Annotated in this window: 38 protein-coding genes, 1 tRNA gene and 1 pseudogene (1 of these 40 only partly in view); 14 read left to right on the forward strand and 26 right to left on the reverse strand. The window is 71.5% G+C overall.

Going from position 1 to position 44752, the window contains the following annotated elements; translation table 11 throughout:
• Positions 1-244, reverse strand: the 5' end (the start) of a protein-coding gene (leuA, locus tag ABD481_RS17230) for a 2-isopropylmalate synthase (RefSeq protein ID WP_344666679.1). It extends 1490 nt beyond the left edge of the window; the window shows 244 of its 1734 coding nt (coding positions 1-244); the start codon lies at positions 242-244; its stop codon lies off the left edge, out of view.
• A 339-nt stretch (positions 245-583) separates the two neighbouring features.
• Between leuA and ABD481_RS17235 the strand changes: the two genes are divergently transcribed.
• The 3 genes from ABD481_RS17235 to ABD481_RS17245 all read left to right on the forward strand — a co-directional run bounded on the left by ABD481_RS17235 (position 584) and on the right by ABD481_RS17245 (position 3789).
• Positions 584-1675 (forward strand): M4 family metallopeptidase, encoded by a 1092-nt coding sequence (locus tag ABD481_RS17235; protein WP_344666680.1) that lies wholly within the window; start codon positions 584-586, stop codon positions 1673-1675.
• Between the two features lie 137 nt (positions 1676-1812).
• On the forward strand, positions 1813-2793 hold the full coding sequence (locus ABD481_RS17240; protein ID WP_344666681.1) for a GNAT family N-acetyltransferase: 981 nt from the start codon (positions 1813-1815) through the stop codon (positions 2791-2793).
• A gap of 12 nt (positions 2794-2805) precedes the next feature.
• Positions 2806-3789, forward strand: coding sequence for a hypothetical protein (locus ABD481_RS17245; protein ID WP_344666682.1), 984 nt, complete (start codon positions 2806-2808; stop codon positions 3787-3789).
• A 100-nt stretch (positions 3790-3889) separates the two neighbouring features.
• Here ABD481_RS17245 and era read toward each other — a convergent pair whose 3' ends face one another.
• The 6 genes from era to ABD481_RS17275 all read right to left on the reverse strand — a co-directional run bounded on the left by era (position 3890) and on the right by ABD481_RS17275 (position 8870).
• Positions 3890-5017 (reverse strand): GTPase Era, encoded by a 1128-nt coding sequence (gene era, locus ABD481_RS17250; protein ID WP_344666683.1) that lies wholly within the window; start codon positions 5015-5017, stop codon positions 3890-3892.
• A gap of 132 nt (positions 5018-5149) precedes the next feature.
• The gene (locus ABD481_RS17255) at positions 5150-5479 is read right to left on the reverse strand and encodes a cytidine deaminase (protein WP_344666684.1); all 330 of its coding nucleotides are present in this window, start codon (positions 5477-5479) and stop codon (positions 5150-5152) included.
• A 136-nt stretch (positions 5480-5615) separates the two neighbouring features.
• Positions 5616-5688 (reverse strand) — tRNA-Gly (locus ABD481_RS17260).
• Between the two features lie 195 nt (positions 5689-5883).
• Complete coding sequence (locus tag ABD481_RS17265) at positions 5884-7161, reverse strand: hemolysin family protein (protein WP_344666685.1); 1278 nt, start codon at positions 7159-7161, stop codon at positions 5884-5886.
• A gap of 46 nt (positions 7162-7207) precedes the next feature.
• Positions 7208-7687: an rRNA maturation RNase YbeY gene (gene ybeY / locus ABD481_RS17270; RefSeq protein WP_344666686.1), complete on the reverse strand. Its 480-nt coding sequence runs from the start codon at positions 7685-7687 to the stop codon at positions 7208-7210.
• Positions 7688-7691: 4 nt separating this feature from the next.
• Complete coding sequence (locus ABD481_RS17275) at positions 7692-8870, reverse strand: PhoH family protein (RefSeq protein ID WP_344666687.1); 1179 nt, start codon at positions 8868-8870, stop codon at positions 7692-7694.
• A gap of 187 nt (positions 8871-9057) precedes the next feature.
• Here ABD481_RS17275 and ABD481_RS17280 point away from each other — a divergent pair, with 187 nt between their 5' ends.
• Together ABD481_RS17280 and ABD481_RS17285 are read left to right on the forward strand one after the other, a co-directional pair.
• Positions 9058-10188 (forward strand): hypothetical protein, encoded by a 1131-nt coding sequence (locus tag ABD481_RS17280; protein WP_344666688.1) that lies wholly within the window; start codon positions 9058-9060, stop codon positions 10186-10188.
• Positions 10189-10204: 16 nt separating this feature from the next.
• Complete coding sequence (locus ABD481_RS17285; protein ID WP_344666689.1) at positions 10205-11680, forward strand: adenylosuccinate synthetase; 1476 nt, start codon at positions 10205-10207, stop codon at positions 11678-11680.
• A 52-nt stretch (positions 11681-11732) separates the two neighbouring features.
• Here ABD481_RS17285 and ABD481_RS17290 read toward each other — a convergent pair whose 3' ends face one another.
• Positions 11733-12107 carry a histidine triad nucleotide-binding protein gene (locus ABD481_RS17290; RefSeq protein ID WP_425559200.1) on the reverse strand — a complete coding sequence of 125 codons (375 nt, stop codon included), beginning with the start codon at positions 12105-12107 and terminating at the stop codon, positions 11733-11735.
• Positions 12108-12160: 53 nt separating this feature from the next.
• Between ABD481_RS17290 and ABD481_RS17295 the strand changes: the two genes are divergently transcribed.
• On the forward strand, positions 12161-13651 hold the full coding sequence (locus ABD481_RS17295) for a N,N-dimethylformamidase beta subunit family domain-containing protein (protein WP_344666690.1): 1491 nt from the start codon (positions 12161-12163) through the stop codon (positions 13649-13651).
• A gap of 68 nt (positions 13652-13719) precedes the next feature.
• Complete coding sequence (locus ABD481_RS17300) at positions 13720-14208, forward strand: GNAT family N-acetyltransferase (RefSeq protein ID WP_344666691.1); 489 nt, start codon at positions 13720-13722, stop codon at positions 14206-14208.
• Between the two features lie 74 nt (positions 14209-14282).
• On the opposite strand, the gene ABD481_RS17305 is transcribed toward ABD481_RS17300, so the two are convergent.
• From ABD481_RS17305 to ABD481_RS17320, 4 genes are all read right to left on the reverse strand, one after another.
• A complete protein-coding gene (locus ABD481_RS17305; RefSeq protein WP_344666692.1) occupies positions 14283-15071 on the reverse strand; it encodes a 16S rRNA (uracil(1498)-N(3))-methyltransferase in 789 nt (262 codons plus the stop codon).
• A gap of 143 nt (positions 15072-15214) precedes the next feature.
• Positions 15215-16333, reverse strand: a complete 1119-nt coding sequence (dnaJ, locus tag ABD481_RS17310) for a molecular chaperone DnaJ (RefSeq protein ID WP_344666721.1) — start codon at positions 16331-16333, stop codon at positions 15215-15217.
• 113 nt (positions 16334-16446) lie between these two features.
• Complete coding sequence (gene hrcA / locus ABD481_RS17315; protein ID WP_344666693.1) at positions 16447-17475, reverse strand: heat-inducible transcriptional repressor HrcA; 1029 nt, start codon at positions 17473-17475, stop codon at positions 16447-16449.
• Between the two features lie 152 nt (positions 17476-17627).
• On the reverse strand, positions 17628-18323 hold the full coding sequence (locus ABD481_RS17320) for a TetR/AcrR family transcriptional regulator (RefSeq protein WP_344666694.1): 696 nt from the start codon (positions 18321-18323) through the stop codon (positions 17628-17630).
• A gap of 100 nt (positions 18324-18423) precedes the next feature.
• On the opposite strand from ABD481_RS17320, the gene ABD481_RS17325 reads away from it, so the two are divergent.
• Both ABD481_RS17325 and ABD481_RS17330 read left to right on the forward strand, forming a co-directional pair.
• On the forward strand, positions 18424-19275 hold the full coding sequence (locus ABD481_RS17325) for an MBL fold metallo-hydrolase (protein ID WP_344666695.1): 852 nt from the start codon (positions 18424-18426) through the stop codon (positions 19273-19275).
• A 24-nt stretch (positions 19276-19299) separates the two neighbouring features.
• Complete coding sequence (locus ABD481_RS17330) at positions 19300-20127, forward strand: DUF3097 domain-containing protein (RefSeq protein WP_344666722.1); 828 nt, start codon at positions 19300-19302, stop codon at positions 20125-20127.
• A gap of 1 nt (position 20128) precedes the next feature.
• On the opposite strand, the gene ABD481_RS17335 is transcribed toward ABD481_RS17330, so the two are convergent.
• The 4 genes from ABD481_RS17335 to ABD481_RS17350 form a co-directional block, all read right to left on the reverse strand.
• Positions 20129-20689 carry a DUF4232 domain-containing protein gene (locus ABD481_RS17335; protein WP_344666696.1) on the reverse strand — a complete coding sequence of 187 codons (561 nt, stop codon included), beginning with the start codon at positions 20687-20689 and terminating at the stop codon, positions 20129-20131.
• A gap of 128 nt (positions 20690-20817) precedes the next feature.
• Complete coding sequence (locus tag ABD481_RS17340; RefSeq protein ID WP_344666697.1) at positions 20818-21474, reverse strand: MOSC domain-containing protein; 657 nt, start codon at positions 21472-21474, stop codon at positions 20818-20820.
• A 13-nt stretch (positions 21475-21487) separates the two neighbouring features.
• Positions 21488-22714, reverse strand: a complete 1227-nt coding sequence (hemW, locus tag ABD481_RS17345; RefSeq protein WP_344666698.1) for a radical SAM family heme chaperone HemW — start codon at positions 22712-22714, stop codon at positions 21488-21490.
• Positions 22715-22734: 20 nt separating this feature from the next.
• Positions 22735-23586: an SDR family NAD(P)-dependent oxidoreductase gene (locus ABD481_RS17350; RefSeq protein WP_344666699.1), complete on the reverse strand. Its 852-nt coding sequence runs from the start codon at positions 23584-23586 to the stop codon at positions 22735-22737.
• A 165-nt stretch (positions 23587-23751) separates the two neighbouring features.
• Between ABD481_RS17350 and ABD481_RS17355 the strand changes: the two genes are divergently transcribed.
• The gene (locus tag ABD481_RS17355; RefSeq protein ID WP_344666700.1) at positions 23752-25605 is read left to right on the forward strand and encodes an RNA ligase family protein; all 1854 of its coding nucleotides are present in this window, start codon (positions 23752-23754) and stop codon (positions 25603-25605) included.
• 6 nt (positions 25606-25611) lie between these two features.
• Entirely contained in the window at positions 25612-28404 is a 2793-nt protein-coding gene (locus ABD481_RS17360; protein ID WP_344666701.1) for an RNA repair domain-containing protein, read from the forward strand.
• A gap of 157 nt (positions 28405-28561) precedes the next feature.
• Here the strand turns inward: ABD481_RS17360 and ABD481_RS17365 are convergent, their stop codons facing one another.
• A complete protein-coding gene (locus tag ABD481_RS17365) occupies positions 28562-29269 on the reverse strand; it encodes a PhzF family phenazine biosynthesis protein (protein ID WP_344666702.1) in 708 nt (235 codons plus the stop codon).
• A 38-nt stretch (positions 29270-29307) separates the two neighbouring features.
• A complete protein-coding gene (gene lepA, locus ABD481_RS17370) occupies positions 29308-31164 on the reverse strand; it encodes a translation elongation factor 4 (RefSeq protein ID WP_344666703.1) in 1857 nt (618 codons plus the stop codon).
• A gap of 273 nt (positions 31165-31437) precedes the next feature.
• On the opposite strand from lepA, the gene rpsT reads away from it, so the two are divergent.
• Entirely contained in the window at positions 31438-31704 is a 267-nt protein-coding gene (gene rpsT / locus ABD481_RS17375; RefSeq protein ID WP_344656765.1) for a 30S ribosomal protein S20, read from the forward strand.
• A gap of 165 nt (positions 31705-31869) precedes the next feature.
• Complete coding sequence (locus tag ABD481_RS17380; protein WP_344666704.1) at positions 31870-33723, forward strand: serine/threonine-protein kinase; 1854 nt, start codon at positions 31870-31872, stop codon at positions 33721-33723.
• A 157-nt stretch (positions 33724-33880) separates the two neighbouring features.
• Here the strand turns inward: ABD481_RS17380 and holA are convergent, their stop codons facing one another.
• The 5 genes from holA to ABD481_RS17405 all read right to left on the reverse strand — a co-directional run bounded on the left by holA (position 33881) and on the right by ABD481_RS17405 (position 39913).
• Positions 33881-34873, reverse strand: coding sequence for a DNA polymerase III subunit delta (holA, locus tag ABD481_RS17385; protein ID WP_344666705.1), 993 nt, complete (start codon positions 34871-34873; stop codon positions 33881-33883).
• Positions 34874-34972: 99 nt separating this feature from the next.
• Positions 34973-35560: an HhH-GPD-type base excision DNA repair protein gene (locus ABD481_RS17390; protein ID WP_344666706.1), complete on the reverse strand. Its 588-nt coding sequence runs from the start codon at positions 35558-35560 to the stop codon at positions 34973-34975.
• 50 nt (positions 35561-35610) lie between these two features.
• Positions 35611-37464, reverse strand: a complete 1854-nt coding sequence (locus ABD481_RS17395; RefSeq protein WP_344666707.1) for a tetratricopeptide repeat protein — start codon at positions 37462-37464, stop codon at positions 35611-35613.
• A 155-nt stretch (positions 37465-37619) separates the two neighbouring features.
• On the reverse strand, positions 37620-38687 hold the full coding sequence (locus ABD481_RS17400; protein ID WP_344666708.1) for a ComEC/Rec2 family competence protein: 1068 nt from the start codon (positions 38685-38687) through the stop codon (positions 37620-37622).
• An 8-nt stretch (positions 38688-38695) separates the two neighbouring features.
• A complete protein-coding gene (locus ABD481_RS17405) occupies positions 38696-39913 on the reverse strand; it encodes a ComEC/Rec2 family competence protein (RefSeq protein WP_344666709.1) in 1218 nt (405 codons plus the stop codon).
• Between the two features lie 369 nt (positions 39914-40282).
• Between ABD481_RS17405 and ABD481_RS17410 the strand changes: the two genes are divergently transcribed.
• Positions 40283-40867: a hypothetical protein gene (locus tag ABD481_RS17410; RefSeq protein ID WP_344666710.1), complete on the forward strand. Its 585-nt coding sequence runs from the start codon at positions 40283-40285 to the stop codon at positions 40865-40867.
• A 174-nt stretch (positions 40868-41041) separates the two neighbouring features.
• Here the strand turns inward: ABD481_RS17410 and ABD481_RS17415 are convergent, their stop codons facing one another.
• The 3 genes and pseudogenes from ABD481_RS17415 to ABD481_RS17425 all read right to left on the reverse strand — a co-directional run.
• On the reverse strand, positions 41042-42424 hold the full coding sequence (locus ABD481_RS17415) for a ComEA family DNA-binding protein (protein ID WP_344666711.1): 1383 nt from the start codon (positions 42422-42424) through the stop codon (positions 41042-41044).
• 223 nt (positions 42425-42647) lie between these two features.
• Complete coding sequence (gene hflX, locus ABD481_RS17420) at positions 42648-44156, reverse strand: GTPase HflX (protein WP_344666712.1); 1509 nt, start codon at positions 44154-44156, stop codon at positions 42648-42650.
• 114 nt (positions 44157-44270) lie between these two features.
• Positions 44271-44752 (reverse strand): annotated as a pseudogene (locus ABD481_RS17425) (hypothetical protein); the annotation flags it as partial.

The following is a 44752-nucleotide window of genomic DNA, read 5'->3' on the forward strand; positions in this document are numbered from 1 at the left end:
CCGGGAACCCGACCTCGATCTCCTTGTAGCCCATGGCCACCAGCAGTTCGAACATCTTCAGCTTGCGGGCCGGGGACATCGGGTCGATCAGGGCCTGGTTGCCGTCGCGCAGGTCCACGGCGCACCAGCGCGGAGCCTGGGTGATCGCCTTGTCGGGCCAGGCCCGGTCCTGGATGCCGACCGGCGGGAACGGCACGTACTTGTGGATCGGCATGCCCGACGGCTGTTGCGGCTGTACTCGCATAGTGCTCAGAACTCCCTGGAGGTCTCCAACGACGGGGACGGCCGACGGCAACACGAACTGGCCGCGGCGAGGGAGCCGGCCTGTTGCTTCGTTCTACAGGCCCTCGCCGCGGCTGCTAAGGAGAAGCAGGCCGCGCAGGCAGGAGTTGCACATAGCGTTGCGACTCTATAGCGATCGTCTCACCTGGCGCACGCCGCGTCCGGGATCCGAGATACGCCGTCGCGGCACGCGGCTCCCACCTCGGACGTCACTCGATCAGAGTAATCGCAGGTCGGAGTATCGGCCAAAACGGTGACGCGGCCCCCGAAACCGCCCATAGTTAGCGCTATGACCTGGGGAATGACCAGCGCAAAGACCGCAGACCGGGCCGCTCGCGCCGAGCGTCCGGTGTTCTGCGGCATCGTCCCCCCGCACATCCTGAGCCGGCTCGCCGGCTCCGACCTGCACGTCGCCGACGCGGCCCGCCGGACCCTCGTCGCCGACGTGCGGCACCGGCTGACCCGCGGCGCGGTGCCGTGGGTCGGCGAGCGCCACCTGGCGCCGCCGGCCGGGGTCGACCACCGCGACGACCGATCCGTCTACGACGACCACGACACCGAGAATCTGCCGGGCTCGGAGGTCCGGGCCGAGGGCGCGCCGCCGACCGGCGACCGCAGCGCGGACGAGGCCTACGACGGGCTCGGTGCCACGTTCGACTTCTATCTGAAGGTCTACAAGCGGTGGTCGGTCGACGGCCAGGGCCTGCCGCTGAAGGGCACCGTGCACTACGGCGTCCAGTACGACAACGCGTTCTGGAACGGCTCGCAGATGGTGTTCGGCGACGGCGACGGGTCGGTGTTCGGCCGGTTCACGTCGTCGGTGGACGTCATCGGCCACGAGCTGACGCACGGGGTGACGCAGTACACCGCGAACCTGGTCTACCGGGGCCAGTCCGGGGCGCTGAACGAGTCGGTGTCCGACGTGTTCGGCTCCATGGTGAAGCAGTACCAGCTGGGCCAGGACGCGGCCGACGCGGACTGGCTGATCGGCGCCGGGCTGTTCCTGCCGTCGGTGCAAGGGGTGGCGCTGCGGTCGATGAAGGATCCGGGCACGGCGTACGACGACCCGAACATCGGCAAGGATCCGCAGCCGGCGGCGATGGCCGCCTATGTCGACACCTCCGACGACGACGGCGGCGTGCACATCAACTCCGGGATCCCGAACCGGGCGTTCTACCTGGCCGCGACCGGGATCGGCGGCAATTCCTGGGACGGCGCCGGGCTGATCTGGTACGACGTCCTGACCTCGCCGACGCTGCCGGCCGCCGCGACGTTCGCGACGTTCGGCACGGCGACGGTGCACGCGGCCGAGAAGCGGTTCGGGCGCAAGTCGCACCAGGCGCACGCGGTCGCCGCCGCTTGGCGGGAGGTGGGCGTCTCGGTGCACACCTGAGCGGCGCCGCCGGCACGCGCCGCCGAGGAGTGGGACCGAAGCACCTGGCCGAAGCGCATGACCAAAGCCTTCAGCCGAAGCCGTACCGCCAATAATGAATCGCCGCCGATGCAGGGCCCTGCCTAGCATCGGCGGCGATGACTATCGATATCCGAGAGCTCGACCCCGCGCAGCCGGAGACCCTGGCCGCGCTGCTGCCGGTCTTCCAGGCCGCGCTCGCTGTGGACGCCCCGCTTCATGCGCGGCCCGACACGGCCTTCATGCGGCTCGTCACCGCCGCGCGAGTGGATCAGCACCGCGTATTCCTGGCCGCCTACGACGACGGGGCGCCGATCGGCTACGGCTGCCTCATCCACAACCTCATCGTGAATCAGGACATGGTGTTCGCGGACATCTGGGTCCTGCCGGAGCGTCGCGCCGATGTGGCCGCGCCGCTGATCGAAGCGTTCAAGGAGTACGCCCGCGGCCGGGGCGCGACGCGTTTCGTCGGCGGGTCCACCGAGCCCGCCGCCGCCGGCTACGACCCGGTGTTCACCGCCGGAGGGGGCCGCAAAGTCGACGCGGACCAGCGTTCCCAACTGGACCTGACCACGATCGACCGCGACCAGTACGCCGCCTGGGCCGCACCGTCGGAGAAGAACGCGCACTACCGCGTCGAGAGCTGGCTGGCCCCCACCCCGGAGGACCTGCTTCCGGCGCTGGCGATCGCCGGGGAGGCGATGCACGACGCGCCCTCCACGCTCGAATTCGAGCATCCGCCGCCGGATGTCGACCGGCGGCGCCGGCGCGAGGCGTTCTTCGCCGCGCTGGATGTCCGCAAGTACAACATCGCGGCGTTCGCCGAGGACGGCGTGGTCGCCGGGTTCCACGAGGTGCTCGTCGTCCCCGGTTTCCGTATGGCCGACATCGACCACACCGCCGTCACGGCCCCGTTCCGCGGCCACGGCCTCGGCCTGCGGCTCAAGGCCGCCCTGACGCTGCGGCTGCTGGCCGACGAGCCGCACGTCGACCTGATCGGCACCTGGAACAACACCGACAACGAACCGATGCTGCGAGTGAACCAGACCTTGGGCTACCGGCCCGCGGAAGTCTGGAACACCTGGCAGTTCGACCTCTGAGATGACGACGCGATGACCATCGAGATCCGAGAACTGGACCCCCACGAGCCCGGCACCGACGCGGTGCTGCTGCCGGTCCTCCGGGCGGCGAGCGCCGTGGATTCCCCGCGGCATCCGGAGGCGAACGAAGCCTGGGTGCATTACATCAACGGGCCGCGGATCGCGCGGCATCGCACGGCCCTGGTCGCATTCGACGGTGCCGAAGCCGTCGGCTACGGCTTGTTGAACCAGGACCTGGAGTCGAACCAGGACATGGTGTATGGCGACATCTGGATCCGGCCGGAGCATCGGGCGGATACGACGGTGCCGTTGGTGGACGCGTTCAAGGCGTATACGCGCTCCCGTGGCGGCAAGCGGCTGGTGAGTGTGTTCAGCGAGCTCGCCGTGTCCGACTACGAGCAGGTGTTCGCGGCGGAGGGCGGGCGCCTGGTCAGCAGGGAGTGGCGTTCGCAGCTGGATCTTCGGGCGATCGATCGTGAGCGGTATGCGGCGTGGGCCGCGCCGTCGGAGAAGAACGCGCACTACCGGATCGAGTACTGGGTGACGCCGACGCCGGAGCATCTGCTGGAGGCGATGGTGAGGGCGAACGAGGCGATGCGGGACGCGCCGACCGGCGATCTGGCGTTCGAGTACCCGCCGCCGAGTGTGGATCGCCGCCGCCGCGCGGAGGCGCTTTCGGTGGCCTCCGGGGAGCGGAAGCACGTGGTCGCCGCGCTCACTGACGACGGGGTGGTCGCCGGGTTCCACGAGCTCTATGCGGCGCCGGGGTTCGGGATGGCCGACGTCGGCAACACCGGCGTTCCGGCCGGGTTCCGCGGCCACGGTCTCGGGTTGCGGCTGAAGGCGGATCTGGCGCTGCGGCTGGCGGCGGCGGAGCCGGAGATCGAGACGGTGAGCACCTGGAACGGTGCGGACAACGAGCCGATGCTGCGGGTGAACGAGGCGTTGGGGTACGAGCGGGCCGAGGCCTGGAGCAACTGGCAGTTCGACCTCTGATGTCAGAGTCCTGCGACGTGAGGCTCCGGGCGCGGGTCCCGGAGTCCTGGCAGGTCCCGGAGTCCCAGCGGGCCCCGGACTCCCAGCAAGTCCCGGACTCCTAAAAGCCCAGCTTCGCCAGCTGCTTGGGGTCACGCTGCCAGTCCTTGGCCACCTTCACGTGCAGGTCCAGGAACACCGGCGTGCCCAGCAGCGCCTCGATCTGCCGCCGGGCCCGCGAGCCGACCTCGCGCAGCCGCTCGCCGCCCTGGCCGATGACGATCGCCTTCTGGCTGGGCCGCTCCACGTAGAGGGTGGCGTGCACGTCCAGCAGCGGCCGGTCGGCCGGGCGGTCCTCGCGCAGCGTCATCTCCTCGACGGTGACCGCCAGCGAGTGCGGCAGCTCGTCGCGGACGCCCTCCAGCGCCGCCTCGCGCACCAGCTCGGCGACCATGATCTCCTCGGGCTCGTCGGTGAGCTCGCCGCCCGGGTACAGCGGCGGCGACTGCGGCAGCTGCTTCACCAGCAGGTCCTCCAGCAGCTGGATCTGGGTGTCGCGGACGGCCGAGACCGGGATCACCTCGGCCCACTCCACGCCGACCTCGCGGCCCAGCTCGACCAGGGCCAGCAGCTGCTCGGCGATCTGCTCCTTGGCGGCCTTGTCGGTCTTGGTGAGGATCGCCACCTTCGGGGTGCGGCGGATCTCGGCCAGCTCGGCGGCGATGAACCGGTCGCCGGGGCCGATCTTCTCGTCGGCCGGCACGCAGAAGCCGATCACGTCGACCTCGGCCCAGGTGGCGCGGACCTCGTCGTTCAGGCGGGCGCCGAGCAGCGTGCGCGGCTTGTGCAGGCCGGGCGTGTCGACGAGCACCAGCTGCGCGTCCTCGCGGTGCACGATGCCGCGCACGGTGTGCCGGGTGGTCTGCGGCCGCCCGGAGGTGATGGCCACCTTGGCGCCGACCACCGAGTTGGTCAGGGTGGACTTGCCGGCGTTGGGCCGCCCGACGAAGCAGGCGAACCCGGCGCGGAAGTCGTCGGGGAACTCGTCGCGCGGCGGGGAGTCGTCCCGCACGCCGCGGCCGTAGGCGGTCGGCGCGGGCTCGGAGTCGCGGACCCGGTCGGAGGTGACGCGGCGTTCGGCGAGCTGCTGGCTGCGCTTGACGCGCTCGGCCTTCTTCTTCGCCGCTTCGGCGTTCGCCGCCTGGCGGGACCGGGACCGTCCACTCGCGCTGCTCGTCATGGGGACCATTCTCCCCTACTCGGAGCGGTCTGCCGCCCGGGTGCGCCAAGAGCAGCCGGGCGGGGCCGGGGAACACGGCGCCGGGAGGTCGGCGCCGGGGCTTGGTGCCTGGACTTGGCGCCGGCTTTCGAGAGCTCGGCGCTAACGCTTGGGGTCGGCCAGGAACAGGCGCGGCTGCACACCGTTGGCCTTCATGTCCGCCGCCGCTTCCAAGTCCTCGCGCCGGAACTGCTTCTCCTCGCTGACCACGACCGCGGCCTCCAGCGCCTTAGCGCCGCTCGCCACGGCCATGGCGATGGCGGTCTGGAGGGCCGACAGCTTCAGCGCCGGGAGGTCCACGGTGGTGGCGACGTAGGTGCGGCCGGTCTCGTCACGGACGGCGGCGCCCTCGGCGGCGCCGTTGCGGGCGCGCTGGGCCTTGGCGAGGGTGAGGAGCTTGGCGTTCTCGGGGTCCAGCTGGGAGTCGGTCATGGCTCCACGCTATCGAGAAGGACCCGCCGGGACTTCGCAGCCCCACGGCAGCCCACGGCAGCCCCATGGCAGCCCCGCGAAGGAGAAAACCAAAAACTCGAAGGCCCCGGATCAAAGATCCGGGGCCTTCGCACCGAGCGGATGACGAGACTCGAACTCGCGACCCTCACCTTGGCAAGGTGATGCTCTACCAACTGAGCCACATCCGCATTGTGTTGTTGCCACCCGGTTTCCCTGGCGACGAGGAAAACTATAGCCCATGTCCGGGGTCGGTTCGCCACCCGGTTACCGCGGCGCGCGGAGCCGTCATCGGGAATCGCCTTCTGAACAGTGAACGAATCAGCGCGCCGATCCGATTTCGGATCGGCGCGCTGTGACGTTCTCGGACGCGCATTTGCGAAAGCTCAGCCCTGGTCCTGCGGAACCCGCTTCACCAAAACCGTCCCGATCCGCCGCCGCCGGCCCTCCGCCGACTCGGCGGTCAGCCGCAGCCCTTCCAGCTCGATCTGCGCCCCCGGGATCGGCACCCGGCCCAGGCGCTTGGCCATCAGGCCGCCGACGGTCTCCACGTCGTCGTCCTCGAGGTCGACGCCGAACAGCTCGCCGAGCTCGTCCACGCCCAGGCGCGACGTGACGCGCGCCGCGTCCGGGGACAGCCGCTCCACCGAGGGACGCTCCACGTCGTACTCGTCGGCGATCTCGCCGACGATCTCCTCCAGGATGTCCTCGATGGTGACCAGGCCGGCGGTGCCGCCGTACTCGTCGATGACCACGGCCAGGTGGATGTGCCCGGCCTGCATGTCGCGCAGCAGCTCGTCGGCGGGCTTGCTGTCCGGCACGCACACCGGGTCGCGCATCACCGACTCCACCTCCTCCAGCGTCTCGCCGCTGGGGTGCTCGTGGATGCGCCGCACCAGGTCCTTGAGGTAGACGATGCCGACCACGTCGTCGGCGTTCTCGCCGCACACCGGGATCCGGGAGAAGCCGCTGCGCAGCGCCAGCGACAGGGCCTGGCGCAGGGTCTTGTGCCGCTCGATGAACACCATGTCGGTGCGCGGCACCATCACCTCGCGCACCAGCGTGTCGCCGAGCTCGAAGACCGAGTGCACCATGCGGCGCTCCTCGTCCTCGATGACGCTGTTCGCCTCGGCCAGGTCCACCAGGGCGCGCAGCTCGGCCTCGGAGGCGAACGGGCCCTCGCGGAAGCCGCGGCCCGGTGTCACCGCGTTGCCGATCACGATCAGCAGCTGGGCCAGCGGGCCGAGGATCTTCTGCAGCAGCGCCAGCGGGCCGGCGAAGGCCAGCGCCACCCGCACCGAGTGCTGGCGGCCGATGGTGCGCGGCATCACGCCGACGAAGATGTAGGAGACCGCGATCATGATCCCGATCGCGGCGAAGGTGGCGCCCCAGACCGAGTCGACGCGGCGCACGCAGAGCACGGTGACCAGGACGGTGGCGGCGATCTCGCAGGCCACCCGGAGCAGCAGCACCAGGTTCAGCACCCGGGCCGGGTCGTCGACCAGCTCCTGGAGCCGGCCGGCGCGGGGCACGCCCTCCTCGACCAGCTCGGCGGCCCGGACCCGGGAGACCCGGGACAGCGCGGCGTCGGCGCAGGCCGAGAACCCGGCGACGGCGACCAGCGCCACCACGGCGACGATCTCCCAAAAGAGCAGGGCACTCATGCGGCGCTCCCGCGGACCCGAGTGCCCTGCGTACGTCTATGACTGCTCATCGAGCGCCGGACCTGGCCTTCCATCCTCGCAGCAGCTGCTTCTGCAGCCCGAACATCTCGGCTTCCTCGTCCGGCTCGGCGTGGTCGTAGCCGAGCAGGTGCAAGATCCCGTGGGTGGTGAGCAGCCGCAGCTCGTCGGCGGTGCCGTGGCCGGCGTCCTTGGCCTGCTTGACCGCCACCTCCGGGCACAGCACGACGTCCCCGAGCAGGCCCGGGACCGGCTCGTTGTCGTCCTCGGCGCGGGCCGGGCGCAGCTCGTCCATGGGGAAGGAGAGCACGTCGGTCGGGCCGGGCTCGTCCATCCACTGGATGTGCAGCTGCTCCATCGCGGCGGTGTCCACCAGCAGGATGGACAGCTCGGCCATCGGATGGATGCCCATCTCGCCGAGCACGTACCGGGCCACCCCGACCAGCTCCTCGGCGTCCACGCCCTGGTCGGGGCCGTAGTCGGTCTCGTTGGCGATGTCGATCGACATGGGACTAGCGCCTCTTCCTCGTGGCGTCCCCGCCCCGGCCGCCGTGCTCCTGGACCGCGTCGTAGCGCCCGTAGGCGTCGACGATGTCCCCCACCAGCCGGTGCCGCACGACATCGGCACTGGTCAACTCCGCGAAATGGATGTCCTCCACGTCGGACAGGATATTGCGCACGACCCGCAGCCCGGACTCGGTGCCGCCGGGCAGGTCGACCTGCGTCACGTCGCCGGTGACGACGATCTTGGAGCCGAAGCCGAGCCGGGTGAGGAACATCTTCATCTGCTCGGGGGAGGTGTTCTGCGCCTCGTCGAGGATGATGAATGCGTCATTGAGGGTCCGTCCACGCATATATGCCAGCGGAGCCACCTCGATAACCCCGGCCGCCATCAGCCGAGGAATACTGTCCGGGTCGATCATGTCGTGCAGCGCGTCGTAGAGCGGGCGCAGGTACGGGTCGATCTTCTCGTACAGGGTGCCGGGCAGGAAGCCGAGCTTCTCGCCGGCCTCGACCGCGGGGCGGGTCAGGATGATGCGGTTGACCTGCTTGCTCTGCAGCGCCTGCACGGCCTTGGCCATGGCCAGGTAGGTCTTGCCGGAGCCGGCCGGGCCGATGCCGAAGACGATGGTGTTGCGGTCGATGGCGTCGACGTAGGTCTTCTGGTTCAGCGTCTTGGGGCGGATGGTGCGGCCCCGGTTGCTGAGGATGTTCTGGGTCAGCACCTCGGCCGGGCGCTGGCCGTCGACGTCGGCCTCGCCGCTGCGGAGCATCTGGATGGAGCGCTCGACGCCGTCCTCGGTGAGCGGGGCGCCGGTGCGGAGCATCAGCAGCATCTCCTCGAACAGGCGCTGGACCAGGCCCACCTCGGCCGGGCTGCCGGCCGCGGTGACCTGGTTGCCGCGGGCGTGGATGTCGACGCCCGGGAAGGCCTTCTCGATCACCCGGAGCAGACCGTCGCCGGCGCCGAAGACGGTGACCAGGGGGTGGCCGGACGGTATCTCGATCTTGGCCTGGACGACGCCGGGCGCCACCTGTTCGGCGCTGCCGGCGCTGCCGGCGCCGGGGTGGCCGGCGCGCGGGGTGCCGCCGTTCGAGCCCGCGCGGCCGGCGTCGGCCGGCTTCCCGTTGCGGTCCGCGGCCGAGGACTGGCGGCCCTTGCCGGAGCGCGGTGCGGTGTTGTCTGCCATAGGAACGGCCGTACGGCCTTTGATCACTCTCCCGGTTTCGTGGTGCCTCCATGCTAGCCCGCACCCCGGCGACCAGGGCGGGAGATTTTCCGCGCCTCCCCTTTTCGTCATCTTGACACTATGCTATGGTCGAAGCGGGTTATCGTCAGGTAGACGATAACGGACGGGCGACGAGAAGGCGACGGACATGGGCAGCGGACGCTGGGACTATGACGCATACGAGGCCGCCGAGGTCTACCGGAAGGCCAACGGCCGAAGCGCCTTCGACTACAACGACCGGGTGCTTTCCCGCACCCCGCGCAACCAGTGGCGCGCGCACCCGAGCCTGGAGCCCTACGGCGTCGACGTCCGGGAGAGCCGGGACAGCGCCGAGCACCCGGCGTCCTTGGCCATCTCGGTCCTCTTCGACGTCACCGGCTCCATGGGCGGCGTGCCCCGGGTGTTGCAGACCAAGCTCGCCGACCTGCACGGCCTGCTGCTGCGCAAGCGCTACGTCGACCACCCGCAGATCATGTTCGGCGCCATCGGCGACGCCTACTCCGACCGGGTGCCGCTGCAGATCGGCCAGTTCGAGTCCGACAACCGGATGGACGAGCAGCTCGGCGCCATCGTGCTGGAGGGCGGCGGCGGGGGCCAGATGCGCGAGTCCTACGAGCTCGCCATGTACTTCATGGCCCACCACACCTCCCTGGACTGCCACGAGAAGCGCGGCAAGCGCGGCTACCTGTTCATCATCGGCGACGAGATGGCCTACCCCAGCGTCAACCCGCAGCACGTCTCCCGGATCCTGGGCTACCGCCCCGACCACGGCCGCCCCGGCGACCGGCCCGGCGAGCGCCCCGGCCGCGGCGCGTTCCTGGCCACGCCGGTGGAGGAGGTGGTGCGGGAGCTGACCCGCAAGTTCGACGTCTACTACATCCTGCCCGAGGGCTCCTCCTACGTCGGCAACGACGAGGTGCTCGGCTCCTGGCGCGCGCTGCTGGGCCAGAACGTGATCCAGCTCGACGACCTGGACGCGGTCTGCGAGACCATCGCGCTGACCATCGGCCTGGCCGAGGACCGGATCGACCTGGACGCCGGGCTGGAGGATCTGCGCGACGTCGGGTCGGCGGCGGGCCGGTCGGTGGAGCGGGCGCTGGGCGGGCTGGAGTCCCGGCGGGGCCGCGACCGGCGCGATCCGCGGGACCGCCGCGCCGCGCGCCGCGACCACCGCCCCGCCGGCGGCGCCGCCGGCGACACCCAGGATCCGGCCGTCCGGTTCCTGCGGGCGCAGGGCGCCGGCTTCACCTACGACGCCGGCTATGACGGCCGCGCGTGAGGGGGGATCTGATCCGATGACGACCGCCCCGGACGCGATCGGCACCAAGCACGCGATCGTCGTCGACCTCGGGTTCGGCGACGCCGGCAAGGGCTCGACGGTGGACTGGCTCTGCTCCCCCGCTGTCCGCCCCGCCGCCGCGGGGGTGCGGCGGGGCGGGCCGGCGTCGCCGGAGCGCGCAGTGCCGGCCCCGGCGGCGCCCGCCTCCCGCGCCACCCCCGACGCGTTCGACAGACGCGCCGCGGACCCCGACGCCTCGCCGTACCGCGCCGTCATCCGCTTCAACGGCGGCGCGCAGGCCGGGCACAACGTCGTCACCCCCGACGGCCGCCACCACACCTTCGCGCAGTTCGGCGCCGGCACCCTGCACGGCGTGCCGACCCACCTGTCCCGGTTCATGCTGGTCGCGCCGTTCGCCCTGGCCGCCGAGGCCGCGCACCTGGCCGAGCTCGGCGTCCCGCGGCCCTTCGACCTGCTGTCGGCCGACTCCCGCGCCCTGCTCACCACCCCGTACCACCGTGCCGCGAACCGCGTGCGCGAGGCCGCCCGGGACCGCACCCCCGGCGCGACCCGTCACGGCAGCTGCGGCATGGGGATCGGCGAGACGGTCTCCTTCTCCCTGGCCGTCTCGCCCGATAAGCCACCCCGGGTGGGCGACTGCCGCAGCCGGCCGACCCTGATCAGGAAGCTGACGGAGCTGCGCGACCACCTGGCCGCCGATCTGGAGCTGTCGGGCCTGCGCCTGCCGGACGACGTGCCGAGCCCGGACTGCTGCGCGGACGTCTACCAGGCGTTCGCCGAGCGGGTCCGGATCGTCGACGAGGAGCGCACCGGCTACCTGGCCGCGCTGCTGGCCTCCGGACCGTGCGTGTTCGAGGGCGCGCAGGGGGTGCTGCTGGACGAGTGGTACGGCTTCCACCCGCACACCACCTGGTCCACGACCACCTTCGCCAACGCCGAGCAGCTGCTGACCGAGTCCGGCCAGGACCTCGACGCGGCGATCCGCCTGGGCGTGGTCCGCACCTACACCACGCGGCACGGCGCCGGGCCGCTGGTCACCGAGGACGCCGCGCTGGCCCCGGACCTGCCGGAGCCGCACAACGAGACCGGCGCCTGGCAGGGCGCGTTCCGGATCGGGCACTTCGACGCCGTGGCGCACCGCTACGCGCTGGACGTGTGCGGCGGCGCCGACGCGCTCGTGGTCACGCACGCCGACGCCGCCGCCGAGGGCCGCCGCCTGTGCTGGGCCTACCGGACCTCGCCGGACGTGCCGCCGATGACGAAGCTGCCGCGCAGCCTGCTGCCGGACCTGGACTACCAGCGGCTGCTCACCAAGACCGTCTCGAAGGCGGCGCCGCTGTACCAGGAGGGGCCGCACGACCCGCGGGACTGGCCGGACGCGATCGGCGAGGCGCTGGCGACGCCGGTCGGGCTGGTCTCGCACGGGCCGACCTGGCGGCACAAGGCGGTGCGGCAGCCCTGCACGAATTGAGACGGCGAACGCGTCTCAGCCCCACCTCAGCGCAGCCAGCCCGCGAAGCGTCTCAGTTCCCGAAGGTACTGAGGAAGTCGCCGCCGAGCACGTGCGCGTGCACGTGGAACACGGTCTGCCCGGCGTGCGCGCCGGTGTTGAACACGACGCGGTAGCCGTCGTCGGCGATGCCCTCGGCCTTGGCCACCTCGCCGGCCTCGACCAGCAGCGCGGCGGACAACTCCGGCGCGTTGGCGGCCAGTTCGGCGGCGTTGGCGTAGTGCGCGCGCGGCACGACCAGGTCGTGGATGTCGGCCTGCGGATTGATGTCCTTGAACGCGACCGTGTCCTCGGTCTGGCGCACCACCGCGGCCGGGATGTCCCCGGCCACGATCTTGCAGAACAGGCAGTCGGCAACCGGCTGTCCGTCGGCCATCGTGTCCTCCATCAGCCCTCATCGGCGCCGTCGATCGAAGATTCCCGGCGATAGGCTACGGCACTATGCGCCCCCTCGACGGCTTCATCCCGGTCACCAGCCCGGTCGGCACGGCCCCGGACGTCCCCGATCTCGCCGACGACGCGGCGGCCCCGGTCAAGGGGTTCGCCTCGGAGACCGCGGTCGCCCCGGGCGAGCCGATCGACTTCCACATCTCGGTGGCCGAGCCGTCGACGGTGACCGTCGACGTCTACCGGGTGGGCCACTTCGGCGACGAGCGGACCGAGCTGCTGGGCAGCAGCGAGCCGATCGCGGCCGTGGTCCAGCCGGCGCCGGTCACCGATGCCGGGACCGGCCTGATCACCTGTCCGTGGACGGCGTCGTGGCGGCTGAACGTGCCCCACGACTGGAAGTCCGGCGCGTATCTGGCGGTGCTGCGCACCGACGGCGGCGCGAACTACGTGCCCTTCGTCGTGCGGAACCTGCGCAACCACGCCAGCTGGCTGGTCGTCGTGCCGTTCGCCTGCTACCAGGCGTACAACATGTATCCGTTCGACGGCGCGCGCGGGAAGAACCTGTACTACGGGTTCGACGGCGAGGGCGAGCAGTCCAGCGCGCTGCGGGCCCAGGCGGTGTCCTTCCAGCGGCCCTACGAGCTGACCGGCATGCCGCGCGAGGCCGAGCGGGTCCACGACTTCATCGTCTGGGCCGAGCGCCAGGGTTACGACCTGGAATACGCGACGAGCGCCGATCTCAACGACGGCCGCGTCGATCCGCTGGACTACAAGGGCCTGATCTTCCCCGGCCATGACGAGTACTGGTCGGCGGGGATGCGCAAGACGCTGGTCCGGGCGTTCGACGGCGGGGTGTCGGCGGTGTTCCTCCAGGCGAACAACGCGTACTGGCACATCCGGTACGAGGGTTCGACGATCACCTGCTATAAGTCGCGCCAGGATCCGGTGAAGAACAAGCGTCCGGGGCAGACGGTGATGTGGCGGGATCTGCGGCTGCCGGAGCAGGAGTTGCTGGGCGCGCAGTACGTGAGCGTGGTCAAGGACGACGCGCCGCTGGTGGTGGCGAACGCGGACCACTGGTTCTGGCAAGCGGCGGGCGTCGCGGAGGGCGAGGCGTTCCCGGGGCTGGTCGGCGGTGAGGCGGACAGCGTTCAGGAGAAGTATCAGAAGGCGGATTCGTCGGAGTTCACGATCCTGTCCCGGTCGCCGTACACCGACGGCGCGGGCGGCGACCGGGTGCAGCACACGGTGCTGCACCGCAAGCCGAGCGGGGCGTGGGTGTTCGACGCGGGCACGTTCTACTGGCCGGTGGCGTTGGGCCGGGCGGGTCAGGTGGATCCGCGGATCGAGGCGGCGACGGCGGCGTTGTTGGCGCGGATCGCGGCCGGGGACGGTCTGGCCTCGCCCGGCGCGCGGCGGCGGGCGGCGCTGGCGGCGGCGCTGAAGCGGGAGGCGAGTCCGGCGGCGGTGTCGGCGAAGGCGAAGCCGGTGGTGAAGCGGGTGGGCCGGAAGGTGAAGCGCACGTTGAAGCGGTCGTCATGAGGACCCGGATATCTCGGATATCTCGGATAACGCGGATAACGCGGATCCGGCGGGGTTCGGCGCCCTCGATGGCCAAGCCGGTGCGGCGGGTGCGGCTGGACCCGTTGACGGCGGAGGACTATCCGGCGTGGGAGGCGCACGTCGTGGACGGCTATGCCGAGTCGCAGGTCCGTTCAGGGCAGTGGGCTCCGGACACCGCACACGGCCTGGCGTTGGAGGCCACGCGGGAGTTGCTGCCGCAGGGGGCGGCGACGCCCGGGCAGCATCTGTGGATCGCGCGCGATGCCGAGACCGGGGCCAAGGTCGGCGGGCTGTGGATCGCGATGCGGTTTCGGGGCGGCCTCATGGAGGCGTTCGTCTTCGATGTGCATGTGGACCCGGGTCAGCAGGGCGGCGGGTACGGCAGGGCGATCATGGAGGCCGGCGCGGAGGAGGCAAAGCGTTTGGGGGCGGATGTCGTCGCGTTGAACGTGTTCGGCTACAACGACCGCGCCTACAGCCTCTACAAGAGCCTCGGCTACGAGGTCACGAATCGCCACATGCGGCTGCCGCTGTAGCCGATAGCGCCGCTAGCGCTGGTCGAGTCCGGCGCTAGCCGGCCGTAACCCTGGCCCCGGCTGCGAGGCCGGCCCTAGCCCCAGCGTCCCGACCGGGCCAGCACGACGGTGGCGGCGGCGGTACCGGCGGTGGAGGTCCGCAGCACGGTCGGGCCCATCTTGTAGGCGGTCGCGCCGGCGGCTTCGAAGGCGGCCATCTCCTGCGGCAAGATCGAGCCCTCGGGGCCGATCACCATGACGATCTCCCCGGCCGGGACCACGTCGAGCCGCGCCAGCGGGGTCTCGGCGTCCTCGTGCAGGATCAGCGCCTGGTCGGCGGCGGCCAGCAGTTTCGCGACCTCGGCGGTGCTGTGCAGCGCGGCGATGTCGGGCCACCAGCCGCGCCGGGACTGCTTCGCCGCCTCACGCGCGGTGGCGCGCCACTTGTTCAGGGCTTTCTCGCCGCGCTCGCCCTTCCACTGCACGATCGAGCGGCTCGCGGCCCACGGCACGACGGCGTCCACGCCGATCTCGGTCATGGTCTCCACGGCGGTCTCGCCGCGGTCGCCCTTGGGCAGCGCCTGCACGACGGTGATCCGCGGCGCGGGGGCGGGTTCGCGGGTGACGGCGCGGACGTCCAGTTCGAGCCAGTCCTTGTGGGCGACGGCCACGACGCACTCGGCGACCGCGCCGCGGCCGTCGGCGAGGTCGACCCGCTCCCCGGCGGTGAGACGGCGCACGAGAGCGGCGTGGCGGCCCTCAGGGCCGTCCAGGCGGACGCGGGCGCCTCGGCCGGCGCTCTGGGCCGTCTGGTCGCTCTGGGCCGTCTGGGCGGTCTCGACGGCTCCGGCGTCCTGCCAGAAGAAGACCGGTGCGGTGCTCACGTGCGTCCCTCGGGTCGATGTTCGGTGCGCTGGGTGCGTTCGATGAGCTCAGTGCGCTCAGTGCGCTCGCCGCGCCACGGGGCCGCACAGGCCCGGCACGGGCCCGGCCGGACGGCCCGTGGGCCCATCCGGCCGTCCCCGGCTCAGCGTGCGTTGAAGGCGTCCCGCAGCCGCGAGAACAGCTTCTGCTGGCCCGGGGCGAACTCCCCGGAGGCCCGCTCCTCGCCGCGCAGCTTGGCCAGCCGCCGCAGCAGGTCCTCCTGCTCGGCGTCGAGCTTGGTCGGGGTCTTCACCTCGACGTGCACGATCAGGTCGCCGCGCCCGGCCCCGCGCAGGTGCTGGATGCCGCGGCCGCGCAGGGTGATCGCGTGGCCGGACTGGGTGCCCGGGCGCACGTCGATCTCGGCGGGGCCGTCCAGGGTCTCCAGCGGCAGCTTGGCGCCGAGCGACGCGGCCGTCATCGGCAGCGTCACCGTGCAGTGCAGGTCGTCGCCGCGCCGCTGGAATATCGGGTGCGGCAGCTCGACGATCTCGATGAACAGGTCGCCGGCCGGGCCGCCGCCGGGGCCGACCTCGCCCTCGCCGGCCAGCTGGATCCGGGTGCCGTTGTCCACGCCCGGCGGGATCTTGACGGTCAGCTTGCGGCGGGTGCGGACCCGGCCCTCGCCGGAGCACTCCGGGCAGGGGCTGGGGACCACGGTGCCGAAGCCCTGGCACTGCGGGCACGGCCGCGAGGTCATGACCTGGCCCAGGAAGGAGCGCGTGACCTGGGAGACCTCGCCGCGGCCGTTGCACATGTCGCAGGTCACCGGGTGGGTGCCCGGGGCCGAGCCCTCGCCGGAGCAGGCCACGCAGATGACCGCGGTGTCCACCGAGATCTCCCGGGCCGCGCCGAAGGCGGCGTCGGCCAGCTCGATCTCGATCCGGATCAGCGCGTCGTTGCCCTTGCGGACCCGCGAGCGCGGGCCGCGGGCGGTGGCACCGCCGAAGAAGGCGTCCATGATGTCCGTGAAGCCGAAACCGGCGAACCCGGCCCCGGCGCCCCCGGAGCGGGGATCGCCGCCCAGGTCGTACATCTGGCGCTTCTGCGGGTCCGACAGGACCTCGTAGGCCATGCCTATCTCTTTGAACCGCTCCTGCGTCCCGGGGTCCGGGTTCACGTCCGGGTGCAGTTCACGGGCCAGGCGCCGGTACGCCTTCTTGATCTCGTCCTGCGTGGCGTCCCGGCGCACACCCAGGACCGCGTAGTAATCCGTCGACACCGACATGCCCTCGCTAGACTCCGCCCTCGAACCGCTTCGAATACACGCTACGTGGTGCCCACCCGTCGCCCGATCACCGCCCCACCGGGAGGCGCTGCGCGCCGCAGCATAAATCAGGTCTCAGCCAGTATGCGCCCCACATAGGCGGCCACGGCGGTGACCGCACCCATCATGCCCGGGTAATCCATCCGTGTGGGTCCCAGGACGCCCAGGTGGGCGACCACGTCCTCGCCGCGGCCGTACCCGCTGGCCACCACGGATGTGGAGACCAGGCCCTCGTGCGCGTTCTCGTGCCCGATCCGCACGGTCAGGCCGGACTGCGCCTCGCCGAACAGCCGCAGCAGCACCACCTGTTCCTCCAGCGCCTCCAGCACCGGGTACACGGTGTCGGGGAAGTCGTGGCGGAACCGGGCCAGGTTGGCGGTGCCGGCCATCACGATCCGCTCCTCGCGCTGCTCCACCACCGCGTCCAGCAGGGTGGCGGTGAGCGCGGCGACCCAGTTCCGGTCCGGCTGGGCGAAGCGTTCGGCGAAGTCGGCCAGCAGCGTCGGCACGTCGCTCAGGTGCTGGGCGACCACCTCGGCGTTGAGGCGGGCCCGCACGTCGGCCACGGTGCTCTCGGGCACCGGGGCGCCGGTGTCGACGATCCGCTGCTCCACCCGGCCGGTGTCGGTGATCAGCACCAGCATGATCCGGCTCGGGGTGAGCGGCACCAGTTCGACGTGCCGCACCGCCGACCGGGTCAGCGACGGGTACTGCACCACCGCGACCTGCTGCGTTATCTGGGCCAGCAGCCGCACGGTGCGGGCCACCACGTCGTCGAGGTCGACCGCGCCGTCCAGGAACGAGTGGATGGCCCGCCGCTCGGCCACCGACAACGGCTTGACCTGCGAGAGCCGGTCCACGAACAGGCGATAGCCCTTGTCCGTGGGCACCCGCCCGGCGCTGGTGTGCGGCTGGTGGATGTAGCCCTCGTCCTCCAGCGCCGCCATCTCGTTGCGTATGGTCGCCGGCGATACGCCGATGTTGTGGCGCTCGACCAAGGCCTTGGAACCGACCGGCTCCCTGGTGGCGACATAGTCCTGCACGATGGCGCGGAGCACGTCGAGCTTGCGCTCGTCCAGCCTGTTCTCGGTCGTCACACCCGCCTCCGCTTTGCTCGGTCCCGCACCGCCGGTCTCTGGCACTCAACGAGGTGGAGTGCCAAGGCATTCCTTTCAGTGTAACGGCGAGTAGCCGCCAATGGTCGTCCGCCCGGTGGGGTATTGGCCACGATCGAGGTGAACACCGGCCTTCACCGCGCACAGTGGGCATCGAGAAGACGACGGACAGCCGGGGCCAACCGGGCCGGATCGGCCGGATCACCCGATTCCGCGCGCTCCCCGAGCAGCAGGTCCAGGATCATCCCGTCGATCGCGGCGACGTAGGACCGGGCGCGGTCGGCAGGATCCGCGGCACCGGCCCGCTCGAAGAGACGGCCGGCTCGCAGGCGCGCCACGGATTCCGGAGGCGCCAGCAGCTCCCGGAGCTCGGGATGGGCGGCGGTCTCCAGCAGACAGCGGTAGCGCGCCAAGGCGCGGTTCCGGCCCTCGGTGAGCCAGTGCCGGACGGACAGCGCGGTCCCGGCGGCGATGCCGTCGAGTTCCTCGTCGGAGGGCGGACCGGAGGGCTCGGAGGGGGCGATCGCCGCCTGCTCGGGCGTGGCGCCAGCCGGGGCAGCCGGGCCGGGCATGCCGGGCGTGCTGGATGTGGTGGGCATGCCGGGCATGATGCCCAGCGCTTCGAGCTCCATTCGGTCCAGTTCGGCCAGCCGGCGCACCAAGGCGGTCAGCAGGGCCTGCCGAGTCCGGAAGTAGGCGGACGTGGTGCCGATCGGCAGGGCGGCGCGCACGTCGACCGCACGATGCGTCAAAGCCCGCATACCGTCCTCGGCCACCACAGCGATGGCGGCGTCCGCGAGGACCGCGCGGCGCTCCTTCCGTACTTCCACAGCCGTAGCCTACTTTCTACATCTGTAGAGGCCCGGCGCCTCGGCCCGGGATGGGGAAGTACGCGGCCCGGATGCCGCCGTCCCTGGCAGGATCAAAGGTATGAGTGCGTGGAAAGAGACCTCTGAAGGCGTTTTCACCCGCCGTTTCGAACCGGTGAACATCACCGTCACCGCCGTGCTCGGCGGCGAGGGCGTTCTCGTCGCCGACACCCGGTGCAGCGTGCAGGAAGGCCGGGAGCTGCGCGCGGAGCTGGCGGCGCTGACGCCGCTGCCGGTGCGCTGGGTCGTCAACACCCACACCCACTTCGACCACATGTGGGGCAACGCCGCCTTCGACCGCCCCGAGCAGGAGCCGCCCGCGGAGTTCTGGGGCCACCGGAACATGCCCGACTTCGACCCCGAGGACCCGGGGTTCCTCGAACTGCGGGACATGATCCTGCGCGAGGGCGGGCCGGAATGGCGGGAGAAGATGGACACGCTGGTCGTCCGGAAACCCGACCACCTCGTCACCGCCTCGCACGCGCTCGATCTCGGCGGGCGGATCATCGAGCTGATGCACCTGGGGCGCGGCCACACCGACAACGACCTCGTGCTCTGGCTGCCGGACGCGGACGTGCTGATCGGCGGCGACCTGGTCGAGCAGTCGGGTCCGGTGGCCTACGGCACCGACTCCTTCCCGCTGGACTGGCCCGCCACCCTGGCCGCCCTGGCCGCGCTGACCACCGAGCACACCACTTACGTCCCCGGCCACGGCGACCCGTCGGACCGGGGCTTCCTGAAGGAGACCGAGGAGTTCGTCACCGCCGTCGCCGAACAGATCAGGACCCTGCATGCCGACGGCGTACCGGCGGAGCAGGCCCTGGACCGCGGTTCCTGGCCGATCGAGGACAGCTCGCACTTCGCCAAGGCGGTCGCGCGAGGTTACGCGCAGCTGTCCGGCGAGCTCCCGTAGGGTGGCGGCGTGCCAGAGCGCGACATCCGTAGCAAGCAGTACGCCCCCGATCTGACCGCCGCCCCGCGCCGGCCGGCCTCCGCCGAGGTGGAGGCGGTGCGCGACCTGGTGGTCGAGGACGTCGAGACCGGGTTCTGCGGCGCGGTGGTCCGCGTCGAGAAGACGCCGGGCGGCCCGACCGTGACGCTGGAGGACCGGCTCGGCAAGCACCGGGTCTTCCCGCTGGGTCCCGGGTTCTGGATCGACGGCCGGCCGGTGTCGCTGGTGATGCCGAAAGCCTCACAGGGTGCTGCGACGCCGCAGCGGACGGCGTCCGGCTCCATCGCGGTGCCGAAGGCCCGGGCCCGGGTGGCGCGCGCCGGCCGCATCTACGTCGAGGGCCGGCACGACGCCGAGCTGGTGGAGAAGGTCTGGGGCGACGACCTCCGGATCGAGGGCGTCGTGGTGGAGTACCTGGAGGGCGTGGACGATCTCGCCGCGATCGTCGACGGTTTCCGTCCGGGCCCGGACGCGCGCCTCGGGGTGCTCGTGGACCATCTGGTCCCGGGCACGAAGGAGGCGCGCATCGTGGAGCAGGCGCGGCGGTCGGCGTTCGCGGACTATCTGTTGGTGGTCGGGCATCCGTATGTCGATGTGTGGCAGGCGGTGAAGCCTTCGGCGCTGGGGGTGGAGTCCTGGCCGTCGGTGCCTCGGGGGCGGCCGTGGAAGGAAGGGGTCTGCGAAGCCTTCGGGTGGCCGGTGGACCCGCCGGCGGCGTGGAAGCGGATCCTGCGGTCGGTGCGCGACTACCGGGATCTGGAGCCGGAGTTGTTGGGGCGGGTCGAGGAGCTGATCGACTTCGTCACCGGGTAGCTCACTGCGGTGGGGCGTAGTTCCCCGCGACCCAGGCGCCGGTGCTCAGGACGTCGTCGCCGCAGTGCTGGGCTCCGCTGCGGAACGGCAGGTCCACTCCGGGCGGGGTCAGGCGCAGATAGGTGGTCTCGACGGCGCACGGCGGGTTGGCGTCGGTGCCGTAGCCGATCGCCTCGGTGGCTGAGGCACCGGCGGCCAGGTGGAACGCTTTCGCGGTGGGGTCGGCATCGAGCTTGACCGCGATCCGCTGATGCTCGGGGCCGAGGACGGCCAGCTGGGGCTGCGCCGGGAGGGTGCAGGCGGCGCTGCCCTGGTCGGTGACGACGAGGTCCCAGTACGTGGTGCCGGACGCGACGCCGGGCAGTTTCACGAGTTGGGCCGCCAGATCGCAGGACTGGGACTGGGACTGGGACTGGCCCTGGGTCTGGCCCTGGGTCTGCGCCTGGCCCTGCGCCTGGTCGCCGGTCGCCGTCGCGGCCGACGTCGACGGATTCGAGGCGCAGCCGAGCAGGGACAGCGTTCCGACGGCCGCTCCGGCGAGCACCGCCGCTCTCCGGGACACCGATATCTCCACGGACCTGCACATCCGATACATGGTTCCTCCTGTCGGGATTCCCCCCTGCATCAAAACGACGTGCGACTCCATGCCCTCGATATCGGTCTTGAATCAGAGTGTTCACAACGCCCGGCTCAGACCGCGGAGTCCTCCGCGATCAGCCCGAGCCGCTTGGCCGCCCACTTCTTCAGCGGCGGCGCCAGCTCCTCGATCTCCAGCAGGGCGTTCGCTTCGCCACGGTCGCGGTGGAATATCCGCGCGCTGTCGAAGAGGGTGAAGCCGTGCGCCGGGCGCGACAGCACTTCCAGCTCGTCGCCCGCGCCGACGTCGCCCTCGGTGACCACGCGCAGGTAGGCACCGGGCCGCAGGGCCTTCTCGAACCGGCGGGTCATCGCCGGGTCCCCGGCCCGGACGCCCAGCTTCCAGCAGGGGATGCGCGGCTGCGCCACTTCGAACTCGACGCTGCCGAGCCGCCAGTGCTCGCCGATCACCGCGTGGCTGACGTCGTACCCGACGATGGTGAGGTTCTCGCCGACGAAACCGTCCTCGATGTCGCGGCCGAGTTCCTCGGCCCAGAAATCGAGGTCCTCGCGCGCGTACGCGTAGACCGCCTTGTGGACGCCCGCGTGGTTGACCTGATCGGCCTGCCGGTCGCCCTCGACGTGGTGATCGGCGATCTTCACCCGTCCGGGTACCGGGTCCTTGAAGATGGCGGTCTGCCGGATCTCGCCGTTCAGCTCCACGTCGCGGGGCAGTCCGACGTTCACCGAGATGAGGCGCGCAGTGGTCATGGCGCTCATCCTCTCAGTCGACCAAGTCCCGGACAACCGCGTCTGCCAGCAGTCTTCCCTTCAGGGTAAGGACTGCAAACCCCTTGGCCAGTGACGCCGGATCGAGCAGCCCCTCGGCACCGGCCCGGATGGCCGCCTTCCGTCCGGCGGGTCTCAGCAGGCTGAGATCGCAGCCTGATTCCAGCCGCAGCTCCAGCAGGATGCGCTCCACGCGCCGGTCCTCCGCGTCGAGCACCTCGCGCGCCTGCGCGGGCGACTGCCCGGCCCCGATGCGCTGCGAGTAGGCGCTGGGGTGCTTCACGTTCCACCAGCGGGTGCCGCCGACGTGGCTGTGCGCGCCGGGGCCCACGCCCCACCAGTTCGCGCCGGTCCAGTAGAGCAGGTTGTGGCGGGAGCGGCCCTGCGGCGAGACGGCCCAGTTCGAGACCTCGTACCAGGCGAAGCCGGCGGCCGTCAGCGCCTCGTCGGCGATGAGGTAGCGGTCGGCGTGCACGTCGTCGTCGATCATCGGCAGCTCGCCGCGCTTCACCCGCGCCGCCAGCCGAGTGCCGTCCTCGACGATGAGCGAGTAGGCCGAGACGTGGTCGGGGCCGGCGCCGATCGCCGCGTCCAGCGACGCGCGCCAGTCGTCGTCGCTCTCGCCGGGGGTGCCGTAGATGAGGTCCAGGTTGACGTGCTCGAAGCCGGCGGTCCTCGCCTCGCGGACGCAGGCTTCGGGGCGGCCGGGGGTGTGGCGGCGGTCCAGGATCCGCAGTACGTGCTCGCGGGCGCTCTGCATGCCGAAGGAGATCCGGGTGAAGCCTCCGGCCCGCAGTTCGGCGAGGTAGGCGGGGTCGACGGATTCCGGGTTGGCCTCGGTCGTGACCTCGGCGTCGGGCGCGAGCCCGAACTCGTCGCGGACCGCGCCGAGCAGCGCGACGAGGTCGGCGGCCGGGAGCATGGTGGGGGTGCCGCCGCCGAAGAACACGGTCTGTACCGGCAGGTCGGCCGTGCCGAGGACCTTGCGCGCCAGCCGTACTTCCTCGATGGCGGTGGCGGCGTAGGTGGCTTGGGAGGCGCCGCCGCCGAGCTCGGAGGCGGTGTACGTGTTGAAGTCGCAGTAGCCGCACCGGCTGGCGCAGTACGGGACGTGCACGTAGAAGGCCAGCGGGGTGGCGGTCAGCTCGGGCTCGGCGAGGGCCCCCGGCGGCAGCGATCCGTCGTCGGGGACGGGTTCACCGTCGGGAAGGGCACCTGGCATGCCTCCATTGTCCCTGATGGTCAGGTTGCCCCGACCCACTGCGCGGTCATGGCCTGGACGGCGGAGCCGTCGAGGTCGGCGAGCTTGGCCGCGACGAACTCGTGGGCCCACTCCGAGGACTGGATGCGGAACGGCGGGTCGGCGCTCTCCAGGGCCCGCACGACCGGCGCGGCGGCGTCCTCGGCCCGCTGGGCGTTGCCGAACGACTTCAGTGTGCGGTCGACGTAGGCCTTCAGCGCGGGAGCGTAGGGGCCGGCGGCGTCGATGAGCATCGGGATGTCCAGCCGCTGCGAGGCGACGAACTCGCTGGCCACGGCTCCCGGTTCCACCACGCTGACCCGCACCCCGACGGTCGCCGCCACCGGCGCGAGCGCCTCCATGAAGCCCTCGACCGCGAACTTGGCGGCGCAGTAGGCCTCGTTGAAGGGCTGGCCGACCACGCCTCCGACGCTGGTCACGGTGACGAGTCGGCCTTTGGCGGCGCGCAGGTGCGGCATCGCGGCGCGGGTGACCTCGACCACGCCGAAGTAGTTGACCTCCATCGCCGCCCGCACCGGTGCCATGCCCTCGACCTCGATCGTGCCCACGGTGCCGGCGCCGGCGTTGTTGACCACGGCGTTCAGGGCACCGTGCGCGGCGACGGTGCGGGACACGGCGCCGCCGATGCTGGCGGGGTCGGTGACGTCGAGGCGTTCGACGTGGACCCGGCGGGCGACGCCGGCTGCTCCGGCGGCGGCCATGAGGTGGTCGGCCTTCGCGGGGTCGCGCATGGACGCGACGACTGTCCAGCCGGCCTGGGCGGCCGCCACCGCCGCGGCCAGGCCGATCCCGGAGGAGGTGCCGGTGATGAGGACGGTCTTGGAGGAGGGCATGGGTCTATTTCAGCCCTATGGGGCGTCGGCCACCAGTGTGGAGCGCCATGTGAGGGGTGGAGGGCGGGGTGAATAGCGGGGCGGAGGGCGGGGTGGAGGGCAGGGTGGTCGGGGCCGCGGTTTAATCCCGTGGAGGCTGTCACCATCCATCCCTAAAGTGGCGCCATGCGAGTCCATTACCCCCGCACGCCCCATCTGCCCTGGTCTCCGGGTGCCACGGCTGATGATGTGCGCGCCGGGGACCTGTCGGGACTCGTCGGCCGCCGTGTCGTCGTCACCGAGAAAATGGATGGCGAGAATACGACGCTCTACCGGGACGGGCTTCATGCCCGCTCGCTGGACTCGGCCCATCATCCTTCGCGGACGTGGATTAAGGCGCTCCACGGCCGGATCGCCGCGCACATCCCTGAAGGCTGGCGCATCTGCGGCGAGAACCTGTTCGCGCGGCATTCGATCCCTTATAGCGATCTCGACAGCTACTTCTATGGCTTCTCGGTATGGGATGGCGACCGCTGCCTCGACTGGGACTCGACGGTGGCGTTCCTTCAGGGCATCGGCATTCCGACGCCGCGTGTGCTGTATCGCGGCGTGTTCGACGGCGATGAACGCAAGCTCGGGAAGCTGTTTCGCCTGGATCTGAATCGCCAGGAAGGCTACGTAGTACGAGCCGAGGAAGCGTTCGCCTATAGCGAGTTCGGCGCGCGTGTCGCCAAGTGGGTTCGCCCTTCCCATGTGCAGACCGACACTCACTGGATGTTCGCCGAGGTCACGCCGAACGAACTCGGGCGTCGCGCGCCGCTGTGGGCTGTGCGTAGTGGGGTCGAGGTCAACGCGCCGGAGCTGGCTGCGGCCATCGGTCTCGGCGCCCACTCCCCCGGCTCGAAGCCGAGCGAAACGCTGTCCGCTGCCTACCCGTACCTGGATGCCTCGTCCTGCCTCGGCAACGCTCGCCTTATCGGCGCGGTCGCCGCTTTGCTCCTCTCCCCCGAGGTTCCTCACAATCACCGCCGCGCCGACGCCATGGCGAACCTCGCGGTCCCTCTCGGCATGCCTCTGGCCCGGCGCATCGCCGATGTCATCGGTAACACCCACCGCCTGCACAGCACGTCTCCGAACGCGAGCACCCTCGACGACGATCAGCGTCGCGCGGGCCTCATCCGCATGGCTTTCGGCACCGACCTCACGGTCCTCCACGCCGTCGCCACGGCGACTGCTACCAGCTCCACTGCGGTGGAGAACGTGGCGTGGTCGGGCATGGTCGCGGAGGACGCCGGCCTCCTCGCGGCTTCCGGGGCTCCACGCACGGTGGCGGCCTTCCACGCCGCATGCCGAGAGGCTTTCGCGTCCCTTCCCAGTGCCGACGCCGCCGATCGTTGCTGGGGAGAAGCGCGCGAACTGTTCGCCCAAGGCCGCGTCTCATCCGCCGAAGAAGCCGTCGCCGCGACGTGGCGCTGGCGCGACGGCGACTATCCGCGTCTGACCCACATGGTCGGTATCTCGGGCAGCGGCAAGAGCACTCTCGTCGCGGCGCTCGCGAAATCTCCGAACACCGAGGTCGTCAGCCTCGACGATCTTCGTGCTGCTCGCGGATCGCGCGCGGACCAGTCGGCGAACCAGGAAGTGTTGCGCGAAGCGGTCCAGCTGACGGAGAGACTTCTGGCCGATGGCACATCGGTGGTCTGGGACGCCACCTCGCTGATGCGGTCGCAGCGCAAGCTCGTGGACCGGGTGGCGCAGCGCCGCAATGCCCTGATCGAGCATCGAGTGCTTATCCTCCCCGCCGACGAACTCGCGCTCCGCAACCAGAAACGGGACCACCCGGTGCCCGCCGACGTTCTGGCCGCGCAGATCCGGCGTTACGAACCCTCTTATCCGGGCGACGCCCACCGCGTCTCGTTCTTCTACAGCGGCAGCTCCTCACCGGCGGCCGACGGACTCGCCATCGATCCCACAACCGATCCCACTTTCGATCTCGCCTTGGATGAGGACTCGCTGCTTTCATCACCGTGGGAGGACTGAGCCCTCGTGCATACCAGCCAGGAGATCTACCACCGCGTTCGGTGGGACGCCCGGTTCGACGCGTCGCGGTTCGTCCTCGGCGTGGAGCAGCGCGGTCGTGAGCCGAAGCGCGTGCCGCTGCCGTCCTTCGATCCGCAGGGCGACATCCCCTGGCACCGGGTGCTGTTCTTCGAGGCGGACGGGGAGCTGGTGTGGGACCGGGCGTCCGGGCTCGACGCGCTGGATGCGTCCGGGGCCGGGCTGGCTCGACGCGAGCGGCTGCTTGCGGCGCCGTTCTTTGAGGCGCGGACACCGCATGTCTTCACGGCGGCGGGTTGGCGGCCGGTGGGCGCGGGGTTCGGGGTCGGAGCCGGGGTCGGCTCGGGCAACCAGTTCGACGCGGCCCGGTCCACCATCAAGATCCTCACCTGGAACACACTCTGGGATCGCTACGACGGCGATCTGATCCACACGGACCGGCGCCGACCGATGCTTCTCACGGCCCTCGCGACAGCGGCGGCAGCGGGCACCAACGTCATCGCGCTGCAAGAGGTCGAGGCGGCGCTGCTCAAGATGCTGCTGGCCGAGCCGTGGGTCCGTCGCGAGTGGACGCTGGGAAGCGACCCACGGTCCTCCGACGTCGCCGACAGCGGTCTGGCGCTGCTGACCCGCCTGCCCGTCGCCGAGGCGGGATGGCACGCGCTCGGCCGGTTCAAAGCAGTCACCGCGCTCACGGTCGAGACGGCGACCGGTCCGGTCGTCGTCGCCAACACTCACCTCAGCAGTGACCACTCCGCGGATGGCGCCGGCCTGCGCGCTAAGCAGCTGTCGGCGCTGGCCGAAGGGCTGAGCGGGGTGACGGCTCCGGTCGTCCTGGTCGGCGACTTCAACGACGACACCGACGCGCCCGCGACGCGTCTCGGGCTCACGGACGCGTGGACGCAGGTCCACGGACCGTCGGATCACACCCCGACGTTCGATCCGACGGTGAACCCGCTCGCGGCAGTATCCTCACTCGCCGGAGAGGCCAAGCGGCTGGACCGAGTACTCGTGCGCGGCTGGCGCGCTTCGGAGATCCAGCTGGCGGGCGAGGTACCCGACGCCGATGGACTGTTCATTTCCGATCACTACGGGCTGGTCGCGCTTCTTTCGGCCGAACCAGCCGTTGCTGAGGTGGTGAGTTCCACCGATGCCTCCAGTTCCGCCGGGGCTTCCGGCCTGGACGACCGGCCGACCGCCCGCACCGCCGTCGCCTGGATTCCGCCGGAAGAGGTATGGGGCGACATCCAGGAGATCCGCCGACGGCTGGATCCTCAACTGCTGCGCTGGCCGCCGCATGTCAATGTCCTGTTCGGCTTCGTCAGCGAGTCGGAGTTCGACAAGGCGGTGCCGCTGCTGGGCAAGGCTGCTGCCGCAGTCCCGGCATTCGACGTACAGCTCAGCCAGACGCGTCACTTCGCCCACCGAAGCGACTCGACGCTCTGGCTGGATCCGGTCGATCCGGACAGCACCACGGATGGCTGGCAGAAGCTGCGCGCCGCGCTGCTCGAACGGTTCCCGACGTTCCGCGACGGCGACGTGTACGTGCCCCACCTGACGCTGGGCAAGGTCGCGGACCCGGCACGCACGCCCCTCAAGCTCGCACCGATCGCCGCCACGGTCGACCGCCTCGCGGTGCTGTCGCGGCGAGGCGATGGTCCTATGGAGATCCGAGCCTTGGTGATGCTCGGTACCGGCGAGGTGCGGTGGCCGGACAGCGCTGCCGCCGATGCCGAATCAGCCCTCTCACCATCTTCGCCGCTCGACGATCAAGCCCGCACACTCACGAACCGCATCGGCGCGGCCCTTTCTGAAGCGGTTGTCCATCTCGCCGGCTCCCGTCGCACCGGAACGCACCTCGCCACCGCCGACGTCGACCTCGTCGCCGCCGTACCGGGAACCCCTGACGTCGACGCTCTTGAACAGCGCGTCGCCAAAGCGCTCGGGCCCACCTGCCGAGTACGCCAACTGGTCGGGGCACGGGTCCCCGGACTTCGCGTCACCACGCCGAAGCTCAGCGCGGACCTGGTGCTCGCGCCCGTCGGCGACGTGCCGGTCGGCGAAGCGGTCGAACGGCGCCTCGAACTCGGCGAGACCATCGCCGCGTCGCTGTCCGCCGTGTCCGACGCCGAAGCGCTCCTCGCGATGCGTCCTGGGCCGCACGTACGGATCGCGAAGGCCTGGGCCCGCGCCCGGGGGCTGGACGCGGCACCGCTCGGCGGGCTGCCCGGGCTGGCGTGGGCGTTGATGGCCGCGCGGTGCCGCGACCTCACCGAGTTCTTCGAGACCTGGGCCGCGCACGACTGGCACGAGCCGATCCCGACGCCGACCGCGCCCGTGCGGGACCTGACGCTGCACCTGACCCCGGCGCTGCGGGACCTGATCACCGAGGAGCTCTACAACGGCTGGGAGACGATCACCGCCACCCGCGATCCGCTGCCGACGCTCCTCGCTCCGCCGCCGCTGCACCGACGGCACCGGCGCTGGGCCGTGGTGACCCTCGCCGCCCCGTCGCCCGAGGCGCGGGACGTGCTCGAAGGGCGAGTGCGGGGCCGCATGCGGAGCCTGCTGACCGCCTTCGACGAAGCCGGGATCGCCGACGTCCATGCCTGGCCGCGGCCGTTCGGCGCCGCCGAGCACGAACTGCGGTTCGCCATCGGCCTCGGACGCACCCCGCCGTCACGCGCCGAACTGGACGCGATCACGAAACCTTGGCTCCGAGGGCTGTCCGGGGTACGCGTCGACCTCGGCGACAACGGGGAAGTTCCGACGCTTCGGTGAGCTCGGGGCCGGTGCCGGCACGGATCTCGGTGCCGGCACCGGCCGAATCCATTCGCCGAGCCCGGCAGGCTCACCGGCCTCGCCGAGCTCGGCACCACAGGCGGTCGGCGTTGAAACCCGCCTCCGCCAGGTCCTGTCCCCGCCCTTGCCCCAGCCCCTACACCGTCCCGCCCACGCTCACCGCCCGCATTCCGTCCCCGGCGACCCGTCCGCCGATCTCCGCCCAGCCCGCGGTCTGCGCCGGCCGGGCCCAGATCTCCGACCCCCAGCCCTGCCGGATGACCACCGGGCGGCCCAGGGCCTCCACCTGCCGCATCGCCGCCGACCCGGTGGCCTCGTCCTCGTCGACGCCGCTGTCGGCCGCGAAGACCCGGGCCCGCATCACGCCGCGGGCCTCGTCGGTCCAGGCCCAGAACTGGTGGCGCCGGTAGTCCGGTCCCGGCGGCACCGAGAGCGTCTCCACCGCGGCCTCGTCGGCCACCCGCACCAGTCCCCAGGCCGGCGCGTCCGCGATCCGCCCGCGGATCCAGGTGCGGCCGTCCTCGGCCCAGGTGGCGACCTCCGCCGCCTTCGCCGGCCGCAGGGTCGTCACCGGCCGGCCGGACAGCCGGGACAGCAGCCAGGCGGTCCCGACCAGCGGGTGCCCGGCCAGCGGCAGCTCGCCGGCCGGCGTGAAGATGCGAAGGGTGGCCTTCTCGACGTCGTCGACGAAGACCACCTCGCTGAACCGCAGGTCCGAGGCCAGCTTGCTGCCGGCGGCGGCGTCGAGGTGCCCGGCCTCCAGCACCACGCCCAGGTTGTTGCCGAACAGCCCTTGCTCGTCCGTGAAGACCCGGACTATGTGGACGTCAGCCATCTCGCTCATAGGCCCAGGTTACTGCGCGGTTCCCACCGCGCACCGTTTTACTTCTTGGTCGCCTTGTCCCCGGTCTCGTTGGTCAGCGCGGCGATGAAGGCGTCCTGCGGGACCTCCACGCGGCCGACCATCTTCATCCGCTTCTTGCCTTCCTTCTGCTTCTCCAGCAGCTTGCGCTTCCGGGAGATGTCACCGCCGTAGCACTTGGCGAGCACGTCCTTGCGCATCGCCCGCACCGACTCGCGGGCGATCACCCGGGAGCCGATCGCGGCCTGGATCGGCACCTCGAACTGCTGGCGCGGGATCAGCTCGCGCAGCCGCTCGGTCATCCGCACGCCGTAGGCGTAGGCCTTGTCCTTGTGCACGATCGCGGAGAACGCGTCGACGGTCTCGCCGTGCAGCAGGATGTCGACCTTCACCAGATCGGCCTGCTGCTCGCCGATGGGCTCGTAGTCCAGCGAGGCGTAGCCGCGGGTCTTGGACTTCAGCGAGTCGAAGAAGTCGAAGACGATCTCGGCCAGCGGCAGCGTGTAGCGGATCTCGACCCGGTCCTCGGACAGGTAGTCCATGCCCAGCAGCGCCCCGCGCCGGCTCTGGCACAGCTCCATCACCGCGCCGACGAAGTCGTTCGGCGTCAGGATGGTGGCGCGCACCACCGGCTCGTGGATCGCCATCACCTTGCCGCCGGGCATCTCCGAGGGGTTGGTGACGATGTGCTCCGAGCCGTCCTCCATCCCCACCCGGTAGACCACGGAGGGCGCGGTGGCGATCAGGTCCAGGTTGAACTCGCGGTCCAGGCGCTCCCGGATGATCTCCAGGTGCAGCAGGCCCAGGAAGCCGCAGCGGAAGCCGAAGCCCAGGGCCGCGGACGTCTCCGGCTCGTAGACCAGCGCGGCGTCGTTGAGCTGGAGCTTGTCCAGGGCCTCGCGCAGCTCCGGGTAGTCCGAGCCGTCGATCGGGTAGATGCCGGAGAACACCATCGGCTTGGGCTCCTTGTACCCGCCGAGGGATTCGGTGGCGCCCTTGTTCTGGGAGGTGACGGTGTCGCCGACCTTGGACTGCCGGACGTCCTTCACACCGGTGATCAGGTAGCCCACCTCGCCGGCCGCCAGGCCCTGGGAGGCCGTCGGCTCCGGGGAGATGACGCCGATCTCCAGCAGCTCGTGGGTGGCGCCGGTGGACATCATCGCGATGCGCTCGCGCTTGTTCAGGTGGCCGTCGACCACCCGGACGTAGGTGACCACGCCGCGGTAGGAGTCGTAGACCGAGTCGAAGATCATGGCGCGCGCCGGGCCGTTCGGGTCACCGGCCGGGGCCGGGACCCGGCGGACCACCTCGTTGAGCACGTCCGGGACGCCGACGCCGGTCTTGGCCGAGACCCGGAGCACGTCGTCGGGGTCGCAGCCGATGAGCCGGGCCATCTCCTCGGCGTATTTCTCCGGCTGGGCGGCGGGCAGGTCGATCTTGTTCAGCACCGGGATGATCTGGAGGTCGTTCTCCATGGCCAGGTACAGGTTGGCCAGGGTCTGGGCCTCGATGCCCTGGGCGGCGTCGACCAGCAGGAGCGTGCCCTCGCAGGCGGCCAGGGAGCGGGATACCTCGTAGGTGAAGTCCACGTGCCCGGGGGTGTCGATCATGTTCAGGATGTAGGTGGTGCCGTCGTCGGCCCGCCAGGGCAGCCGGACCGCCTGGGACTTGATGGTGATGCCGCGCTCGCGCTCGATGTCCATCCGGTCCAGGTACTGGGCGCGCATGGCGCGTTCGTCGACCACACCGGTGAGCTGGAGCATCCGGTCGGCCAGGGTCGACTTGCCGTGGTCGATGTGGGCGATGATGCAGAAGTTGCGGATCAGCGCCTGGTCGGTTTTCGACGGCTGGGGGATGTTCGGCGGGAGGGCGGGCACTCGGGGTCCAGTCTGTCCGGGGAACGGCGTGCTTGGGGGCTACGGGTCGGCTCCACCAGCGGGTCTGCCGGTGGGGCACACTACAGAGGTCACTACGCTGCTCTCTATCGTCCCACGACCCGTGGCCTTAGCGAGAACCCTATATAGGGACGTCACAGGCTGCGTGCCCGGTTTGGGTCCACGCAGGCCCGCCTGCTAGCCTGGTCCCTTGCGTGGCGCGTGCGTTGCCTCGCGCCCACCACCTTCTATCTCACCAAGCAGAGGCATCTTTCAGTGGCGAACATCAAGTCCCAGATCAAGCGGATCAAGACCAACGAGAAGGCGCGCCTGCGCAACAAGGCCGTCAAGTCCTCGCTGAAGACCGCGATCCGCAAGACCCGCGAGGCCGTCGAGTCCGGCGACGTCGCGAAGGCGCAGGAGCTGGCCCAGGCCGCCTCCCGCCAGCTGGACAAGGCCGCTTCGAAGGGCGTCATCCACGCCAACCAGGCCGCGAACAAGAAGTCCGCGCTGGCCAAGAGCGTGAACGCCCTGCAGGGCTGACCTTCTCCCCCATGCGGTCCCTCTCGCCGCGGTAGAGAAACTTCCCGATCGGCGCGATCCCTTCCCCAGGGGTCGCGCCGATCGGCTTGTCACCAGGCGGTGCGCGCTAGGCTTTCGCACGTCGATGCGTTTTCACGCGGGTTTCACAGGGGTGGGGATTCATTCATGGAACCGCTGCGGGCGGCAGATCCGCGAAGGATCAGCAGCTACGAGATCCTGAACCGGCTCGGGGCCGGCGGGATGGGGCAGGTCTACCTGGGGCGGTCGCCGTCCGGGCGGCGGGTCGCGGTGAAGGTCATCCGCGGCGAACTGACCAGCGATCCCACGTTCCGTGAGCGCTTCCGGCGCGAGGTGGTCGCGATGCGGCAGGTGTCCGGGTTCTTCACGGCGCCGGTGGTGGACGCCGATCCGGACGGGGATCCGCCGTGGCTGGCCACCGCGTACGTGCCGGGGCCGTCGCTGTCGGACGCGGTCAAGCACCGGGGGCCGATGCCGCAGCAGGACGCGCTGGTGCTGGCGGCCGGGCTGGCCGAGGCGCTGATCGCGATCCACCGCGAGGGGCTGACGCACCGGGACCTGAAGCCGGCCAACGTGCTGCTGGCCGACGACGGGCCGCGGGTCATCGACTTCGGGCTGGCGGTGACGGCGCAGTCCTCGTCGGTGACGCAGGCCGGGACGGTGGTCGGGACGCCGTCGTTCATGTCGCCGGAGCAGGTGTCGGGGCAGCCGGTGGGGCCGTCCTCGGACGTGTGGTCGCTCGGTGCGGTGCTGCTGTGGGCGGCGACCGGCCGGCAGCCGTTCGGCGAGGGCGGGACCATGGAGATGATGTTCCGCGTGGTCAACGGCGTGCCGGACCTGTCGGGGCTGTCCGGGACGCTGTTGCAGCTGGTGACCGCGTGCATGTCGAAGGACGCGGCGGCGCGGCCGTCGCCGGGGCGGATCCTGGAGGTGCTGTCGGAGGGCGCCGGGGTCGAGGCGACGGCGGCGATGGGGTGGATCCCGCCGCAGGCGGCGCCGACGATGCCGGGGCCGACGCCGCCGCAGTCGATGCCGTCGGTGCCCTCGATACCGTCGGTGCCTTCGATGCCCTCGGTGGCGGCGATGCAGGGGATGCAAGCGCCGCCGACGTACGCGGGGCCGGCGGGGCCGCAGGCCGGGCCGCAGTCGGGGCCGCCTTCGAACCCGTCGAACCCGTCCGCGCCGACGCTGCCACCGCAGGGATTCCAGCAGGGGCCGCAGGGACCGCCGTCGAATCCCTCGAACCCGTCGCTGTCCGCGGTCCCGATGTACCACGGCGCACCGCCGACGCAGGCCGCTCCGGTGGCGAGCCCATGGGCGTCGCCGTCGCAGCCGTCGCCGCCGTACGGCGTGCCGCTGGGCCCGTTCACCCCGCCGAAGAAGAACCGCAACGGCCTGATAGCCGCGATCGGCGGCGTGGTCGCGGTGGCGGCGATCGGCGGCGGCATCGCCGTGTTCGCCTCCGGCGGCGGCGGTTCGAGCAGCGGCGGCAGCAGCTCCGGCGGCACGCTGGGCGGCAGCGGCGGGATCGACCAGACCGGCATCGCCGCCGACTTCCCGCTGAACAGCCTGGTGACCGACGCCGACGCGAACCAGTACCTGAAGACCAGCCCGGACGTCGGCACCCCGCTCGACAACTCCTCCGACGACCCCGCCACCTACGACGAGACCTGGGACGGCTCCGCGGGCGCGCAGCTGCGCCTCCAGGCCTGGAACTACAAGAGCGACGCCACGCAGGCCGTCGCCGCCTTCCGCGACCACACCTCGACCCTCGCCACCGAGGCGAAGTTCGAGGACCAGGGCAAGCTCGGCAACTCCGACAAGACCGAGATCCAGATCGACACCGACCCCAGCAGCGGCCTGCAGCACTGCCGGATCGAGATCATCCGCGGCGGCCTGGACGTGACGATCCGCTTCACGGAGGGCGGAACAGCCGACGCGGCGCGGGTGGACGTGGTCAACCTGGCGAAGACGGTGACGGGGCGGCTGCCGGGGAGGTAGGGCGGAGCTTCAGCTGACAGCGCGGCGACGGGCTGGGTGGGGCGGCGCGGCGCTGAGGCGGTGGTGCGGCGCTGGAGCATGGCGCGCTGGGGCGGTGCGGCGCATGGGCGCTGGAGTGGTGGAGTGCAGGGGCGCTGGCAGTTCGGCGACGCGCTGGTCAGCCGCGGCCCTGCCCTCGCGCCTGGCAGACCGTCACCACGCACCGTTCGAGCGCGTACGCGGAGTCGTCCCCGCCGCCCTTCACCGCCGCGTCCGCTTCGGCCACGGCCAGCAGCGCGGTGCTGATGCCGTCCGGCGTCCAGCCGCGAACCTGCTGGCGCACCTTGTCGATCTTCCATGGCGGCATGCCGAGCTCGCGGGCCAGGTCCGCCGGGCGGGCGCCGCGCGGGGCCGAGGCGACCCGGGCGACCGACCGCACGCCGTTGGCCAGGGCGCTGGTGATCAGCACCGGGGCGGTGCCGGTGGCCAGCGCCCAGCGGAGCTGCTCCAGCGCCTGCGCGGTGCGGCCGTCGACCGCGAGGTCGGCGACGGTGAAGCCGGAGACCTCGGCGCGGCCGCTGTAGTACTTGGCGACGATCGTCTCGTCGATCGGACCGCGCGGGTCGTCGCTGGTGTCGGCGATCAGCTGCGAGGCGGCGGCGGCCAGCTCGCGCAACTCGTTGCCGACAGCGTCGAGCAGCGCGCGCGACGCCTCCTCGGTGATCTGGCGCTTGGCGGCCTTGAACTCGTCGCGCAGGAACGCGATCCGCTCGGCGGGCTTGGTGACCTTCGCGACGTCGATCCGCCGGGCCCCGGCCTTCTCCATCGTGGTGATCAGCCCTTTGCCCTTCACCCCGCCGTTGTGCACCACGACCAGCGTGATCTCCTCGGCCAGGTTGCCCAAGGCAGCGGTGAGCGCGGCCGTGTCGTCGGCGGCCAGGTCCTGCGAGGCCCGCACCACCACGACCCGGCTCTCGCCGAACAGCGACGGGCTCACCAGCTCGGCGAACGTCCCCGGAGTGAAGTTCCCCGGCGACAGGTCCCGCGTGTCGGTCTCCGGGTCCTCGGCCCGGCGCGCGGCGGCGATCCGGGCCACGGCCCGGTCGACGAGCAGTTCCTCGGCCCCGACGACGAGGACGAGCTGGGACGGGGCGGCGGTGTCGGCAGGCATCGGGTCAAGCATGGCACGGCGCGGGGACAAGTCGGGTGGTGACGCCGGGGGTGACGCCGGAGGTGATGTCGGGCAGCGGCAAGGTACGCCCCACTCCACCTACTCCTCGCCCTTGGCCGCCTTCGCCGCCGCCTTCATCTCCTTCTTGAACGTCCGCACCTTCACCAGGCTGGCGGCGTCCACGACATCGGCGACCGACCGCGTCGAGCCCTTGGTCCCGTAGTCCCCGGCGGCCTCGCGCCAGCCCTTCGGCGTCACGCCGAACTGCTTGCCGAGCAGCGCGACCAGGATCTGGGCCTTCTGCTTGCCGTAGCCGGGCAGCGCGGAGACGCGCTTGAACAGGTCGGCGCCGTCCTTCGCCCCGGTCCACACCGTGGAAGCGTCGCCGCCGTACTCGTCGACCACCGCCCGCGCCAGCTTCTGCGTCCGCTCGGCCATCGCCTTCGGGAAGCGGTGGATGGCCGGCACCTCGGAGAACAGCGCCACGAACTCGTCGGGGTCGTAGCCCGCGATCTGCTCGGCGTCCAGGCGCTTCACGCCGAGCCGGGTGGCCAGGACGTAGGGGCCGGAGAACGCCTTCTCCATGGGCACTTGTTGATCAAGAAGCATGCCGGTGAGGACGCCCAGCGGGTCCTCGGCCAGGAAGGCGTCGGCGTCGGGGTTCTGGGCCAGATGCAGCGTCACCATGCCCCAAGCCTGGCAGAACCGCCGCCCGGGCCGCGGCGGTTCTGGTCCGTTCAGTCCTCGGATTCCAGCCGCTTGAGCACGTCCAGCACGTACGACGCCCCGCGCCGGTCCAGCCACGGGCAGGCCAGGACCAGGTTGCACATCGACCCCAGCACCGTCACCGGCCGCGCCTCGGCGGCCTGGACGAACAGCGCCAACCGGTTCAGCAGCCGCTCCAGGACCTCCGTCCGGGTCTCCGGGAACGCCCAGCCGATCGCGACCAGCGCCATCCCGGCCGCCTCGCAGATCCAGTCCTCCGCGCCGTCGAGCAGGTCGAGCAGGATCCGGCGGCGCTCGGAGGACGCCCAGGGCTCGTCGGCCCCGTGGTGCGCGATCCCCACGCAGGCCACGGTCTGTATGGACCGGACCCAGTAGTCCGGCGCCCGCATCGCGAACTCGTCCGGCCACGGCGCGTCCTGCGGCGCGGGCAGGTGCGCCAGCACGCCGAGCAGCTCGGCCACCGGCACGCCGGCCAGCGCGACCGCGTGGTCGTAGAGCCCGGTCGGCCCGGGCCAGTTCGGCGTGGCCAGGTCCGCCACCAGCGCGGTGGTCCGCGGCGACGGCGGGGCGTGGACCGGCACGGCGTCCAGGCCCGCGTACTGCCAGACGGCGACGTCGACCGGGCGCGCGGCCCGGCGCGGATCGGGGTCGCCGATCTCCAGGAAGGACATCTTCAGGTCCGGGACGACCAGCCGCAGCGTCGCCAGCGCGCTCGGCGGCTCGATGATCGACAGCGACATCTCGCCGGTGATGCCGAAGTTGTCGGCCTCGATCAGCTGGCGCAGCACGTTGACGCAGGCCTCGGTGGCCCCGGCGACCTGGCCGACCCAGGTCAGGCCCCGGCTGTGGTGGCCGAGCAGGTAGGCGGCGTAGTCATGGTCGGGGTGCGCGCGGTAGTGGTCGGCGAGGGCGAGCAGGTGCGCCGGGTCGCCGTCGGCCTCGAAGCGCATGCCGAGCAGCGCCGGCGCCGCCTTCTCGTGCCCGGGATCGGTCGCGACCACCTTCTCCAGCAGCGCCACGCCCTCGGCACGGCGCCCGACGCCGGACAGCGACTCGGCGAGGTCGACCATCAGATAGGTCTGGGAGGGGTCTTCCTCGACGGTGCGGGTCCACAGCGCGATCGCGTCCTGGATCCGGCCGAAGCGGCGCAGAGCGTTGCCGAGCATGATCGCGCCCATCGCCCCGGCCCCGCCCCGGACCGCCGCCTCGCCCCACCGGATCGCCTGGTCGGCGTCCCCGAGCCGCCGGGCCAGACCGCAGGCGACAGCGGCCAGCTGCGGATCGTCGCCGCGCGCGACCACGGCCGCGATCACGCGGTAGAAGTGGACCAGGGCGGCGAAGTCCTCCTCCGAGACCGGGTCCCCCAGCCCCTGGCACAGCCGCAGCACCGACTGCGTGAGCGTCGCCGGGTTCAGCCGCGCGGGCAGCTCCGGGTCGGCCAGCCACGCCACATCGGCCCACGGCCGGGCCGGCGCCGCGGCCATGACCCCGGCCAGCAGATGCACCGCCTCGTCGGTCCGCCCCACCGCGGCGAGCAGCTCGGCCCGGCACGCCAGGGCACCGGTGTAGCGCTCGGTGTCCGGGAACAGCTGCAAGGCGGCGTACGGCCCGCCGACCCGCGCCACCAGCTCGGCCAGCGCCTCGTGCGCCTCCGGCAGCGACGGGTCGGTGCCTATCGCGCCCGCGACGTGGTTCGCGGCGTGTTCGAGGTCGCCGCCGTCGAGGATCAGCCGCGCGGCCGCGACCTCGCCCTCGGCCTCCAGACGCTCGCAGCATCCGGTGTCGCAGGCGGCGGTGTGGGTGTGCGTGGGGGCGTGGGTGTGGTCGTGGGTGTGGTCGTGCTCGTCATGGCTGTGGCCGTCCATGAGCCGGCTCCCCTCCAGACTCGGCTTCGGGTACGGGGCACGAGACTATCCATAAGCTGCGACATGCGGCGACGGAGGTTGACGGTGGTTGGGTGCTGACGGTGGGATGCGGATGGGCTAAGGGTGGGCTGCGGGTGGGCCGAGGGTCGACCTGATCAGTGGGTATCGCGGCGGGTGGCGACCCGCAGGTGGAGTGCGGTGCCCGCGACGACGATCTGACCGTCACGATCGGTGCGGAAGACCCGCGCGCCAGCGCCGGAGGCCAGGTCGACGGTCCGCGCAGCGGGGTGACCGTAGGTGTTGCCCGCGCCGACGGAGATGACGGCGACCCGCGGATGCACGACGGCGAACAAGTCCGGGTCCTGATACGCGGAGCCATGGTGCGGCACCTTCAGCACATCGGCGGCAAGGTCCGGGTGGGCAGCCAGGACCGCGTGCTGGGCCGGCGGTTCGATGTCGCCGGTCAGCAGGAGGCGGATCGGGCCGTCCCGGGTCGCGATGTGGACGTAGAGGACCACGCTGGCGTTGTTCGGGCCGGAGCCTTCTTCGCCGCCGTGGGAGGAGGTGCGGGGGCGGTGGCTATGCTTGGAGTCGGACTTGGGCTTGGGCTTCGGCCGTGTCAGATCCGGGTTCCGGTCAGCGGCGGCGTCAGGCCAGAGAACGTTCCACGACAGGGCTCCGTATTCGCGGTGTTCTCCGGCGGCGGCTTGGGTGGTCGGGACTTCGGCGGCGTGCGCCCAGCTGGCGACCTCGGCAGCGCCGCGCGGCGGATCGGGATCGTCGGTGGTCTCGATCTCGGTCACGGTGCGGCCGTGCAGGACGCCGGGGACGCCGTCGACGTGGTCGGCGTGGAAGTGGGTGAGAACCAGCAGCGGGACCTTGCGGACCCCGAGCGAGGCCAGGCAGCGGTCCGCCTTCGCCGGATCGGGGCCGGTGTCGACGACCACGGCCGCCGCGGGGCCGACGGCGAGCGCCAGGGCATCGCCTTGGCCCACGTCGCAGGCTGCGAACAGCCAGTCGGGCGGCGGCCAGGGAGCGCTACGGCTTCGGAGGACGAGGACGGTGAGGGCGGCCGAGGCGAGCACGGTCGCGAGCGCGACGACAGCCGCCGCCGCGAGGTGGCGCCGCGTTCGCGACGTGCTGCGGAAGCCGTCCCCTCCACGGCTTGCGCGTCCCGGCGGGTAGTCGGGGTCAAGGTAGGGGCCGGGTATCGAGGGATTCATCACGCCTCCTAGTTCTTATGAGTGTTCTTACGAGCGTTCTTACGAGCGCCGACGGCGGCCAAGTTCAGGAAGATCGCCGCGTAGGCCGCGAGGAGCGTCACGCTCCCAGCCAGACCGGCGGCCCAGGGAACGGCGGCGCCGGGGAGCCGGGCACCACTGCGCGCGACGGCCACGATGCCGTCGGTCGGCCACTGCGCGAGCCAGGCGACGGCACGGCCCAGCGGCGGCCATACGGCAGCGGCGAGCAGGGCAGTCGCCCCGAGCACCGTCGCCGGCCCGACGAAGACCTCAGCGAGCAGGTTCGCCGGAATCGACAACGGCGTGATCTCGGCCGTGAGCGAGACCAGCACCGGCAGGCAGAACGCCTCGGCGGCCGCCGTACAGGCCAACGACTCGGCCACGCGATGCGGCACCCCCCGCTCGGCCAGCGCACGCTGCCACCCGGGCGCGAGCAGGAACAGCCCGGCGGTAGCGGAGAGCGAGAGCGCGAAGCCGTAAGACCGCGCGAGCCAGGGATCGAACAGCAGCAGAAGCGTGCCACCCGCACAGAGCAACGGAATCCCCCGAGCCCGCCGACCCACGGCGGCCAACAGCAACGCAAGCAACGCCATCACACTGGCACGCACCATCGAGGGCTCCGGCCGCGCCAGCACGGTGAACGCGAGCACAACGGCCAGCCCGACAACCGTCAGAAACCGCCCCCGCACCCCGACAAGCCGAGCCAACGGCATCGCCGCAGCCAGCACAAACGCAAGATTCTCGCCGCTGACAGCAGTGAGATGCGACAGCCCAGTCGCCCGAAACGCCGCCGAGAGACTGTCCGGCTCCTGCGAAACATCACCGATGACAAGCCCCGGCAGCAGCCCACGCGCATCAGCCGGCAACCCGCCACAGGCATCACGCAACCCCTGCCGCAGACCCCCCGCAAACCCCTGAAGCGCACTGGGACCCGCCACCACCTGCGGCGGCCGCCGAACGGACAGCGCAGCAGCGTCGGGGGTATCTGGACGCGCAGGACGAAGCCGAGCCTCAACGCGGACGCGCGTGGAGGGCAGCAGCGGCCGCCAGGCCTCGGGCCGCGAGGCGAGGACAGTGGCGGGCACACGAGTGCGGACGCCATTCACGAGCTCAACCCGGACGGGAACGATGGCGAACGGCCCGTGCAGCGAGTGAGCGACGCGAGGGTCATCGGTGAGGACCGCCTCGACGGTGGCCGGGGCGCGCACGGCGGCAAGACGGGGCAGCGGACCGGTGTGGGTGGCGATGGCACGGGTGGTGGCGGCGGTGCCGGCGCCGGCGGCGATGAGGCAGGCGGCGGCGAGGGTGCGGCGGCGGGTGCGGGTGCGGGTGGGGGTGGAGGTGGTGGGGGTGCGGGTGGGAGTCAGCGCGGAGCGGGGAGTGGGGGTGCGGGGGCCGCGAGTGGCGGTGGGGCGTCGGCTATCTGCGCCGAATCGGTTCGGGGTGGTTGTCGGGGCGTGGGTGCTGGCGCGGGCAAAGGGTGGGGTATCGGCTCGGCCGAAGGCATGCGCTTGGGCGGGGGCTTGGCCGGGGTTTTGGGCTCGGCTTCGGGCTTGGGCTCGGCCAAGGTTCTGGGCTTGGGCCCGACCAAGGACATGGTCGTGGGTGCGGCCAAGGACCTGGGCTCTGTCTTGGTCCTGGCCTTGGCCTTGGGCAACGACTGGGTCGTGATCGCGGGCAAGAACCTGGTCGTGGGGTTGGGCGCGGCCAAGGACCCGGTCTTGGTCAACGACCTGATTCCAAGCTTGGGCCCGGCCAGCTTGGTCATGGTTGTGGGCCCGGCCAAGGATCTGGGCTTGGTCGTGGCCTTGGCCTTGGGCCCGGGCAAGGGCCTGGTCATGGTCGTGGTCGTGGCCGCAGGCAGGGACCTGATTGTGGTCATGGCGGTAGTCGTGGTCGTGGTCGTGTGCCCAGCCAAAAGTTGGCCGCTGGCCGTGGGCCCACTCTGGGGATCCGGCTCGGATCCAGTCGGAGGTTGGCAGGACTCGGCTTCTGGCTTGACCTTCAGCCCAGGCCGCGGCGTCGACATCAGCTCCGGCTCCAGCGTCGGCATCGCCCCCGCCATCGACATCGACATCGACATCGACATCGAGCTCAGCGAAGGTATTCGGGTCCTCCCACCTCGTCGGCATCGGGGCGCGGGCGCGTGCTGTCACCAGTAGTGCGGCGCCGGTCAGGGCGCAGGCTGCCCAGAACAGGAGGGCGGGGTAGTTGGCCTGGCCGTCGCCGATCCATGCGGCTGTGTAGGCGGCGAGGAGGATTGGGAGGAGGCGGAGGTCGCGGTGGGGGCGGTCGTCGGGTGCGGCGGAGCGGAAGGTGGCGGTCAGGGTCATGGGTCACACCGTCACCGAGTCGCGCATTTCGGCGAACTTGCGGTCGCCGATGCCTCGCACGTCGCGGAGTTGGTTCACCGAGGTGAAGTGGCCGTGGGTGGAGCGCCAGTCCAGGATTCGTTGGGCCATCGCGGGGCCGACGTCCGGCACGCTTTGGAGTTCGTCGAGCGTCGCGGTGTTCAGGTTCACCACGTGGCCGCCCTTTTTCTTTCCGTGGCCGGTGGTCGGTGGTGTCACGCCGACGGCTGGGCTTGGTTCGCCGGCGATGCCGACGCGGAGTTGCTCGCCGTCGGTGAGGAGGCGGGCGAGGTCGAGTGCGGAGGCGTCGATGCCGGGCAGGGCGCCGCCCGCTGCGGCGAGGGCTTCGTAGACGCGGGAGCCGGCGGGGAGGGCGAGGACGCCGGGGCGGGCGACTTTGCCTTCGACGTCGACGATCACGGCGGTGGGTCCTGCCGTGCCGGCCAGGAGGGGGCTGGTGGTGGTGCGGGCGGGGCATGCGGAGGTGTGCGGCGCGTAAGTCAGGACGGAGGCCTGGTCGATGCGGCCGAGGGCGCGGGGGATTGCGGGGGGAGCTGCGGGAGTGGTGGTTGGGGGGCGGGCGGCGCAGGCGGGGTCGGGGGTGTTGGGAGAGTTGGGAGTGTTGGGGGTATCGCGAGTGTCGGCACTGTCGGCGCCGTCGGCAGTGTCGGAGTTGCCGAAGTTGGCGGGGTTGCCAGGGTTGGTGAGGTTGCCGGGGTTGGCAGGGTTGGCAGGGTTGTCGGGGGCTGAGATGCCGAGGTGGGAGCCGGGGGTGGTGTCGGGTGGGGGTGTGTCTCTTGTGCTTCCCCCGCCCCCTCCCCTTCCCCCTGGTGCGGTCCCGTCCACGGGTCCACCGGCAGACCGGTCCCCGGCCCTGGGCGCGGCACGACCCCTGTGCCGGTCCCTGGCCTTGTCCGCACCGCGGCCCGTGGCAGCGTCCCCGGCATTGTCTGCGCTGCGGCCCCCGCCTCGGTCCGTGGCGTTGCTCCCGCTTCGGTCGGCGGCTGTGTCGGTGGCGCCGAGGTCCACTACCGACGCTTGTGATCGGGTCAGGTACCAGCCGCCGGCGGTGGCGCCTGCGGCGGCGAGGAGGGCCAGGGCCAGGGCGGCGGTGGTGGTGAGGGCCCAGCGGGCGTGGAGGGTGGGTGGGAGGCGGGTGGTGAGGTTGGCGGTTGTGCGGCGCCACCAGGGGTCGGCTTGGCGGCGGGCGGCGAGGGCTTCGGAGAGGGGCATGGGGCCCGACGCGGCAGGCGACCAGTACCGCGCCGGGCCTTGCTGGAGCGAGGCCAGCCGGGTGCGGGCCGTCGGCGGCGGGGTGCGGGGTTGGGCGCTGCCGTACGGTGGGGGGTCCGGGCTGGTTCGTTCCATGTCTGAGACGGTAGGGCGGGTGGGGTGGGGCATACCAGGGTGAAGGTTTTGGTTGTGGACAAATCGGGGGTGGTGGGGTGGGGGTCACTCATTCGGTCTAGTGGTGGACGGGGAGTGGGTGGGAAATGGTGGGGGGTTTTTGTGGGTGGGGGTTTTCCACAGGGTGGGGTGCGGAAAGGCGGCGGCCCCTCCCGTGGGAGGGGCCGCCGCCTTTGTTCGTCGGTTACAGTGCGTTGACCGTGCGGAATGGTTCCAGCTGGGCGGCGAGGTCCTGGTGGATCAGCGCTCGGACCAGGGTTCCGTGGTCCGTGTGCTCCTCCTTCAGCATCTCGCCCTCGGCGTGGATTCGGGCCACCAGGTCGCCGCGGCCGTAGGGGACCAGGGCTTCCAGCTCCACGCCGGGGCGGGGGAGGTCGCGCTCGATGGCGGTGAGGAGGTCCTCGATGCCTTCGCCGGTGCGGGCCGAGACCACCACGCTGTGCGGTTCGTGGCGCAGCAGGCGGGTCAGGACCTCGGGGTCGGCGAGGTCGGCCTTGTTGAGGACCATCAGTTCCTTCACGTCGCCCGCGCCGAGGTCGGCGAAGACGGCGCGGACGGCGGAGATCTGGCCCTCCGGGTCCTCGTCGCTGGCGTCCACCACGTGCAGCACCAGGTCGCTCTCGCCGACCTCCTCCAGGGTGGAGCGGAAGGCCTCGACCAGTTGGTGCGGCAGGTGGCGGACGAAGCCCACGGTGTCGGACAGGGTGTAGGCGCGGCCGCCCTCGGTCTCGGTGCGGCGCACGGTCGGGTCCAGGGTGGCGAACAGGGCGTTCTCCACCAGGACGCCGGCCCCGGTCAGGCGGTTGAGCAGGGAGGACTTGCCGGCGTTGGTGTAGCCGGCCAGCACCACCGAGGGCACCGAGCCGCGGCGCCGTTCGGCGCGCTTGGTCTGGCGGCCCTTGCTCATGTCCGCGATCTCGCGGCGCAGCTTGGCCATCCGCTCGCGGATGCGGCGGCGGTCGGTCTCGATCTTGGTCTCACCGGGACCGCGGGTGGCCAGGCCGCCGCGGCCACCGCCCATCTGGCGGGACAGCGACTGGCCCCAGCCGCGCAGGCGCGGCAGCATGTACTGCATCTGCGCCAGCGCCACCTGGGCCTTGCCCTCGCGGGACTTGGCGTGCTGGGCGAAGATGTCCAGGATCAGCGCGGTACGGTCGATGACCTTGACCTTGACCACGTCTTCCAGGTGGATCAGCTGGCCCGGGCTGAGCTCGCCGTCGCAGATCACGGTGTCCGCCCCGGAGGCGAGCACGATGTCGCGCAGCTCCAAGGCCTTGCCGCTGCCGATGTAGGTGGCCGGGTCCGGGCGGTCGCGACGCTGGATCACGCCGTCCAGGACCTCCGAGCCGGCCGTCTCGGCCAGGGCGGCGAGCTCGCGCAGCGACAGCTCGGCGTCGGCCGCCGTGCCCTCGGTCCAGACCCCGACCAGCACCACGCGCTCCAGGCGGAGCTGCCGGTACTCGACTTCGGTGACGTCCTCGAGCTCGGTGGACAGTCCGGCCACGCGGCGCAGCGAGGTGCGCTCCTCCAGGTCGAACTGCTCGCCGTCGTGCCGGGAGGCGGCCCACCGGTTGCGGTAGAGCGGGGCCGGCGCTTCGAAGGCGTCCTCGGTGTCCCACTCGGCTTCCGGCGTGTCGCGGTCGTGCAATGCGTAGACCTCGTCGCGGGCAGCGTCCTTGTGGGATTCCGTCATGTGCTTCCTCTTCATCAGTCGTGACAGATGCGGCGTGAGAACGCCGCGAGGCGGGGAGAAACGCTCTCCCCGCCTCGATGGTGGCACGCCGTCGCGATCACCGACACCGGATTATCACCGGCCCGTCGGCGAGGGCAGCCGCGGCGTGCCGAACGTGTAGGGGTTCTCCGGGCCGGGCAGCGGCGAGCCCGGGAGATAGGGCAGCGGCCCGATCGGGGGCTGCGGGCCGAGCGCCGGGCCCAGGCCCGAACCGCCCAGGCCGGAAGCGCTCAGACTCGCATTGCCCAGACTTGAATTGCCCAGCCCGGCGGAGCCCAGGGACTGAGCACCCAGCGACTGGGCACCCAGGGTCTGAGTACCGAGCGTCTGGCCGCCGAGTCCCGAGCCGCCCAGCGCGGCCTGCGGTACGGCGCCGGACTTGGGCGCCACCCGCGGCGAGCCGGACGGCGGGCGGTTGTTGCCCGGGCGGCTGCCGGCCGTCCGGGAGTTGATGACGGCGGTCGGGATCTTCGAGGTCGGCAGGGTGCGGGCCGCGCGCGGGGCGCCGCCGCCCACGCCGACCACGACGCCGGACCGCTGGCCGGCCCCGGCGCCCG

Source organism: Catenulispora yoronensis (genome assembly GCF_039531695.1).
Lineage (GTDB): Bacteria > Actinomycetota > Actinomycetes > Streptomycetales > Catenulisporaceae > Catenulispora > Catenulispora yoronensis.

Bases quoted from the DNA above. Each gene is read 5' to 3' on its own strand.
- era (WP_344666683.1), bottom strand. From the start codon at position 5,017: ATGGTCCCCATGACGAGCAGCGCGAGTGGACGGTCCCGGTCCCGCCAG.
- ABD481_RS17340 (WP_344666697.1), bottom strand. From the start codon at position 21,474: ATGACCACTGCGCGCCTCATCTCGGTGAACGTCGGACTGCCCCGCGAC.
- ABD481_RS17285 (WP_344666689.1), top strand. From the start codon at position 10,205: ATGACGACCGCCCCGGACGCGATCGGCACCAAGCACGCGATCGTCGTC.
- holA (WP_344666705.1), bottom strand. From the start codon at position 34,873: ATGCCTGCCGACACCGCCGCCCCGTCCCAGCTCGTCCTCGTCGTCGGG.
- ABD481_RS17275 (WP_344666687.1), bottom strand. From the start codon at position 8,870: ATGGCAGACAACACCGCACCGCGCTCCGGCAAGGGCCGCCAGTCCTCG.
- ABD481_RS17395 (WP_344666707.1), bottom strand. From the start codon at position 37,464: ATGGACGGCCACAGCCATGACGAGCACGACCACACCCACGACCACACC.
- ABD481_RS17245 (WP_344666682.1), top strand. From the start codon at position 2,806: ATGACCATCGAGATCCGAGAACTGGACCCCCACGAGCCCGGCACCGAC.
- ABD481_RS17265 (WP_344666685.1), bottom strand. From the start codon at position 7,161: ATGAGTGCCCTGCTCTTTTGGGAGATCGTCGCCGTGGTGGCGCTGGTC.
- ABD481_RS17255 (WP_344666684.1), bottom strand. From the start codon at position 5,479: ATGACCGACTCCCAGCTGGACCCCGAGAACGCCAAGCTCCTCACCCTC.
- ABD481_RS17355 (WP_344666700.1), top strand. From the start codon at position 23,752: ATGCGAGTCCATTACCCCCGCACGCCCCATCTGCCCTGGTCTCCGGGT.
- ABD481_RS17380 (WP_344666704.1), top strand. From the start codon at position 31,870: ATGGAACCGCTGCGGGCGGCAGATCCGCGAAGGATCAGCAGCTACGAG.
- ABD481_RS17295 (WP_344666690.1), top strand. From the start codon at position 12,161: ATGCGCCCCCTCGACGGCTTCATCCCGGTCACCAGCCCGGTCGGCACG.
- ABD481_RS17240 (WP_344666681.1), top strand. From the start codon at position 1,813: ATGACTATCGATATCCGAGAGCTCGACCCCGCGCAGCCGGAGACCCTG.
- ABD481_RS17325 (WP_344666695.1), top strand. From the start codon at position 18,424: ATGAGTGCGTGGAAAGAGACCTCTGAAGGCGTTTTCACCCGCCGTTTC.
- ABD481_RS17390 (WP_344666706.1), bottom strand. From the start codon at position 35,560: ATGGTGACGCTGCATCTGGCCCAGAACCCCGACGCCGACGCCTTCCTG.
- ABD481_RS17400 (WP_344666708.1), bottom strand. From the start codon at position 38,687: ATGAATCCCTCGATACCCGGCCCCTACCTTGACCCCGACTACCCGCCG.
- hemW (WP_344666698.1), bottom strand. From the start codon at position 22,714: ATGCCAGGTGCCCTTCCCGACGGTGAACCCGTCCCCGACGACGGATCG.
- ybeY (WP_344666686.1), bottom strand. From the start codon at position 7,687: ATGTCGATCGACATCGCCAACGAGACCGACTACGGCCCCGACCAGGGC.
- ABD481_RS17365 (WP_344666702.1), bottom strand. From the start codon at position 29,269: ATGAGCGAGATGGCTGACGTCCACATAGTCCGGGTCTTCACGGACGAG.
- hflX (WP_344666712.1), bottom strand. From the start codon at position 44,156: ATGACGGAATCCCACAAGGACGCTGCCCGCGACGAGGTCTACGCATTG.
- ABD481_RS17415 (WP_344666711.1), bottom strand. From the start codon at position 42,424: ATGGAACGAACCAGCCCGGACCCCCCACCGTACGGCAGCGCCCAACCC.
- ABD481_RS17280 (WP_344666688.1), top strand. From the start codon at position 9,058: ATGGGCAGCGGACGCTGGGACTATGACGCATACGAGGCCGCCGAGGTC.
- ABD481_RS17300 (WP_344666691.1), top strand. From the start codon at position 13,720: ATGGCCAAGCCGGTGCGGCGGGTGCGGCTGGACCCGTTGACGGCGGAG.
- ABD481_RS17290 (WP_425559200.1), bottom strand. From the start codon at position 12,107: ATGGAGGACACGATGGCCGACGGACAGCCGGTTGCCGACTGCCTGTTC.
- ABD481_RS17235 (WP_344666680.1), top strand. From the start codon at position 584: ATGACCAGCGCAAAGACCGCAGACCGGGCCGCTCGCGCCGAGCGTCCG.
- ABD481_RS17350 (WP_344666699.1), bottom strand. From the start codon at position 23,586: ATGCCCTCCTCCAAGACCGTCCTCATCACCGGCACCTCCTCCGGGATC.